The 55,657-nt window shown below is 61.3% G+C and carries 59 protein-coding genes and 5 pseudogenes (1 of these 64 cut by a window edge); 40 read left to right on the forward strand and 24 right to left on the reverse strand.

The features are described from left to right. Positions 1–399: cytochrome c (locus tag ASD64_RS06625; protein WP_320410181.1), on the forward strand; the 399-nt coding region annotated here is incomplete at its 5' end. Positions 400–464: 65 nt separating this feature from the next. Continuing rightward, the gene (locus tag ASD64_RS06630; protein WP_056102639.1) at positions 465–1,307 is read left to right on the forward strand and encodes a universal stress protein; all 843 of its coding nucleotides are present in this window, start codon (positions 465–467) and stop codon (positions 1,305–1,307) included. A gap of 123 nt (positions 1,308–1,430) precedes the next feature. On the opposite strand, the pseudogene ASD64_RS21800 reads toward ASD64_RS06630, so the two are convergent. The 3 genes and pseudogenes from ASD64_RS21800 to ASD64_RS21605 all read right to left on the reverse strand — a co-directional run. Then, positions 1,431–1,613: pseudogene (locus tag ASD64_RS21800) on the reverse strand (ATP-binding cassette domain-containing protein); the annotation flags it as partial. Between the two features lie 107 nt (positions 1,614–1,720). Further along, complete coding sequence (locus tag ASD64_RS21600; protein WP_244480726.1) at positions 1,721–1,900, reverse strand: FtsX-like permease family protein; 180 nt, start codon at positions 1,898–1,900, stop codon at positions 1,721–1,723. A 2-nt stretch (positions 1,901–1,902) separates the two neighbouring features. Continuing rightward, positions 1,903–2,220 (reverse strand): hypothetical protein, encoded by a 318-nt coding sequence (locus tag ASD64_RS21605; protein ID WP_056102646.1) that lies wholly within the window; start codon positions 2,218–2,220, stop codon positions 1,903–1,905. Between the two features lie 461 nt (positions 2,221–2,681). On the opposite strand from ASD64_RS21605, the pseudogene ASD64_RS21475 reads away from it, so the two are divergent. Further along, positions 2,682–2,825 (forward strand): annotated as a pseudogene (locus ASD64_RS21475) (IS256 family transposase); the annotation flags it as partial. A 90-nt stretch (positions 2,826–2,915) separates the two neighbouring features. Here the strand turns inward: ASD64_RS21475 and ASD64_RS06650 are convergent. Both ASD64_RS06650 and ASD64_RS06655 read right to left on the reverse strand, forming a co-directional pair. Next, positions 2,916–4,247 (reverse strand): ATP-binding protein, encoded by a 1,332-nt coding sequence (locus tag ASD64_RS06650; RefSeq protein WP_056102651.1) that lies wholly within the window; start codon positions 4,245–4,247, stop codon positions 2,916–2,918. Further along, positions 4,244–4,906: a response regulator transcription factor gene (locus ASD64_RS06655; RefSeq protein WP_056102654.1), complete on the reverse strand. Its 663-nt coding sequence runs from the start codon at positions 4,904–4,906 to the stop codon at positions 4,244–4,246. Before ASD64_RS06655 ends, ASD64_RS06650 begins: the two co-directional genes overlap by 4 nt. Positions 4,907–5,044: 138 nt before the next feature. Between ASD64_RS06655 and ASD64_RS06660 the strand changes: the two genes are divergently transcribed. The 7 genes from ASD64_RS06660 to ASD64_RS06690 all read left to right on the forward strand — a co-directional run bounded on the left by ASD64_RS06660 (position 5,045) and on the right by ASD64_RS06690 (position 11,370). Further along, a complete protein-coding gene (locus tag ASD64_RS06660) occupies positions 5,045–5,446 on the forward strand; it encodes a PepSY domain-containing protein (RefSeq protein WP_056102658.1) in 402 nt (133 codons plus the stop codon). A gap of 53 nt (positions 5,447–5,499) precedes the next feature. Beyond that, positions 5,500–6,015 (forward strand): cytochrome b, encoded by a 516-nt coding sequence (locus tag ASD64_RS06665; RefSeq protein ID WP_244480727.1) that lies wholly within the window; start codon positions 5,500–5,502, stop codon positions 6,013–6,015. Positions 6,016–6,122: 107 nt separating this feature from the next. Next, on the forward strand, positions 6,123–6,821 hold the full coding sequence (locus ASD64_RS06670; protein ID WP_200957807.1) for a VIT family protein: 699 nt from the start codon (positions 6,123–6,125) through the stop codon (positions 6,819–6,821). Positions 6,822–7,083: 262 nt separating this feature from the next. Beyond that, positions 7,084–7,554 carry a DUF2271 domain-containing protein gene (locus tag ASD64_RS06675; RefSeq protein WP_056102665.1) on the forward strand — a complete coding sequence of 157 codons (471 nt, stop codon included), beginning with the start codon at positions 7,084–7,086 and terminating at the stop codon, positions 7,552–7,554. Between the two features lie 12 nt (positions 7,555–7,566). Then, on the forward strand, positions 7,567–9,774 hold the full coding sequence (locus ASD64_RS06680; protein ID WP_056102667.1) for a PepSY domain-containing protein: 2,208 nt from the start codon (positions 7,567–7,569) through the stop codon (positions 9,772–9,774). Further along, complete coding sequence (locus ASD64_RS06685) at positions 9,755–10,747, forward strand: FAD:protein FMN transferase (RefSeq protein ID WP_056102670.1); 993 nt, start codon at positions 9,755–9,757, stop codon at positions 10,745–10,747. The genes ASD64_RS06680 and ASD64_RS06685 overlap by 20 nt, the downstream gene beginning before the upstream one ends. A 143-nt stretch (positions 10,748–10,890) precedes the next feature. Next, entirely contained in the window at positions 10,891–11,370 is a 480-nt protein-coding gene (locus ASD64_RS06690) for a hypothetical protein (RefSeq protein ID WP_056102672.1), read from the forward strand. 480 nt (positions 11,371–11,850) lie between these two features. Here the strand turns inward: ASD64_RS06690 and ilvD are convergent, their stop codons facing one another. Further along, positions 11,851–13,524 (reverse strand): dihydroxy-acid dehydratase, encoded by a 1,674-nt coding sequence (gene ilvD / locus ASD64_RS06695; RefSeq protein WP_056102675.1) that lies wholly within the window; start codon positions 13,522–13,524, stop codon positions 11,851–11,853. Between the two features lie 323 nt (positions 13,525–13,847). On the opposite strand from ilvD, the gene ASD64_RS06700 reads away from it, so the two are divergent. Beyond that, positions 13,848–14,183: a cupin gene (locus tag ASD64_RS06700; RefSeq protein ID WP_200957808.1), complete on the forward strand. Its 336-nt coding sequence runs from the start codon at positions 13,848–13,850 to the stop codon at positions 14,181–14,183. 513 nt (positions 14,184–14,696) lie between these two features. Beyond that, a pseudogene (locus ASD64_RS21610) lies at positions 14,697–14,945 on the forward strand (2Fe-2S iron-sulfur cluster-binding protein); the annotation flags it as partial. On the opposite strand, the gene ASD64_RS21970 reads toward ASD64_RS21610, so the two are convergent. The 6 genes from ASD64_RS21970 to ASD64_RS06730 all read right to left on the reverse strand — a co-directional run bounded on the left by ASD64_RS21970 (position 14,881) and on the right by ASD64_RS06730 (position 21,389). After that, the gene (locus ASD64_RS21970; RefSeq protein WP_413813587.1) at positions 14,881–15,189 is read right to left on the reverse strand and encodes a hypothetical protein; all 309 of its coding nucleotides are present in this window, start codon (positions 15,187–15,189) and stop codon (positions 14,881–14,883) included. The pseudogene ASD64_RS21610 and the gene ASD64_RS21970 overlap by 65 nt on opposite strands. A gap of 566 nt (positions 15,190–15,755) precedes the next feature. Next, positions 15,756–16,586 (reverse strand): ATP-binding protein, encoded by an 831-nt coding sequence (locus tag ASD64_RS06710; RefSeq protein WP_082549883.1) that lies wholly within the window; start codon positions 16,584–16,586, stop codon positions 15,756–15,758. A 190-nt stretch (positions 16,587–16,776) separates the two neighbouring features. Further along, the gene (gene arcC / locus ASD64_RS06715; protein ID WP_056102685.1) at positions 16,777–17,697 is read right to left on the reverse strand and encodes a carbamate kinase; all 921 of its coding nucleotides are present in this window, start codon (positions 17,695–17,697) and stop codon (positions 16,777–16,779) included. Between the two features lies 1 nt (position 17,698). Beyond that, on the reverse strand, positions 17,699–18,700 hold the full coding sequence (gene argF / locus ASD64_RS06720) for an ornithine carbamoyltransferase (protein ID WP_056102686.1): 1,002 nt from the start codon (positions 18,698–18,700) through the stop codon (positions 17,699–17,701). 17 nt (positions 18,701–18,717) lie between these two features. After that, entirely contained in the window at positions 18,718–19,944 is a 1,227-nt protein-coding gene (gene arcA / locus ASD64_RS06725) for an arginine deiminase (RefSeq protein WP_056102775.1), read from the reverse strand. 11 nt (positions 19,945–19,955) lie between these two features. Then, positions 19,956–21,389, reverse strand: a complete 1,434-nt coding sequence (locus tag ASD64_RS06730) for a YfcC family protein (protein WP_056102689.1) — start codon at positions 21,387–21,389, stop codon at positions 19,956–19,958. Between the two features lie 239 nt (positions 21,390–21,628). Between ASD64_RS06730 and ASD64_RS20930 the strand changes: the two genes are divergently transcribed. Next, entirely contained in the window at positions 21,629–21,775 is a 147-nt protein-coding gene (locus ASD64_RS20930; RefSeq protein ID WP_156460043.1) for a hypothetical protein, read from the forward strand. A 68-nt stretch (positions 21,776–21,843) separates the two neighbouring features. Here the strand turns inward: ASD64_RS20930 and ASD64_RS06735 are convergent, their stop codons facing one another. The 7 genes and pseudogenes from ASD64_RS06735 to ASD64_RS06760 form a co-directional block, all read right to left on the reverse strand. Beyond that, positions 21,844–24,540, reverse strand: coding sequence for a bifunctional acetate--CoA ligase family protein/GNAT family N-acetyltransferase (locus ASD64_RS06735; protein ID WP_056102694.1), 2,697 nt, complete (start codon positions 24,538–24,540; stop codon positions 21,844–21,846). 556 nt (positions 24,541–25,096) lie between these two features. Further along, the gene (locus ASD64_RS21975; protein WP_082549884.1) at positions 25,097–25,252 is read right to left on the reverse strand and encodes a universal stress protein; all 156 of its coding nucleotides are present in this window, start codon (positions 25,250–25,252) and stop codon (positions 25,097–25,099) included. Positions 25,253–25,268: 16 nt separating this feature from the next. Continuing rightward, entirely contained in the window at positions 25,269–25,454 is a 186-nt protein-coding gene (locus ASD64_RS21805) for a universal stress protein (RefSeq protein WP_082549885.1), read from the reverse strand. A gap of 601 nt (positions 25,455–26,055) precedes the next feature. Next, positions 26,056–26,892 (reverse strand): universal stress protein, encoded by an 837-nt coding sequence (locus ASD64_RS06745; protein WP_056102778.1) that lies wholly within the window; start codon positions 26,890–26,892, stop codon positions 26,056–26,058. 142 nt (positions 26,893–27,034) lie between these two features. Further along, positions 27,035–27,907 (reverse strand): universal stress protein, encoded by an 873-nt coding sequence (locus tag ASD64_RS06750; RefSeq protein WP_056102700.1) that lies wholly within the window; start codon positions 27,905–27,907, stop codon positions 27,035–27,037. Then, positions 27,904–28,182, reverse strand: a complete 279-nt coding sequence (locus tag ASD64_RS06755; protein WP_244480730.1) for a c-type cytochrome — start codon at positions 28,180–28,182, stop codon at positions 27,904–27,906. Before ASD64_RS06755 ends, ASD64_RS06750 begins: the two co-directional genes overlap by 4 nt. A 148-nt stretch (positions 28,183–28,330) precedes the next feature. Continuing rightward, a pseudogene (locus ASD64_RS06760) lies at positions 28,331–29,439 on the reverse strand (PHA/PHB synthase family protein); the annotation flags it as partial. Positions 29,440–29,567: 128 nt separating this feature from the next. On the opposite strand from ASD64_RS06760, the gene ASD64_RS06765 reads away from it, so the two are divergent. From ASD64_RS06765 to ASD64_RS21810, 8 genes and pseudogenes are all read left to right on the forward strand, one after another. Beyond that, positions 29,568–31,073 (forward strand): PAS domain S-box protein, encoded by a 1,506-nt coding sequence (locus ASD64_RS06765; RefSeq protein ID WP_056102705.1) that lies wholly within the window; start codon positions 29,568–29,570, stop codon positions 31,071–31,073. A 7-nt stretch (positions 31,074–31,080) separates the two neighbouring features. Continuing rightward, on the forward strand, positions 31,081–31,695 hold the full coding sequence (fixJ, locus tag ASD64_RS06770; protein WP_056102785.1) for a response regulator FixJ: 615 nt from the start codon (positions 31,081–31,083) through the stop codon (positions 31,693–31,695). Positions 31,696–31,818: 123 nt separating this feature from the next. Then, positions 31,819–32,169, forward strand: coding sequence for a hypothetical protein (locus ASD64_RS06775; RefSeq protein ID WP_156460044.1), 351 nt, complete (start codon positions 31,819–31,821; stop codon positions 32,167–32,169). A gap of 94 nt (positions 32,170–32,263) precedes the next feature. Further along, entirely contained in the window at positions 32,264–32,920 is a 657-nt protein-coding gene (locus ASD64_RS06780) for a helix-turn-helix domain-containing protein (RefSeq protein WP_056102713.1), read from the forward strand. A gap of 54 nt (positions 32,921–32,974) precedes the next feature. Beyond that, on the forward strand, positions 32,975–33,421 hold the full coding sequence (locus ASD64_RS06785) for a pyridoxamine 5'-phosphate oxidase family protein (protein WP_056102717.1): 447 nt from the start codon (positions 32,975–32,977) through the stop codon (positions 33,419–33,421). 204 nt (positions 33,422–33,625) lie between these two features. After that, the gene (locus tag ASD64_RS06790) at positions 33,626–34,207 is read left to right on the forward strand and encodes a DoxX family protein (RefSeq protein ID WP_056102720.1); all 582 of its coding nucleotides are present in this window, start codon (positions 33,626–33,628) and stop codon (positions 34,205–34,207) included. A 114-nt stretch (positions 34,208–34,321) separates the two neighbouring features. Then, entirely contained in the window at positions 34,322–34,654 is a 333-nt protein-coding gene (locus tag ASD64_RS06795) for a hypothetical protein (RefSeq protein WP_056102723.1), read from the forward strand. Positions 34,655–34,694: 40 nt separating this feature from the next. Beyond that, positions 34,695–35,006 (forward strand): annotated as a pseudogene (locus tag ASD64_RS21810) (hypothetical protein); the annotation flags it as partial. Between the two features lie 45 nt (positions 35,007–35,051). On the opposite strand, the gene ASD64_RS06805 reads toward ASD64_RS21810, so the two are convergent. Then, on the reverse strand, positions 35,052–35,456 hold the full coding sequence (locus ASD64_RS06805) for a host attachment protein (RefSeq protein WP_056102729.1): 405 nt from the start codon (positions 35,454–35,456) through the stop codon (positions 35,052–35,054). Positions 35,457–35,733: 277 nt separating this feature from the next. Between ASD64_RS06805 and ASD64_RS06810 the strand changes: the two genes are divergently transcribed. From ASD64_RS06810 to ASD64_RS06835, 7 genes are all read left to right on the forward strand, one after another. Further along, positions 35,734–37,338, forward strand: coding sequence for an AAA family ATPase (locus ASD64_RS06810; RefSeq protein ID WP_082549886.1), 1,605 nt, complete (start codon positions 35,734–35,736; stop codon positions 37,336–37,338). 35 nt (positions 37,339–37,373) lie between these two features. Then, positions 37,374–37,820 (forward strand): universal stress protein, encoded by a 447-nt coding sequence (locus tag ASD64_RS06815; protein WP_056102730.1) that lies wholly within the window; start codon positions 37,374–37,376, stop codon positions 37,818–37,820. 166 nt (positions 37,821–37,986) lie between these two features. Then, positions 37,987–38,589 carry an SLC13 family permease gene (locus ASD64_RS21815; protein ID WP_200957809.1) on the forward strand — a complete coding sequence of 201 codons (603 nt, stop codon included), beginning with the start codon at positions 37,987–37,989 and terminating at the stop codon, positions 38,587–38,589. A gap of 20 nt (positions 38,590–38,609) precedes the next feature. Continuing rightward, a complete protein-coding gene (locus tag ASD64_RS21820; protein WP_200957810.1) occupies positions 38,610–39,482 on the forward strand; it encodes an SLC13 family permease in 873 nt (290 codons plus the stop codon). Between the two features lie 81 nt (positions 39,483–39,563). After that, positions 39,564–40,535: a calcium/sodium antiporter gene (locus ASD64_RS06825; protein ID WP_056102733.1), complete on the forward strand. Its 972-nt coding sequence runs from the start codon at positions 39,564–39,566 to the stop codon at positions 40,533–40,535. Positions 40,536–40,548: 13 nt separating this feature from the next. Beyond that, positions 40,549–43,314, forward strand: a complete 2,766-nt coding sequence (locus ASD64_RS06830; protein WP_320410182.1) for a cation-translocating P-type ATPase — start codon at positions 40,549–40,551, stop codon at positions 43,312–43,314. A 206-nt stretch (positions 43,315–43,520) separates the two neighbouring features. Further along, a complete protein-coding gene (locus ASD64_RS06835; RefSeq protein ID WP_056102736.1) occupies positions 43,521–44,390 on the forward strand; it encodes a universal stress protein in 870 nt (289 codons plus the stop codon). Positions 44,391–44,932: 542 nt separating this feature from the next. Here ASD64_RS06835 and ASD64_RS06840 read toward each other — a convergent pair. Continuing rightward, positions 44,933–45,142, reverse strand: a complete 210-nt coding sequence (locus ASD64_RS06840) for a hypothetical protein (RefSeq protein ID WP_056102739.1) — start codon at positions 45,140–45,142, stop codon at positions 44,933–44,935. 176 nt (positions 45,143–45,318) lie between these two features. Here ASD64_RS06840 and ASD64_RS21980 point away from each other — a divergent pair, with 176 nt between their 5' ends. The 6 genes from ASD64_RS21980 to lepB all read left to right on the forward strand — a co-directional run bounded on the left by ASD64_RS21980 (position 45,319) and on the right by lepB (position 47,217). After that, positions 45,319–45,558, forward strand: a complete 240-nt coding sequence (locus ASD64_RS21980) for a hypothetical protein (protein ID WP_413813589.1) — start codon at positions 45,319–45,321, stop codon at positions 45,556–45,558. Continuing rightward, the gene (locus ASD64_RS21985) at positions 45,525–45,665 is read left to right on the forward strand and encodes a universal stress protein (RefSeq protein WP_413813588.1); all 141 of its coding nucleotides are present in this window, start codon (positions 45,525–45,527) and stop codon (positions 45,663–45,665) included. Before ASD64_RS21980 ends, ASD64_RS21985 begins: the two co-directional genes overlap by 34 nt. A 30-nt stretch (positions 45,666–45,695) precedes the next feature. Beyond that, positions 45,696–45,836: a hypothetical protein gene (locus tag ASD64_RS20935; RefSeq protein ID WP_200957811.1), complete on the forward strand. Its 141-nt coding sequence runs from the start codon at positions 45,696–45,698 to the stop codon at positions 45,834–45,836. 14 nt (positions 45,837–45,850) lie between these two features. Further along, the gene (locus tag ASD64_RS21825) at positions 45,851–45,982 is read left to right on the forward strand and encodes a hypothetical protein (protein WP_274533355.1); all 132 of its coding nucleotides are present in this window, start codon (positions 45,851–45,853) and stop codon (positions 45,980–45,982) included. 63 nt (positions 45,983–46,045) lie between these two features. Then, positions 46,046–46,624: a DUF6448 family protein gene (locus ASD64_RS06850; protein ID WP_056102742.1), complete on the forward strand. Its 579-nt coding sequence runs from the start codon at positions 46,046–46,048 to the stop codon at positions 46,622–46,624. Between the two features lie 68 nt (positions 46,625–46,692). Continuing rightward, positions 46,693–47,217, forward strand: coding sequence for a signal peptidase I (lepB, locus tag ASD64_RS21990; protein ID WP_056102745.1), 525 nt, complete (start codon positions 46,693–46,695; stop codon positions 47,215–47,217). Positions 47,218–47,290: 73 nt separating this feature from the next. Here lepB and ASD64_RS21240 read toward each other — a convergent pair whose 3' ends face one another. The 3 genes from ASD64_RS21240 to ASD64_RS20940 form a co-directional block, all read right to left on the reverse strand. Continuing rightward, a complete protein-coding gene (locus ASD64_RS21240) occupies positions 47,291–47,434 on the reverse strand; it encodes a hypothetical protein (protein WP_162249055.1) in 144 nt (47 codons plus the stop codon). A gap of 834 nt (positions 47,435–48,268) precedes the next feature. Further along, positions 48,269–49,102 (reverse strand): universal stress protein, encoded by an 834-nt coding sequence (locus ASD64_RS06865; RefSeq protein WP_056102751.1) that lies wholly within the window; start codon positions 49,100–49,102, stop codon positions 48,269–48,271. Positions 49,103–49,340: 238 nt separating this feature from the next. Beyond that, complete coding sequence (locus ASD64_RS20940) at positions 49,341–49,514, reverse strand: hypothetical protein (RefSeq protein WP_156460046.1); 174 nt, start codon at positions 49,512–49,514, stop codon at positions 49,341–49,343. 146 nt (positions 49,515–49,660) lie between these two features. Between ASD64_RS20940 and ASD64_RS06870 the strand changes: the two genes are divergently transcribed. The 6 genes from ASD64_RS06870 to ASD64_RS06895 all read left to right on the forward strand — a co-directional run. Next, positions 49,661–50,047 (forward strand): DUF302 domain-containing protein, encoded by a 387-nt coding sequence (locus ASD64_RS06870; protein WP_056102754.1) that lies wholly within the window; start codon positions 49,661–49,663, stop codon positions 50,045–50,047. Positions 50,048–50,075: 28 nt separating this feature from the next. Then, positions 50,076–51,992, forward strand: coding sequence for a heavy metal translocating P-type ATPase (locus tag ASD64_RS06875; RefSeq protein WP_082549888.1), 1,917 nt, complete (start codon positions 50,076–50,078; stop codon positions 51,990–51,992). Further along, the gene (gene trxC / locus ASD64_RS06880; protein WP_056102757.1) at positions 51,989–52,435 is read left to right on the forward strand and encodes a thioredoxin TrxC; all 447 of its coding nucleotides are present in this window, start codon (positions 51,989–51,991) and stop codon (positions 52,433–52,435) included. The genes ASD64_RS06875 and trxC overlap by 4 nt, the downstream gene beginning before the upstream one ends. An 11-nt stretch (positions 52,436–52,446) precedes the next feature. Then, positions 52,447–53,703 carry an MgtC/SapB family protein gene (locus tag ASD64_RS06885; RefSeq protein ID WP_056102760.1) on the forward strand — a complete coding sequence of 419 codons (1,257 nt, stop codon included), beginning with the start codon at positions 52,447–52,449 and terminating at the stop codon, positions 53,701–53,703. Positions 53,704–53,794: 91 nt separating this feature from the next. Beyond that, positions 53,795–54,181 carry a hypothetical protein gene (locus ASD64_RS06890; RefSeq protein WP_056102763.1) on the forward strand — a complete coding sequence of 129 codons (387 nt, stop codon included), beginning with the start codon at positions 53,795–53,797 and terminating at the stop codon, positions 54,179–54,181. A 45-nt stretch (positions 54,182–54,226) separates the two neighbouring features. Then, positions 54,227–55,657: the 5' portion of an MBL fold metallo-hydrolase gene (locus ASD64_RS06895; RefSeq protein ID WP_082549889.1), read on the forward strand. It continues 168 nt past the right edge of the window; the window shows 1,431 of its 1,599 coding nt (coding positions 1–1,431); it begins with the start codon at positions 54,227–54,229; its stop codon lies off the right edge, out of view.

Raw genomic sequence — 55,657 nt, forward strand, 5'->3', positions numbered from 1 at the left:
AATGCAGTTAATTTGAGAATCAGATCGCCAAGATTCTCACAATTAAGTGCCAAACCTGCACCAAATCGGCGCATTCTCACATTTAAGTGCCAAACGACAGCCTGGTTAGCGGTGCTGATGACTCTCGGCCCAGCGTTAGCCTATGCCGATGACCTTGCCCAAGGGAAGAGCTTGGTGGAGTTGAACTGCGCGCGCTGTCATGCGGTCGATCGAACAAGCGAAGGTGAGAATGCGGATGCGCCTCCCTTCCGGACGCTTTCACAGCGTTATCCTATCGATGCGCTGGAGGAAGCCTTCGCCGAAGGCATATCGACTGGACACCCTGACATGCCAGAATTCGTAGCGACACCCGGCCAGATCAGCGCAATCCTTTATTATATTGGCAGCCTCAATGATTAAGTCATGACCCGGATCGCAAGGCGGCGATGAGGCGTAGCACAACGAGAGACACGGAGAATTCGCATATGCGCGATAGCGGTCGTTTCCGAAGCTTGCTCGTCGGCGTCGGTGCAGATGTCGCCCCGTCGACCGCCGCTCTGACCCATGCGATGGAACTGGCGTTGGCTTACCGGGCGAAACTCACAGTTTACGTGTTCGCTCCCGATTTGTTGCAGCCATTCCCGCTAACGCTTGGTTCATCGTCGATCTGGATCGCGCAAGAAACGGATCGACTCGCAAAGGCATCCGCACACGCCACGCAGACAGTTAGACAACTGGCATCCGAAAAAGGGATCGGTGTATCCATTGAACACGCCCACTCGCCATTTGACGGGCGCTACCAGCGCTTCATTGCCATGGCGCGACTTCATGATCTGACAATTCTGCAAGCTGACCAGCCGTCGCATACTTGGGTCAGGCCGGCGATCGAACATGCGATTTTCGACACCGGACGGCCGGTGTTAATAACTCCCGGGACAGATCGCCGTTCTATCGGAAAGGTGGCTATCGCGTGGGATGGCAGTGCCAGAGCTGCCCGAGCGGTTCGCGACAGCCTCGATTTCTTGATTATGGCTGATCAGGTCAACATCGCCACTGTTCTCGACACAAAGGGTTCGGAGGGATTAAAATCAGCCGATGAGCTCAGCAACTATCTGACCCTTTATGGTATCAAGACGAAAATCGCCGTCGTCGCAAACCAGCTGGGCGATGACGAAGGCGAAGCGATGCGTTTGTTCCTTGCGAATGAGCAGGTCGAACTGCTGGTCATGGGAGCGTTCGTACACTCGCGTTTGCGTCAAGCGGTCTTGGGCGGGATGACGCGCTCGCTTCTCGATAACTGCCCCGTACCTCTTATAATGGCTTACTAGAGCATATCCTGTTAGTCTGAGCCGGATGTCCAGCCTGCCTCGAAAAGTAGCGGAAGCCGCGTTGTTTGATCGTGTTGGCGCGCCTCCCAATACACGGCAGCCGTGACGTTCACGTGACGGGGCGAGGATGCAGCCGATGATGTTGAGCAGCGTTGTCTTGCCCGAACCCGAGGGTCCAAGGAGCGCGATGACTTCGCCGGCGCGCACCTGGAGATCGACCGAGCGCAAGGCGTCGACGCGAGTCTCGCCCTCGCCGAAATGCTTGGTCACGCCCGAAACCTCAATAAGGGTATCGCCTAGCGCCATTTCAACTTCCGAGCGCCGTTGCCGGATCGACCTTCATCGCCGCTCGAACACCCAGTGCGGAAGATAGCAGGCAAAATGCGGCAATGATCCCGGCAAGGATAAGTGCGTTAAGCGGCTCGAGCTCCCTCGCGGCGGGGAAAATAATCCTTGACCGTCAGGATCAGCACCAGGCCTATCGCCCAGCCCGAGGCGCCGAGGATCAGCGCTTCCTGCACAATCAGCGCGACAATGGTTCGATCGGGTGCTCCGATCAGCTTGAGCGTGGCGAACTGTTTCAGTTTCTGCATCGTCATCGTGTAGATGATAAGGGCGATCCAACTGCGCTGACGGAAAGCAGAATGCCGAGGAAAAGTCCGATCTGGCGGCGCGCCTTGTCCACCACTGAGTAGAGGCGCAGGGTGCGCCCGGCATGAGGAGCCTCGACATTCTGGTAGTTGACCGCACCGGTCTCCGCCACGCCCGCCTTAACAACCGCAAGCGCATCCGAAACCAGCCCATTATAGATGCCGATCATCGCCAGGACGACCGTCATCAGCAACCCTAGCCCGAAACAGGTGAGGGCGAAGCGGAACAGACCGTGGCGAATGTCCTTGAGCGCCAGATTCATGGGACATTCCCAATGCGCGCGCGCCGGCCCTCCGTGGCGCCCTGTGGTGGCCTGGCGACGATCACGTCAGACAGGCTGTCTGTGACCTCGACGCGACCACGATCGTCGCGGGCGCCGAAGGTCAGCTCCACTCTTGTCAGACGCCCGTCCTGTAGCGACCAGACCGTGCCGCGATGTCCGTCAAATCCCGTGATCGCAACCTCCGGCACCATAAGGGCATTTGCAGTGGCTGTTCTGCCTCTTCATGGGGAGCGCGGTGCTTTGGTTCGGCGAGTTCAGGAAGCTGATTCTTCGCTGGAGTGACCAGTTACGGTGTCTCGCGAGCACTCCATATGAGCAAGACACCCTCCGCTAAGTCCCGGAGTCCCTAGTCACTGCCATGACGGCACTGGGGTAGCGTTCAGCGCGAGCGTCGCCAATGATGTCCATCTCTAACGAGTTGCTGGACTAACTTCTAGAAGGCCGCCAGCGCGGCGTTTGAGCAGGGCGGCCTGCTTAATTCTCTGAAGAAAGCGCTAACCGAGCGCGCGTTGAACGCGGAGATAGATCACCACCTTGCCGGCGAGGATGGCGCCGGCAACACGCGCAACGGTTACGGTAGCAAGAGGGGTGTGCTAGCCGCGTAGTCTTCGTAGGAGAACAAGCCGCCGTCGGCAACATCTTTGCACATTTCCTACTTTTCGGCAGACCACTCTTCATCCACCGCTAAAAAACCGGGCTTCGAAGCCGTCCTGCCGCCCCTCCCGCGGCGAAAGCAGTTCGATCCTGCTGCCACTGCCGGTGGCGATGGTGCGGGCGATGGCCAATCCGAGACCGGCGCCGTCTGCCTGCGCCCGACCCCTCTCGAATGGCTCGGACAGGCGGGAAAGCAGGTCTGGTGCTACGATCGGTCCAGCGTTGGTGACGCGCAGCACACCGTCCGCCGACATTACCACACGCACCGGCTCTTGCCCTGAACCGTGCTTCAGCGCGTTCTCGATCAGGTTGCGCGCAAGGATAGCGAAAGCGTCGGCGTCAATATGCGAGAGCACGGGAACATCGGGCAAAACCAGCTCAACGCGCCCGGCAGTGCCCGCGTCCGCGGTCATTTCGTTCACGACCATATTGAGGATGACAGCGAGATCGATCGGCTCCACTGCCCGAAGGCGCGCGCCTTCGGCTCTCGCCAGTTGCATCAGCTTTTCCGACAGCCGCACAAGTCGTCGCAGGGCGGCTTCAATCTCAAGGGCGCGTTCGCGCGCGACCTTGTCCGATGTCTCGATGATCAGCCTTTGCGTCTGCGCGAGCGCCGCCGCTACCGGCGTGCGCAACTCATGCGCAGAATTGGCGGTAAAGCTGCGTTCGGCTTCCAGCGTTCGCTTGAGACGCTCCAGCAGGCGGTTAACTGCGAACGCGTTCGGCCGTATCTCCGAAGGCAGGCCAGCCATGGAAACGGGTGTCAGGTCGTCGGTGCCCCGGGCCTCGATGTCGAAGCGCAGGCGCCTGAGCGGCGCCATCGACAGGCGCACAAGCGCCCATACTCCGATCAGGCTGACAGGAACGAGCAGGCCAAGCGGAAGCGCAAGTCCAAGAAATGTCTGCCACGCCACCGCGCGGCGGCGCGCCAGCGGCTCGGCAACGGAAATGGTCACCGTCCCCTGGAGGGCGGCATCGGAATAGATGCGGTGGGTAGGCGTATCCGTAAATCCCATGCCGGTGAACGGCGGGAAGACAGTTAAATCGGCTTTGTGCGAACGCAGCAGGACCTGGCCTTCGACATCCCGTACCACATAGGTGAAGTATTCATCGTGCTCCCGCATCGTCGCGACGCTTTGGCTCGGCTCGTCATCGCTGTCCCGGTCGATGATATCACGAACGGCCAGCGGCAGGAGACGCTGGCCGGTTTCCTCAAGTGCGCTGTCAAAGACCTCGTCCATCTCATGGCGAAGCTTTTGCACGGTCAGTGCGGCCGTCGCCACCCAGAGCAGGGTCATACCCAGCCCCAGCCAGAGCGACAGGCGCCATTGCAGGCTTCGAGGCGCAATCATCGGGCACCACCCAGCCGGTAGCCGATCCCGCGCACCGTTTCGATGGCAGACTGCCCCAGTTTCTTGCGCAGACGGCTGACATGCACCTCGATCGTGTTGCTCTCCACCTCGGAACCGAAGGGATAGAGACGTTCCTCCAACTGCATCTTCGAAATCACCTGGCCGGGCCGCTGTACGAAAGCCTCGAACAGTGCCCATTCCCGCGCCGTCAGATCGATGGAGCGACCGCTGCACATGACCGTCCTGGCGGCGAGATCGACCTGAAGCTCCCCAAGCGTGACGAGCGGGTTGGGATTGCCACTGTAGCGACGCGCCACGGAGCTCAGCCGTGCCGACAACTCGGACAGATCAAACGGCTTGGTCATATAGTCATCCGCGCCCGCATTGAGTCCGTTAATTCGGTCCGAAATCTGATCCATCGCCGTCAGGATGATGACCGGCGTTACGCTGCCTTTACGGCGCAGACTGCGTAGGAAGGCGATGCCTTGCCCATCGGGAAGCATGAGGTCGAGAAGGACGAGGTCGTAAGCGGCGCTGTCCAGATGGTCCGTCGCCGCGTCGAGACGGGTGACCCAGTCGACCGAATGACTGTCGGCCGCGATGTGATCGCGCACCGCCGCGCCGAGGACCGTGTCGTCTTCAACCAGAAGGACTCTCATGAAGGTACCCCGCCTGTTCCTGACTTCTGGCCGCCGAACCTGTCAGCCGGCTGACACAAAAGCCGATCCGGCTTCAGCTATCCGTCAGGAATGGGTGCCAGCATTCCGCGGTGCAAACACTGATGCAGGACAAATGACATGACCAAACATATTGCCGCAGCCGCACTTTTTCTCGTCGCAGCGGGAACCGGCATGGCCATGGCCGACGATGACTGTCATGTCCCGATGAATCAGTGGCAGCCGCGCGAAGCGGTACAGAAGATGGCCGAGACACGCGGCTGGCAGGTAAGCCGCATCAAGATCGATGACGGTTGCTATCAGGTCCGGGGTCTCGACGAGACCGGACAGGCATTCAAGGCGAAGATCGATCCCGAAACCTTTTCAGTCGTCAATATGAAGCGCAAGGACCGGCGTGACGACGACGATGGGCCGCGCGAGCGGCGGCAGTCGTCCGGACCCGGCACGGGCGGCCCTTCGGGCACCCTGCCCGCAGACAAGTTGTTCGAGACGGGCAAGCCGCCGAAAAGTGTTGTGAAGTGACGTGGCTATTCCTCCACATTCACCGCCATCTCTCAACGGGAGGAAAATAGACCGTGTCCCAAAATTCTGCTCGCTACTCGAAAACCATGGTGGTCGTTCACTGGCTGACCGCCCTTCTGGTGCTCGGCGCCTGGCTGACCGCTGCGGGTGGTCGCGAAGTGGTTCAGCGCCCGCCCGTGCTGCATTTCACACTGGGGCTGGCGGTGCTGGCTCTCGTCGTGCCGCGCCTGATCCTGCGGCTGGCAGGGGCTGTGCCCGACATGACCGAGCAGCGCAACTGGCTTGCAACCGCCGCAAAGATCGGCCACGGCCTGCTCTATCTGCTTCTGATCGGTCTGCCGCTCACCGGCTGGTACGCCGCATCGCGCATGGGGGTACCGGTCTCGTTCCTCGGCATCGAGCTTCCGGCACTCACGACAGCTGTACAGGGGCAACCCGGCCTGATCGCCGATCTCCACGAGAACGCCGGCACGTTTATCATGATCCTTGCCGGCTTGCACGCCCTGATGGCCATCTGGCACCAGTTCGTCCTGCGCGACGGAACTCTCCAGCGCATGAGCCTGCGCTAAGCAAGGCTTCCGTCCGCCAGCCTCTTGAGCCATAGTTCGCCTGAGAAATGCCGAGACGGCAGGAGTGGGTCCCGGGCTAGGCATCGCAACCCCGCAGGGAGGCTTTGGTGCGTGCACATACCCATCCGGAAAACCATCTGGTCGAGCGCATCGGCTGGCTGCGCGCCGCGGTCCTCGGTGCGAATGACGGGATCGTCTCGACCGCGAGCCTGATCGTCGGCGTCACCGCCGCCGCGGCCTCGACCTCCGACGTGCTGGTCGCCGGCGTCGCCGGCCTGGTGGCCGGCGCCATGTCGATGGCGGCTGGCGAATACGTATCGGTCAGTTCCCAGTCCGACACCGAGCAGGCCGATCTCGCTCGCGAACGAAGTGAGCTTGCAAGCCAGCCCGATTTCGAACGCGAGGAACTGGCGCAGATCTACGTGGAGCGCGGTCTCGACCAGGCCCTCGCCCGCCAGGTGGCCGATCAACTCATGGCCAGGGATGCACTGGGCGCGCATGCGCGCGACGAACTGGGTATGTCCGAGGTGACTGCGGCTCGGCCAATCCAGGCGGCATTCACTTCGGCAGCGACCTTCGCAGCCGGCGCCGCACTGCCGTTGCTGGCGGCGGTGCTGATGCCGCGTTCCATGCTGATCGCCGGAGTGTCCGTCGCCTCCCTCGTCTTTCTCGCTCTGCTCGGCGCGATAGGAGCGCGTGCCGGCGGTGCCAGGATCGGCAAGGCCATGGCGCGCGTGACCTTCTGGGGTGCCGTGGCGATGGCGCTGACGGCAGGTATCGGAGCCATCTTCGGCACAGTAGTGTAAGAGGCGGCTCTCAAAAACCGGTCCTATCTCCCTCATGAATTGATGGCGAAGGCTTCATGTCGCCTTCGGCTATGGCCGATGGTGTGATCGGCGCAGACCCAACGGCTGCCTCGCACCGTGGTCCACACCGACTGTTTCCTGACGGCAAGCTGAAGCAAAAGTCACGCGGCTGTCAGCAAGCGCTCAGGCGCCTTCTTCAGATTGATCGCACCGGCGGGCAGACGACACCGCCGGTTCGCGGCTCTGGAAAGGCACCATCGACATGAAATCGCTTCTTGCACTCCTCGCCATTACGACGGCGCTCACGCTTCCCGGCCTCGCCATGGGCCGGCCCGTGACGCTGGCAACGACGCTGGGCAACTACGGGGGCGACGGCGCCTATCTGGCGCTCTATGTCACCGATGCACAAGGCGCTTATGCCGGCAGTTTGTGGATGGCTGGCGCCAAGTCCAAATATTACGAGCACCTGTCCGGCTGGTATCGTGCCACCGGCGGCAACATCGCGGAAATCGACGGCATCACCGGCGCCAGTGTCGGCGCTGGCCGCACGCTGGAAGTCACCCTGGATCTGGCCGACCCGCTGTTCGATGCCGGCTATACACTGCACATCGATGCCGCTGTCGAGGACATGCGCGACAGTCCCGACGAACTGGCTGTCCCACTGACGGCCGGCGGCGCTGGTAAGGCGGTCCCCGGCCGGCGCTACATCGTCGATTTCTCCTACGCCATGTAGCGGGAGGCAGCCATGATTCGCTCCCTTCACCGCTGGCCGGGCCTTCTGGCCGCGCTTCTGCTGGTGGTGCTCAGCCTGAGCGGAGCGGCCCTGTCGCTGTTCCCCGCCGCCGAGCATCTGACTTCGCCGCAGGCGGCGGCGACGCTGTCTGTCGCCGGTCTGGCGGCACGCATCGAGGCCGCTCACCCGCAAGTGGAGCAGATCCGGCGGGCGCCTTCGGGCCGGATCACCGCCTACTGGTTCGAGGGCGGTGCGCCGCAGGCGGCGGTCATCGATCCGGCGACCGGCCAAGGCCTCTCTGCCGCTGACCCCAACCCGTTCGAACGGTGGCTGACCAACCTGCATCGCTCGCTGTTTCTCGGTGATGGCGGCCGCCTCGCGATGGCCGCCGGCGCTGCCGCCATGCTGGTGCTGGCCTTGTCCGGCGCGGGGCTCGTGGCGCGCCGGGCCGGTGGCTGGCGGCGTTGGTTCGCGCCGCTGCGCGGTCCGCTCGCCGGCCGGCTGCATGTCGAGATTGCGCGTATCGCGGTAGCCGGCCTCCTGCTGTCCTCCGCCACGGCCCTGTGGATGACGGCCTCGACCTTCGATCTTCTGCCCGACGGACCAACACCACCTGCCTTGCTCAACAATGCAAGTGGTCGGACCGGGGCGTCCGTAGCGGCTATGGACATGCTGAAGCAGACGCCTGTCGCCGAACTGCGCAACCTGTCGTTCCCCGACCCCGGCGACGCGGCCGACATCCTGACCCTCAAGACGGATCGCGGCACGGGCTATCTGGACCAGGGTACCGGCGCGGTTCTGGCGTGGAGCGGCCTGAACGGGTGGCAGCGGCTCTCGGAGACCATCTACATGCTGCACACCGGGCAGGGAGCCGCAGCTCTCGGGCTTGTCCTTGGGCTCATGGCACTTGGCGTGCCAGCGATGGCGGGCTCGGGCTTCGCCCTGTGGCTTGCCGGCCGGCGCCAACGACCGCGCATCCGGGGCAATGTCGCCGCCAGGCATGCCGAGATGATCCTGCTTGTCGGCAGCGAGGGCAGCAGCACCTGGGGCTTCGCCGCTACCTTACATGCCGCACTGTTAGATACCGGCCAGACTGTGCATACCGCACCGATGGCGGCCTTCGACCCGGCGCGCTATCGGCAGGCACGGCGCATCGTGATCCTCGTCGCCACCTATGGTGATGGCAACGCACCAGCCTCCGCCAAGGGCTTCCTCGACCGGCTGCAAGCCTTGCCTACAACACCCTCCGCGCCGCTGGCGGTGATCGGCTTCGGCGACCGCAGCTTTGCCGCCTATTGCGCCTTCGCGCAGGCGGTCGCGGAGACGGCGGCTGCCAAAGGATGGCACCAGCTCATCCCGTTCGCCACGGTGGATCGCCAGTCGCCACAGGATTTTGCCCGCTGGGGCCGTGCACTCGGCGCGGCGATGGGTATCGACCTTGTCCTTGCCCATCAGCCGTCACCGCCGGCTGCGCTGCCGCTGACGCTGCTTTCGCGCCGCGATTACGGTGCCGATGTACAGGCCCCGACGGCCATCCTGCGCTTTGCCCTGCCTGCAATCCCACTATGGCGGCGGCTGGTCCGACATGGCTTTGGCCGCTTCCGCGCAGGCGACCTCCTCGGCATCCTGCCGGACGGCGCGACTGTTCCCCGGTTTTATTCGCTCGCGTCGGGCCGCCGCGACGGCTTCGTTGAAATCGTCGTGAAGAAGCACCCTGGAGGCCTGTGCTCCAGCCGGCTCTTCGAACTGGAGCCGGGCGACACCATTAGCGCCTTCCTGCGCCGCAATCCCGGCTTTTACCCCGGTCGCGATCGCGCGCCGTTGATCCTGATCGCCGCCGGCACGGGGATTGGGCCGCTGGCCGGCTTCGTTCGCGCCAACACCAAGTACCGCCCGATCCATCTGTTCTTTGGGATGCGCCATCCTGACAGCGATCTCCTCTATGGCGAGGAGCTATCGAACTGGCAAAGAGAGGGCCGTCTGCGCCGTCTGGTCGCTGCCTGCTCGCGCGGGCGAATGCCCCGCTACGTGCAAGATGCGTTGCGCCAAGAAGCTGCCGAGATCACGCTCCTGATCGCCAGGGGCGCGCGGATCATGGTCTGCGGCGGGCGCGACATGGCGACCGGCGTCTCCGCAGCGCTCACCGATATTCTCGCACCCGCAGGGCTGACGCCCGCCCTGCTCAAGGCACAGGGGCGCTATGTCGAAGATGTCTATTGAAACGGAGCGCTGGGCACTGAACGGTCCCACCATGGGCACCCGCTGGTCGGCGCTGTTTTATGCAACGAAAGCATTCGATCGGGGCCCTGTCCGCGATGCGCTCCAAGCGGCGGTCGACGAGGTAGATACGCAGATGTCCACCTGGAAGCCAGACAGTAACCTGATGCGCCTCAACGCGGCGCCACCCGACACCTGGGTAAAAATGCCGAGGCGATTGATAGAGGTCCTGCGCCTCGCACTCGATATCGGTCGCGCCTCGGGCGGCGCGTTCGACATCGGCATGGGCGATGCGGTAGCCGCCTGGGGTTTTGGTTCCGCCGCAGCCGACCAGCATCTTATCCGCAACGCCCTCGATGCGGCGCGCCAGCCCGCCCATACGGTGCTGGAACTGGACGTGTCGGGCGCAAGGGTGCGTAAGACAGCGCCGATCACCCTCGACCTCAACGGCATCGCCAAGGGCTATGGCGTGGACCGGCTGGCCGAGACGCTGCGTGACTTCGACATTTTATCCGGGCTGGTGGGCATCGACGGCGAGATGCGAGCGCTGGACCTACGCCCCAACGGCCAGCCCTGGACCATCGCCATCGAAGCGCCCAACGCTGATCGCCGCGCGTCGCATTCGCTGCTGGCCTTGCAGGACGCCGCCGTCGCCACATCGGGCGATTACCGGCATGTTGTGACAGTTCAGGGCCGGCGACTGTCACACACGATGGACCCGATCACGGGTGCTCCACTCCGGTCGTCGCCCGCCTCAGTGACGGTGGTCGCCCGCAGCTGCGCCGAAGCCGATGCCTGGGCGACCGCACTGATGGTTTTGGGCTCCACGACTGGCGGTGAATTGGCGGCTCGCCATGGCCTCGACGTGCTCTTCCTCATACGCGAGGCCAATGGTTTCAGGGCGCATGCCATTGGCCCGCTATTCGACGGCGGTGCAGTACCGGGGGCAGATCGGGAGCGTTCTGCCATCGGCTGAGGCCTGTCCATCCATGCAAGCGGCTCTTGCAAGGTTCGCTAATCCCTATTCGAAAACGAACAGCTTACTTTCATCCCAACCCCGACGGCATTCCTGATCACCCGTTGCGGCCGGAACCAACATAGCAACCACAGGAGACGACTATGCAGACTGCAAGACCTTTTACCGCTCTCGCTCTCGCTCTCGCTCTGGCGCTTGCCCTGGGCGCACCAGGGATCGCCGCTGCGCAAACCCATGCCCATGACGGCTCTAGCGAGGCGTCAATCGAGATCACGCTGAACAACGGCGCCAAATGGCAGGGCGACCAGAACATGATCACTGGCATGACCGCAATCCATGGCACGATGGCCGCAAATCTGGATGCGATCCATGCCGGCACCCTGCCGACCGATGCCGGCAAGGTAATAGCCGCCGACATCCAAAAGCAGCTTGATTTCATGATCGAGAACTGCGTGCTCGAACCCGAGGTCGACGAGCAGTTCCATGTCGTCCTGGGTGAAGTCATGAACGGCGTCTCGGTGCTAGAGAAAGGCGAGGTGGAAACAGGCGCGGCGACGATCGTCCAGGCGCTGAACGCCTATGGCGAGCATTTTGAGCATCCCGGCTGGCAGGCGTTCAACTGATGCATGTCGGGCGTCAGCCCGAAGGAAGGGCCGGCGGGGGCGTCATGCCTCTGCCGGTTTCGTCTTGGAGGGGCAGCGCCCCTCCAGCAAGTCGGCATCGGCGGCGAGTGTCGCGGGACGGCGATGATCGAATTCGTCCGATAGACCTGCCGCCTCTGCGGCATCCAGCGCACCAGGCTGCGGCTCAGCGGGCCATAGCCGATCCAGTAGCCATTGCCGGAATCGTCCGCCCCCATATGCCAGAGCCGGACGCGGGAGGCCAGCCATCGGTTCCGCGCCCTTTACGCCGTTCCCAACGCCGACCATTTGGAGTTGCAGTCCTGTCGCGGGTTGCCGGTCGCCAGCTTTCGGCTCGATGCTTGTGCGTTCCTGGTGTTGAAATGTTCGAACGAGAAACGGATTCCATTCGCGCAAATCTAGGCAGTGGCTAGGATCGGCCGACGCCACATAACCTCAAACTCCCTGCCGCCTCCAACGAAGCTACCCTGTCAGCGCGCCTTTATTTGCGGGACTCGCGAGCGCCGCGAATTTCGCAAGCACGCCACGCGTGTAGCGCGGCTGCGGCTGCGTCCATGCCGCGCGGCGACGGGCCAGTTCGGCGTTGTCCACATCCAATTGCAGCACCAGCTGGTGCGCATCGATGGTGATGCGATCGCCTTCGTGGACCAGCGCGATGGTGCCTCCTTCGTAAGCTTCTGGCGCGACATGGCCTACCACCATGCCCCAGGTCCCACCGGAAAAGCGCCCATCGGTGACGAGACCGACGCTTTCGCCGAGCCCGCGCCCGACGAGCGCGGAAGTGGGGGCGAGCATTTCCGGCATGCCCGGCCCGCCTTTCGGCCCCAGATAGCGCAGCACCACAATATCGCCGGCCTTGATCTTGTCGGCGAGGATCGCTTCCATCGCCGTTTCCTCGTCGTCGAACACGCGTGCTGGGCCGGACATGACCGGGCTTTTCAGGCCCGTGATCTTGGCCACCGCGCCGTCTTCGGCCAGATTGCCTTTCAGGATGGCGAGGTGGCCTTCGCGGTAGAGCGCTCTGTCGATCGGCATGATGACCTGCTGGTCGGCGCGCGGCGCATTTGGCACCTCGGCCAGTTCTTCCGCCAGCGTGCGGCCGGTAACGGTCATGCAGCCGCCATGGATGAGGCCGGCATTGAGCAGGATCTTCAACACCTGCGGAATGCCGCCGGCCTGGTGCAGGTCGACCGCCATATAGTGCCCGGATGGCTTGAGGTCGCACAGCACCGGCACCTTGCGGCGCATGCGCTCGAAATCGTCGAGCGTCCAGTCGATCTCCGCGGCATGCGCAATGGCGAGGTAGTGCAGCACCGCATTGGTCGAACCGCCGATGGCCATGATCAACGCCACGGCATTTTCGATGCTTTTGCGGGTCACGATGTCGCGCGGACAGATATTCTTCTTCACTGCTTCAACCAATACGCGGCCGGATTCGGCAGCGCTGTCGCGCTTCTCGCTGTCGGGGCTCGCCATGGTCGAGGAATAGAGCAGCGACATGCCGAGCGCCTCGAAGGAGGAGCTCATCGTATTAGCTGTGTACATGCCGCCGCAGGAGCCGGTGGTCGGGCAGGCATTCTGCTCAATGCCGTCGAAATCCTCCTGGCTCATGGTTCCGGCCATAAAGGCGCCAACCGCCTCGAAAGAGGAGACGATGGACAGGTCCTGGCCCTTCCAGCGGCCGGGCTTGATGGTGCCGCCATAGACATAGATGGCCGGAGCGTTGGCGCGCAAAATGCCGATCATGCCGCCCGGCATGTTCTTGTCGCAGCCGCCCAGCACCAGCACGCCGTCCATCCACTGGCCCTGCACCGAGATTTCCACGCAGTCGGCAATGACCTCGCGCGACACCAGCGAGTATTTCATGCCTTCGGTGCCCATCGACATGCCGTCGGAAATGGTTGGCGTCCCGAACATTTGCGGGTTGGCGCCTGCCTCCCTGATGGCCGCCGCCGCCGCATCGGCCAGTGGCTGGAGGCCGGCATTGCAGGGCGTGATGGTGGAATGACCGTTGGCGATGCCGATCATCGGCTTGTCGAAGTCGGCCTTCTCGTAACCCAACGCATAATACATTGCGCGGTTCGGCGAGCGGGCAATCCCCTGCGTGATATGCTTGGAGCGTTCATTGAAGGGCACGATTGTCCTCGGCTGTGGCGTTGGGTCGACAAGGATACCGACGGGAAAGAATTCGCTGCCGTCGACCTGGTGCGTGGTTGGCGCCAGATTTTGATCGCATCGATGGCAGAAGACAATCGTTTATCCCTGTTCGGACCTTCTGCCGCATCAAAGGCGATATGGGCGGCGGCGCCTCAAAATTGCAAGAGCGACGGAACGGGGTGTCCATTTCGCTCTAACCATTGCCATTGTAGGGTTGGGTTGTGCGGCCGATTGTTCATAATGAGGGGCAGACGGATCGCGGTCGGATATTCCGCCACAACCCGATAGAGGAGGTGACAATAATGGCCATGCATCGCGCCAGCGCCGCGGAGATTTTCGATCTCGCACCATTGGGCTCGCGTCTGAAGGACGCTCGGACAACCGCCATCGTGAAGTCGGAAACGTTCGAGGCGGTACGTCTCAATGTCCACGCCGGCGTAGACATCAAAACGCATAAAGTCGAGGGTCCCATCACGCTGTATTGTCTGGAAGGCCGGGCGCAGCTCAGCTTGTCTGATACGGTCATGGAGCTTTCAGGCGGACAGTGGCTCTACCTGGACGGAGGTGTTCCGCACTCGATAAAAGGGATCGAGGACACATTCTGCTCACGATCCTATTTCCGCATGGCTACCATATAAGAAATCGCGGCGAGGAACGAACTGGTGTGGGGCTGAAGCAAGCGACGGATGGAAGCCGCTCGAGTGCCGACAGGCTGAATTCGTTGCTCGATGAAGGGTTAATGGACACTTTCCCTGCCAGTGACCCGGTTTCGATAAGCAATCCATCAACCGGCGTCGGAATCACCCGACGCGAGAATTCTGACAAGGGAGATGGGTGATTACAGTATGCGACCGCTCATGTCCTATTTCACTTCACTGTTGCGCCTTGAGGCCTATCGCGCCTAGTGTTCTTGAGGCGGTCGCGCTTGCGTCAGTACCTATAAAGTACAGCATTTCGCGCCACGCACCGTCATCCACGCCGGGCCACCAAGGACAGGAGGTCGAGGCCTGCTGCCGTGGTTTTGTGCCGACAAGTGGTGCGAACACGGGAATGCGATGACCAAAACCAATGAATTTATTATCCGCTCTTCAGACGAGGTTCCTCGGAGTAGCCTATTCAAGCGGTTCCCGGTTCCGCGCAACTTTGGCGTATTGCCTGGTTCGCGCATCGAGCGTGGCCGGACATGGCCAGCGCCAACACAGGCCTCCCGCACGAAGTCATTCGAAGTTTATCGCTATGACCCGGACAGCGAAGAAAATCCGCGCCTCGACACGTTCGACGTCGACCTCGACGCCTGTGGACCGATGGTTCTGGATGCACTGATCTGGATCAAGATTATCGTGGATCCGACACTGACCTTTCGTCGCTCTTGTCGCGAAAGCATCCGCGGTTCTTGCGCCCGGTGTAAGGTTGGGAACGCATCGAGCCCGCGCCGGAACTCCTCCGCGTGGAGCCCGATCGCGACGCGGGGATCGGCAGCCAGCGGATTGCCATCGCGGTGACGAAGATCGCGTCGGGGATCGCATCGGCGTCGGGTATGCGTCCGAACGGCCTCGTCTGGAATGATGGCCACAACCCGCTTTTCAGGAGCAGGCCACGTATTTCCTCCGGTGGAGCAAGAGCGGAAGGTATCGGAAACGTCACCGCCTCGCTGCCCTCGACCCGGATGACGAGTGAATCCAGCGTCCGCCTGCGGCCTCGATTCGACGAGGAGCCACACGAACGCCTAGTCCTCTATCGTGCGCATGTTGGCCTCCACCATGCTCTCCGCAAGGGCCGGAACATTATGCCCTGACCTTCACACATCATTCCGTCGGAGACTGGTACGGAACGCCGGGAACTGGATAACGCGCAACAGTGTATGTCGAGTGCCCAATTGACGAACTGTCTCCAACTGACCGATTCTTCTCGATCGCCGCAGACGTGGCGATAGCATATAGCGGTGATCTCACAGTCCGTGACAATCACAGGCCGATTGCGGCCGCGATCCAATACCCGATGTGGAATTGCGTATTCGTTTCATGTAAGCTTCATCTCGGCGACATATCCACTATGACCCAACGCGAAGCCGGTGGCCATGAGTCGAACAGTGTCGTGTGCCGGGTAGATAGTTGCGTCGGGGAAAGACCATAAAGCGAGTGGCGCTGACATATTCGCGCCCGAAATCAGGGGTTCGCCACGACTCTGGCCGACATATTCGTAATCGGCGTTCAGACATCGGGTTGAACGGATGGAAACAGGAGGGTGACCGTCGTTCCAATCCCACTCTTACTCGCGACGCTAACCTGGCCGCCCACCATCTTCGTGAACGCATATACCTGCGACAGCCCTATGCCGGTGCCGGTCTCGCCCTTGGTGGTGAAAAAAGGATCGAACACCTTTCGCAGGACCTCCTCGGGCATGCCGCAACCGTCGTCCTCAACGCGAACCCGAACATATGATCCCGGCCCAGCCGAGCCGGGTGTTGTCGTGTCCTGCTCCCACCGCTCCGTGATGATACGAACCTCTCCGCCATCGGGCATGGCGTCCCGTGCATTCACGACAAGATTGAGTATCGCTGCATCGAAAAATGCCGGATCAACGAGGCATGCCGGAATATCGGAACCGAGCACGAGCCGGACGCGGACATTGTGCCCGGCGCCATACCTCAGGAACGGCTCGAAGCTTCTTAAAAACTCGTTCAGATTGCCAGCATGCGCGTCGAGAACCTGATGCTTGGCGAAGGCCAGCAGATGCGAGGTCAATTCCACCCCGCGATCGATCCCCTCGCGTGTCGAAGCAATAAGGGCATGAATCTTTTCGGCGTCGTTCGCGCTCCGTTCAATGAGCCGCAGTCCGGAATCGATCACCGAGAGAAGGCTTCTGAAGTCATGGGCAATGCCACCAGTCATTTCACCGATGGCCGCAAGCCGATGCGTCGCACGTTCGCGCTGCAGCGCGGCGGTCCGGGAATCGAAAGGTGCGTTCGGTGCTGGTGAGAGACTGCCGCCATCCGCCTGTGATCGTGGTAAAGTGGAACGAGTAAACACCGTGTCGGTCATGAGATCGCCCCTACCTGTTCCGGACAACATTCCGGAAACTCTGTCCTCCGCTCCCGTTGTCCTGTTCTCTTGCCCTTCGGAACTTCCCACCAAACCTAGCTTTATCCTGCTCTGATGTCGAACAAATGGCCAAGATACAGACTATTGTCGACACGGGTTGGACGCCCCGGATGTTTTCCCGGCAAGGCGATCATTCGGCTTTCGGCTGTTGGACGATCGTTCCTTTTCGACCCTCAAGGATTGCCCGTGCATCTTCCAACCGGCCGATGCCGGCGATACGGCCATCAATTGAAGCAAACGTGCATGCAGCCTCTACTTTTGGACCCATTGAACCGGCGGCGAACGACATGCCGGCAAGAGCAGCCGGCGTCGCTCGCTGGATAGAAGCCTGCTTCGGGGTTCCCCAATTCTCATAGACCGCCTCGACGTCAGTGAGCATCAGGAAGGCGTCGGCTGCCAGTTCCTCGGCAAGAAGACCTGCCGCACGATCCTTATCGATAACCGCTTCGATGCCGACGAGATCTCCTTCAACGTTCCTGATCACGGGAATGCCGCCGCCGCCCGCGCAGATAACGATGACTCCGCTCTCCACGAGAAGGCGGATGGTTTCGATCTGCGTTATCCGGCCCGGCAAGGGTGAGGCGACGACGCGGCGCCATTTGCCTTTGCTTTCCTCGACGAGCGGCCAGCCATGAAGGCGCGAGACTTCTCTCGCCTCGTTCGATTCATATATAGGGCCGATCGGCTTCCGGGGATCGCCAAACGCCGGATCGTCACGATCAACTTCGATCTGTGTCAGCAGCGTGCCAATCCGGGCGCCTTCCGGAAGCGCGTTGGCAAGCTCCTGTTCGACCAAATAGCCGATCATACCGACGCTTTCGGCCCCGAGTATGTCGAGTGGGTACGGCGGGACATCGGTGTAGGCGGCGGCCTGGAGCGCGAGCAAACCGACCTGGGGTCCATTGCCATGCGCCACGACGATCTGATGGTCACGGGCGAGATCGGCAAGCGCTAGCGCTGCCTTACGCACATTGGTGCGCTGGACATCGGCGGTCATCGGCTCCCCGCGCTTGAGAAGGGCATTGCCGCCGAGCGCCACGACGATTCTCATCTCAGGCTCCCAGCGTGGCGACGAGCACAGCCTTGATCGTGTGCATCCGGTTCTCGGCCTGGTCGAAAACGACGGAGGCTTCCGATTCGAACACTTCTTCGGTCACCTCCATGCAATCGATGCCGAATTGCTCGAAGATCTTCTCACCGACCTGCGTTTCGCGGTTATGGAATGCCGGCAGGCAATGCATGAACTTGGCGTGCGGGTTACCGGTCGCCTTCATGATCTTGGACGTCACGCGATAGGGGGTTAGCAGCTTTATGCGCTCTTCCCACACCGAATCCGGCTCGCCCATCGACACCCAGACATCGGTATAGATGAAGTCGCAGCCTTTTACCGCCTCCATGGGATCCTCCGTCAACATGATCCTGGCACCGGTCCTTTCGCCGATGGCCCTTGACTGGTCCACGATGGCAGCATCCGGCCAGCAGGCCTTTGGCGCGGCAAGACGAACGTCCATGCCAATCTGCGCCGCGCCCGTCAGCAGGGAATTACCCATGTTGTTGCCGGCATCGCCAAGGAAGCAGAATGCGACCTGCGACAGGTGCTTGCGGGTATATTCCCGCATGGTCTGGAAATCGGCGAGTATCTGCGTCGGGTGGAACTCATCGGTCAGCCCATTATAGACCGGCACGCCGGCATGAGCGGCAAGTATCTCGGCCTGTTCCTGGCCGAAGCCGCGATATTCGATGCCGTCATACATCCGGCCGAGGACGCGGGCCGTGTCTTTCATGGATTCCTTCTTACCAATCTGCGTGCCCGAGGGCCCGAGATAGGTAACATGTGCGCCTTGGTCGTAGGCAGCGACCTCGAAACCGGTGCGCGTGCGCGTGGAATCCTTCTCGAAGATCAGTGCAATATTCTTGTCTTGCAGCCGCTTCTCTTCGTAGCCGCCATATTTGGCCTGCTTAAGTGAGGCGGACAGACGCAGCAGGAAACGGATTTCGTCGGGTGTGAAGTCGAGCAGCTTCAGGAAACTGCGACCGCGCAAATTGATCGGCATATCTGATTTCCTTCCGGTTACACAGGATCGCGGATCAGCGGGCAGGTCATGCAGTGGCCGCCGCCTCGTCCGCGCCCCAACTCCGACCCCGGCACCGTGATGACCTCGACGCCTGCCTTGCGAAGCTGGGTGTTAGTGTAGGTGTTGCGGTCGTAAGCGACGACAACGCCGGGTTCGAGAGCGACGACATTATTGCCGTCGTCCCACTGCTCCCGCTCGGCGTTATAGGCATCACCACCCGTCGGGACGACGCGTAGTTTGGGTAGACCCATTGCTTCCGCGACTACCTCCGTCAGGTGCCCCTCCTCCTGCCGCACATCGATCTCACCTTCCTTGTCGCCGGGGCGCAGCGAATAAGCCGTGATTTCGTCGACGGCATCAGCGAAGAGCGTTACCAGGTCGCGGTCGCAGAAGGTGAAAACCGTATCGAGATGCATGCTCGCCCGCTTGTCCGGGAGTCTGCAGGCCACGACCCGCTCGGCCCCGCCTTGCGCAAAGAGCGCGCGTGCGATCTGCCCGACTGCCTGCGGCGTGGTGCGCTCCCCCATACCGATCAGCACCAGACCGTTCCCGACGGGCATCACGTCGCCGCCTTCGGCAGTTGCCAGCCCATAGTCGCTATCGGGATCTCCCCACCAGACGGGAAAGCCCGCATCACGGAAATCCGGATGGAACTTGTACACAGCGGCAATATTGACGGTCTCCAACTTACGGGCGTTCCAGCGCATCGGGTTGAGCATCACTCCACCGTAAATCCAGCAGGTGGTGTCGCGCGTGAACAGATGGTTGGGCAGCGGCGGCAGAATAAAATCCTCCGGCTTGAGCACTGGAGCGAGCATACCTTTCGTGTCGATCGTCAGTTCGGCTCTGCTCATGCCGCCCATCAAGATAAGAGACAGCGCATCGGCGTCTACCTCCATCAGCATGGCCCTGAGGTCGTCGGCAAGCCCGACGCCAACCGTGTTCTCATTGACCCGCCGATCGAGCAGCCAGCGACGGGCCTCCGTATCGCGCATCGTCTCGGCGAGGGTTTCCCGCAGAAAGACAGCCTCCGCTCCCCGATAGCGGATAGCATCAACGAACGTCATGTGTTCGACACGGGCCTGCTTGACCCAGATGACGTCGTCGAACAGCAATTCGTGGCAGTTGGACGGGGTTAACCGGGCGAGAGCCGCGCCTGGCCGGTCAACGAGGACGCGTCGAAGCTTGCCCACTTCCGAGTGGACGCCATAGGTGATGGACATGGTCTGCTCCTTCAAGCAATCAGGGCGGCGACACTGAGGCTCGCCATTATGATGACGGTAAGAGCCACAAGCAGCGGCCACATGAAGCGCAGCCAGCGCTCGTAGGGCACGCGGCCGATGGCGAGCGCTCCCATCACCACCGCGAAGGTGGGATTGATGAGGTTCACCAGGCCGTTGGCTGACTGATAGGCAGTGACGACAAGTTCACGCCCGACATTAGCGAAGTCGGAAACAGGGGCCATGATCGGCATCGACAGCACGGCCAAGCCCGACGAGGATGGCACAAAGAACGAGAGCAGCACCTCGATCCAGTAGATGACGTTGATGAATACGACCTCTGAAAGACCGGAAACCGAGACCTCGGCCCAGTGCAGGATGGTATCGGTGATCTTTCCCGCATCCATGATGACGACGATGCCGCGGGCGAGCCCGATAATCAGCGCCACGCCGAGGAGATCGCGCGCACCATTGACGAACGAGTCGACAAATTCCTGTTCACCGGGGCGTGCAACGAGGCCAACGAGGATGGCGGAAGCGAGAAACAGGCCGCTCATTTCGCCCATCCACCAGCCACCCTTGAGAACGCCCCAGATCATGACGACAAAGGTCAGGCCGAAGATCGTGAGCACGAGTTTGTGCAGGCCCGTGAAGTCGAGCTTCTCGCCCTGATGAGCGGCCAGGAAATGGGCCTCATTTTCGGCTTTTCGGTCGAAGACCAACGACTGCGTCGGATCGAGCCGCACCCGCTCGGCATAGCGCATCACGTAGATGACGCAGGCAAGCCAGCAGAGACCGAGGATGACGAAGCGCAGCACAATGCCTTGCGTAAACGGAATGCCGGCGGCATCGGAAGCAATGACGGTGGCAAATGCATTGACGGTGGAGCCGAGCACGCCGACACCGGCGCCAAGCAAAATGATGGCGACCGCTGTCACGGCGTCGTAGCGCGCCGCTATCATCATCGGCAGGAGGAGCACGTAGAAGGCCAGCGTCTCCTCGGCCATTCCGTAGGTGGTGCCACCGAACGCGAACAATCCCATCAGCACCGGGATCATCCATTTCTCCCGACCTTTCAGCGAGGTCATTGCGCTGCCGATACCGGCATTGATGGCTCCCGTCGACGCGACGACGCCAATGAAGCCGCCGATGATCAGAACGAACAGCGCCACATCGATGGCATTGGCCTGGTTGGTGGCCGGATTGTAGAGGCCGGCGATCGGAGCCATGATGACATCGAAAACGCCTTGCGGGCTCGGATCGACGACCTGATAGGTGCCGGCGATCGGCACATCACGGTCAAGCGCAGCGTTATGCACGCGTTGATACTGGCCAGCGGGAATGATCCAAGTCAGCGCGGCCACCAGAATGATCAACCCAAACAGGATCGTGAAGGCCGAGGGAAAGCGGAATGGCCGCGCGGCAGCCTCTTGCGAAGTAGTGCTCATGGTATCCCCCATATCTGTCAGTCGGAATAAGAGCGGAGCCCTTTTCTTGCGACAAACTGGAGCAGCGCATCGAGACGTGCATTGATCTCGCGCAAAACAGGTGCCGCCCGCGAAAATACAGGACATGAGGGTCTGGAACCGGTATTCCGAAGCTGAGGTGCCTAATTTGAGCAAAATCAACGCGCTGCATCGAGGTTCGGATATGGTGTGTGGGTGTGCGCGGAAACCGGAGAGTGGCGATGCTGCGGCAAGTGACCGAGGACGAGCAGACTGCCACGGCGGCATTCCTGATGGATCCGGCCAGTTATGGTCTTGCTGCGACGGTAGAGTCGATGGAAACGCACATCTCTCGGATTTTCCTGCTCGGTGATCTCATCTCGCTCTAGCGATCACATGCTTCATCCTTCCAATAGGCAGAGGAAAAATCGTGATCGGCTATTATAATTCATAAGGATCACAGCTTCGCCCTATTGCCTATTTCGAGCATTGCGCTCGAGAGACCAGGCTCGGACAAGTGCTGCGTCACCACGAACCCGAGTTCGCGGCACATCGCCAGCATTTTCGTATTTTCGCTGAGGATGATGCCCTCGATCCGCTTCAGCCCGTCGGCAGCGGCATATTCGATCAGCCGACAAAGCAATGCGAAGCCGAGACCGTGTCCCTGCAGGTCACTCCTGACAAGGAGCCCGAATTCGGCTGTCTCATGGTCGGGATCGGAGGACAGCCTGACAATGCCGGCCAAGTCGCCGCTGGTCTTTTCGAGAGCGACGAAGGCCATTTCACGATCGTAGTCGAGTTGCGTGAGCCTCTTCAGCATCTGATCGGAAAAATTCTTCCGCGGCGCAAGGAAGCGCAGCCTCAAATCCTCCGCCGACACTTTTTCAAAGAAGCCCGTGTAGAGCGCGACATCGGCAGGCCGGATCGGCCTGACATGGTACACGTCGTCGTCAAGTGAAATGTCTTTCTCCCAGTCCGAAGGGTATGGCCGGATGGCCAGATCGGAGTTCGGGCCAAGGCGCTCAACAGCTCCTGGCTCTATCTCGATGCGCGCGTCCAGCGCCATTACGCCGTCGCTGTCGGCAAGCAGGGGATTGACGTCGATCGAGACAATGCAGGGAAAGTCTATGACCATCTGCGACAGGCCGGTGAGCGCGAGAACGATCGCCTTACGGTCCGCAGGTTTGCGGTCGCGGTAGCCGGCCAGCAGGCGCGCGATGCGCGTGCGGTCGATCAAATCGCCAGCCAGAACGTCGTCCAGAGGGGGAAGTGCGATGGCGGTGTCATCGACCGTTTCGACGGCGATGCCGCCTGCCCCGAAGAGGATCACGGGACCGAAGATCGGATCGCGGCCCACGCCTAGGATAAGCTCCTGCGCCTGCTTGCGGGCGAGCATCGGCTGCACAGCGAATCCTTCGATGACGGCGTCCGGCGAAATTCTCCGGACGCGTTCTCCGATCGCCTCTGCCGCCTCTCGCGCTGTCCGGGCGGTTTCGATGCCAAGCACGACACCGCCGATATCCGATTTATGGGTGATCGATTTCGAGAGAAGTTTGACGACGATCCGATCGGTGCTCGCCAGCATACGGGCCGCGACCTCCTCCACTTGCGCAGGCGAGCTCGCCACAACTGTCTCGGGTACCGGAATGCGGTAGGCTGCAATCGCCGCCTTTGCCTCGGGCTCGGTCAGCATGCGCCGGCCATCCGCCGCGACACTCCTGAAGATCGAAAGAACCAGCCCCCTGTCGCCGGCGACGTCTTCGCTTTTGCTGGCGGGAACCCGCATCAAGGCTTTCTGGGCACGCGACCAATCATGGAGATAGGATATCGCCGTAGCCGCCTGAGAAGGCGTTTCGTAACTTCCCACCCCGGAATCCTGGAGGATGCGGCGACCTTCTCGCGCCGTATGTTCTCCCAGCCAGCAGGTGAGAAGCGGCTTGCCATTTATCATGCCGGATTTCAGCATAGATGCTACCGCAGTGGCGGCTTCGACAGGCGAAGCAAGACCCGTCGGACAGTTCATGACCAACAGCGCATCGGTCTCGGAATCTTCCGCCACGGCCATGACAGCGCTGCGATAGCGTTCAGCGGGAGCGTCGCCGATGATATCGACAGGATTGGCGTGCGACCAGTTCTGCGGCAAGGATTCGTTCAGAAGCGCTATCGTCTCTTCGGACAGTTTCGCGAGTTCTCCCCTGCAATCCATCAGTTGATCGACTGCGAGGACGCCCGCTCCGCCACCGTTGGTCACAATACCCACCCGCACTCGTTCTAGCGGCGGGAAGCGCGATATCGTTTCCGTGGCGTCGAACAGCTCTGCGAGACCTTGAACCCTGAGGATGCCAGCGCGGCGCAGGGCGGCATCGACCACGCGATCCGCGCTGGAAAGCGCGCCAGTATGGGTGGCCGCCGCCTTGGCCGCCTCGGCATGGCGCCCCGGCTTGATGGCAACCACGGGCTTCAGGCGCGCGGCAGCCCGTGCCGCCGACATGAACTTGCGCGGATGCGGGATGGACTCAAGGTACATGACGATGGCGCGGGTTTTCGCGTCTCCGGCCAGGAGATCGAGATAGTCGGCGACATCGACGTCGGCCATGTCGCCAAGCGACACGATCTGCGAGAAGCCGACATGGTTGTCCGCAGCCCAGTCGACCAAGGAGGTCGCGATCGCACCGGACTGGGACAGAAGGGCAATGCCGCCCGGATCCGCCGCCATATGGGCAAAGCTTGCATTGAGCTTGGCCGGCGGGAGCATCAGCCCGACCGTGTTCGGCCCGATAATGCGAAGCAGGAACAGTTTGGCCGCATCCAGCATCATTTGACGCAAGCCGTTCTCGCGCGTCAGCCCGGCGGTAATGACAACCGCCACGCGCGTTCCTTTCTCCCCTAGCTCGCGGACAAGACCCGGCACGGTCTCCGGCGGCGTGATGATGACGGCCAGGTCAGGAACACCTGGAATATCGGCGATCCTTGGAAAGCAGCGCCTTCCGCCAACGTCCCGGTATTTTGGATTGACGGGGAATATCTCGCCCTCGAAGCCGCCTGCGACGATGTTGTTCATCACCACGCGACCCACCGAACCAACGCGAATGGACGCGCCGATAATGGCTACGGATTTCGGATGAACGGCGTATTCCAGGTTTCGGATCGTCATCTGCACAATCCTTTCAACTGTCGTGCGACCTAAGGCGCCGCCTCGACGTGAGAGCGGTGGTTTGAAGGTAGATTCAAATGCAGACGTCAGATCGGATCATATTTATTTCGCTGAACTCCCCTGGATATCAGCGCGCCTACGTACAGCATTCGATATTTTATTAATCTAACCAGTTCCTGCCAATTTTGGCCACAATATCCGCGGGCGAGATTACTTCCGGGTTGGAACAGCGAGGACGCCGCATGGCAGTGTATTGAGCAGTTGCTCAGCGACGCTTCCGTGGATGGCCGATGCAACGATCTCGGTCAGTTCGTGCTCTGCTGCGCGTATGACGCGTTCCTTTTCCTCAGCCTCGATCACATCAATCGATCTGTCAGAGTTCCGTCCGCCCCAGTCAGGCGCAATCCGATAGGCATGAACCAAGGTGAATTCTACCGACGGAAATAAGGCTACTCCGGACAGGAATGCGGAATGGGACCCCGTCGAAAATCGATTCCCGCTGCGGCCGTTGCATATGGCCCGTCTACCCGCCGACGCACGGCAAGAACAGGTAGATTCACATACCGGATAATCCGTGCCGCCGTGGCCCCGTGAGCAAGAGATCAATTCCCATTTGCCGCGCGTGCTCGATTATGCGCTCGGCCGGATCACCAACGATAATATGGCGCGAGAATTTCTGCTCAGATGCGCTGTGCCGAACAAGGCGCTCCATTTCTATTTCAGCATTCCTAAATTCTCCGGTCTATGCCCAACGGTCGTACCGAACTGGACGCGACGACATGACAAATAGTGAGGTCCGCGTCCCATGCGGAGGCCAATTGAACAGCCCGGTCAAAGGCGCGATCACACGCCGACGTCAGGTCGGTGGCGAGGAGCAGCCTTCTGGGAAATCCATTCCTCGAAGACTTGCTCATAGCGTTCCTCTCCGCGTCTTCAGGTTAACAAGATATGGAGTCGTTGCACGGTCGCGCCTTGATACATGTCAATTGCTGCGATGCGCAGATGCCAACTGGCGTTGAGCCTCCAGTCAGTAGATCTTGGACCCGAACCAAGTGCGCTATTGCAGATGGCTCCCGCCCTTTATTTGACTGATTGGAGCTGCCGCTGTGCCGCTGTTTGCGCTAGGGCTTTGGAGGCCTCTGCCTGAAGCCTGGTGGATAGAACCGTTAGAACACGCCGTTGAGGCTACCGTCGATCACCTTGCGCCAGGCGTCGAGCAGTCAATCTCCTGGATGCAGTTCACCACAGGTCTCGACCGCGAGTGCGACCATGCGTAAGACCGCATTCGCATTGGCGACTGTGCGATGCCGCCTTCAACTCGTATTGCGCCCAACCTCGTTTCCCAAGCCGCGATTTCCAGGACTTCAGCCCTCTCCCTCGGCCACGTCGCGTGCGAATGTCGCATCTACGCCTGATCCTGCGCTGGTGACGACCGCGACCTTGGCTTCGACTTCCTTCATCGCAGAAATCTTCACGCTCTGAGCAATGGAAAAAGCCCGTGGCTGTCGTTGCATCTCAGTGCGAAAGGAGCACCGGCAGCAGCAGATCGTTCAGCACGCCTGCGGTCGCGCCGCCCAGTACGAAGTCGCGGATCCGTGTATGTCCGTAGCCGCCCATCACAAGCAGCTTGCACCCTCTTTCGATCGCATGCTGCTGGAGCGTCTCGGCAATCGGGCAGTCCTCGGCGTTGATCGACACCGCCTCGGCCGGCAAACCGCGCTGGCGCAAGCTGGCGACGAGCTGCTCGCCTGCGTCCTTCTCCTTCAGCGGCTTCTCGTCCAGGACGGTGAAAACCGTGATGCGGGCTGCCCTTTCTAGAAATGGCCGCGCGTCGGCGACGGCACGCGCGGCGACACGGCTGCCGTCCCAAGCGATCGCAATATGGTCGATCGAGGCCGCGCGAGACAGTTCCGGCAACAGGATGGTGGGCCTGCCGGAGCCGAAAACCACGGCCTCTGCCGTCATACGAGACGTCGCGTTGCCGGCTTCCCATCCGAGCAGGCTGAGATCGTAGTAGCGGGCATCTGTAGCCGCGACGTCTCCCAGCATGGCGATAGGGGCCGCAATCTCGTTCGTCGTGACATTTACACCGATTGTCGATGCCTGCTCCTTGACCACCTGCAGCAGGTGAGCGCCGCGTTTGCGGCTGAGGGCTTCAGCCTCGCGGATCATCTCCGGAACATTGAGCAGGAGCTTGGACAGGGCATTGGAGACATCCGGGATGTCGGCGCTGATGGCGAGGGCATGAAGGTCAGCGCCGATGCTGGCTGCGACGGCGGCGGCATTTGCTGCAACCGCGTCCGTGTTTGGATCGGCATAAGTGACCAAGGGAAGGAAGGTCTGATACTTCACAGCGATCTCCTTTGAACTCGCCGCCGACGCTGCAGTCGCCAAACGCGAAGCAGCCGGGCTATCACCGATAGCCACGTATGCAGGAACTCGGCATGCACTTCTTTGATCTCACGCAAATCGTGGAGATAGACGCCTAAAATCGTCAGTGGGCCATAAACAGCGGCACCGGCGTGTCCTCGAGCAGGGACTGCGTCACGCCTCCGAGAAGCGCCTGCCGGAAGCGGGAGTGGACGAACGCGCCCATCACGAGCATGTCGATGTCTCCCTCGGCAATGAACAGGCGCAGTCGCGTGGCAACGTCCCTTCGAGGTGCAGTCAACGTCGCGAGCTTGCACTCCACGGCGTATCGGGCGAGATATGCCGCCAGATCCGCACCGGGCGCCATGCGCGACAAATCCTTCTCGCCCTCGACGCTGACGGCGACGACGGCTTCGGCCGCAACGAGAAAAGGCAGGGCATCCTTTACCGCGCGCGCCGAGCGTGCGCTACCGTCCCAGGCGACCGCGATCCGCCGCAGCTCGGCCTTTCCTCCGTGGCGCGGGACGAGGAGGGCCGGCCGGCCGCTGTCGAAAAGGACATCCTCGATGATCGTGCGCTGTGCCGTGTCGGCCGCGTCCGCGGTATCGAGCACGGTCACGTCATGCACCCGCGCCTGCTGTACGAAGCGGTCCGATCGAGGCTCGAACAAGGCACCTGCATGTTCTGCTACGAAATCGAGGCTCTCGCGGGCGATCACATCGCTCGCCGATCGCATCGCGGACGATGTCATCTCCTCCAGCCGCTTTGTTTCGCTTGCGACCCACACCGAAGCAGTCGCAGTGGACATTGGTAGGGGCTGCACCAGGGGTGGCGCGAAGACATAGAGCGAAAGTGCGGCTCGATGCGCCTTGGCAAGTGTGATCGCAAGCCCAAGCGCGGGCCGTTTCGCCGCATCCTCAACTGCGGGGATGCCGACAAGCACGCTCTTGAACCGCTCTGCCGGTCGCCCCCCATCTGGTTTAGTATTGGCGGTCATGGGGTATCGAGGCTCCTAATGTATGAGATGATAGCGTCGATCTGTTCAGTCGTGGCGATGAATTCCGGCATATCGGGATGCCCAGTCGAAATGCCTTCGGCGAAGGCCTCCTCCAAGGCATCGAGCGGATAGCGCTTGGATAAGGTGCGGAGCGCTGGAGCGTCAGCATGCGAGCTCTTGTCAGTCGATCCAACGCCATGGCAGCGGGCGCAATTGGCTTCCACCAGCGCCTTCCCGTCCACCACGTCTGACCTCCCCTGCGCCCGAGCCGGCATCACGGCGAGAACGAAGGCGCTGGCGAACAGCAGCCGGAACATGAGCCGGCAACGATCTTGGCGGACAGACAGCATGAGCGGCATCTTCGCGGGGCGGAGGGGTATTCGCATTGATCTGTCTCAAACGCTCTGCTCGTGCAAGAAGCATCTACTCAAGGACATAGGTGCCGGGCGCCGGGGAGATCGGAACGAAGTCATCGCTTCCCCTTACTCGCGCAGACGAAAGGATATCGTGGCTGCTGTGCGAGCGCAGCCATTCGATCCACAGCGGCCACCATGAGCCCGTTGTCTGAACCGCCCCGGCTGCCCAGTCGTCGGGATCTGGATGCGGATCCCCGTACCGATAGTTCAGACGGCGATAGGATCGCCGCGGATGGCCGGGCTCCGAGACGATGCCAGCATTGTGGCCGCCGCTGGTCAGCACGAAATCCACGTCGGTGTCGAGGAGATGGACGAGCTTGAAGACGGAGCGCCAGGGCGCGACGTGGTCCGTCACCGTGCCGACGGCGAAGACGGGAACACGAATGTCCTCCACATGCACCGGCCGGCCATCCACCTTGAAGTGGCCTTGCGCAAGGTCGTTGCCGAGATAGAGCTGCCGCAGATACTCGGAATGCATGCGGTAAGGCATGCGCGTGGCATCGGCATTCCATGCCATCAGGTCGGTAATCGGCGAGCGCTCGCCGATGAGATACTCGCGCACCATGCGTGACCAGACCAAATCCTGCGACCGCAGCATCTGGACAGCGCCGGCCACGCACCGCTGGTCGAGGGTGCCCTCGGTCCACATAACATCTGCGAGCAGCGATATCTGGCTTTCATCGACAAAGAGGCCGAGTTCGCCCGGCTCCTCGAAATCGACTTGCGTGGCGAAGAGCGAGAGGCTGGCGAACCGTACGTCGCTATCATCGCAGATGCCGCGATGGAAAGCAGTGTTCCACCAAGACAATAGCCAACGCCGTGGATTCTTGGGCTTCCAGTGAGGGCTTCGACTGCGTCTAGCGCAGCCATCACACCATGCCGCCGGTAATCGTCGAAGGAAAGCTCGCTCTGCGCGCGGCCCGGATTGCGCCAGGAGATGCAAAAGACGCTGAAACCGCTTTCGACCAGATAGCGCACGAGCGAATTGCCGGGTGAAAGGTCGAGGATGTAGTATTTCATGATCCAGGCAGGCACGATAAGGACTGGCTCGGCCTTCACGCTTTCCGTCATCGGCCGGTAGCGGATCAGCTCGATGAGCTCGTTGCGGAAGATCACATCGGACGAGAAGCGGTGCGCTGACCGGAAATGCACATTGGTGGAATGTTCCCAATACTGTTGAGTGGGCTTTGTCATATTCTTCCGGTAAGGCAAGAACCAGCGCATTACAATCGGCAGGCCGCATCATGCCCGCAAGAGACATTTCGGGACTGAAGGGCCGCTTCTTGCAAGCCGCCCTTTCACGTCGGTTCGAAGGCTGGCCCGGTTACGCCCTTGCGACGGTTGCCGTGTTGGTGGCTTTCGGCATTCGCCTTGCTATGCAAGACCTTCTCGAAGACAGGGTCATTTTCATCCTGTTCGTGCCAGCCATACTTATTGCATCGATCGCCGGCGGGATCGGACCGGGGCTTGGGGCGATCGTTCTGTGTCTTCCGGCAACTTTTTATCTAATCAAATTGGTGCCTGAGCATCACGACAGCGCTGTTGAATTAACGGTGTTTGGGCTGACGGGAGTTGCCATCGCCGCAATGGGAGAAATGCTTCATCACGCGCGACGTTTGATGGACCGCACCGAAAGTGCTCTAGACGCGAGGGAGGCCCATCTGCGGTCGATCCTAGATACGGCGCTCGACGCGACTGTGGTAATTGAAAAAGACGGAACCATCATTTCCTTCAACGCGGCCGCAGTCCGACAATTCGGCTATGCGGTGGAGGAAATTGTCGGCCGGAATGTCCGCGTGCTGATGCCTGAGCCGTATCGTCGTGAGCACGATGGCTACATCAACCGCTATCTGGAGACCGGAGAAAAGCGGATCATCGGCATCGACCGGGTTGTCGTCGGATGTCGGAAAGACGGATCAACCTTCCCCATGAAGTTGGCGGTCGGCGAGATGAAGACAGGCGGGAAGACCTTTTTCACAGGTTTCATTCGTGATCTTACCGAGCGTGAAGAGTCCGCGGCTCACCTGGCAGAGATTCAGGGCGAACTGGCGAGAATGGCGCGCCTCAATGAACTTGGCGAGATGGCCTCCACCCTCGCACACGAGCTGAACCAGCCTCTTTCAGCGATCGCAAACTATGTCCAGGGCTGTAGCCGCCTGCTTCGCAACATGGACGAAGCCGTTGCTACCCGCATGCGGGAGGCTTTGAACGAAGCCGCACAGCAAGCGCTTCGCGCCGGGCAAATTATCCGTCACCTGCGCGAGTTCGTTACGCGCGGCGAAACCGAGAAAGGGCCCGAGGACATGCGCAAGCTGATCGAAGAGGCGAGCACTCTGGCGCTAATGGGGTCCCGCCAACACCGTGTTCGATCGGCATTCGAATTCAGCCCGGGGGCAGAAATGGTCACGGCGGATCGCGTCCAGATCCAGCAGGTCCTGATCAACCTCATGCGAAACGCGATCGAAGCCATGCGCGACAGTGATCGGCGCGAAATCATGGTCCGCACCGCGCCGGGGGGAGATGGAACCGTCGTCGTGGAGGTCGCGGACACCGGACCCGGCATTTCCGATGAAATCGCGGTCCAGTTGTTCAAGCCGTTCGTCACCACCAAGCCTGGCGGCATGGGCGTCGGCCTTTCCATTTCCAGGCGCATCGTGGAAGCCCATGGCGGCAAGTTATCGGTGACGCGCAACGAAAATGGCGGCGCCACTTTCCGCTTCACGCTGCCGATAGACAAGGTTGGTGCCTGAGATGACGATCGGTGACTACACTGTCCATATCGTCGACGACGAGGAAGCCGTCAGGAAGTCTTTGGCGTTCCTGCTCAGCATGAACGGGTTTGCGGTGCGCGTGCATATTTCCGCGACGGATTTTCTGGCATTCGCACCGGAGGTCCGCAATGGTTGTCTGGTCACCGATTTACGAATGCCGGACATGAGCGGCGTCGACCTGTTGCGCAACCTGCAAGCGGCACAGGCCATGATGCCCGCCATCGTCATTACGGGTCATGGCGACGTACCGATGGCAGTGGAGGCGATGAGGGCCGGCGCGCTCGACTTCATCGAAAAGCCCTTCGAAGACAAGGTCCTGATCGAGGCCATAGAACGCGCGGCGGAACGGCTTGTCCAAGTGCCGTCCGGTGCCGATGACGTATCAGCAATACAGGCTCGGCTCAATGAATTGACCGAGCGCGAACAGCAGGTGCTTGCGGGTGTCGTAGCAGGACATGGCAACAAGACCATCGCCTACAACCTCAACATCAGCCCCCGCACCGTCGAGGTCCATCGCGCCAGCGTCATGTCGAAGATGCAAGCGAAAAGTCTGCCTGAGCTGGTGCGGATGGCGCTGACGGTAAAAGTCGGCCTCACCTGATTTCCTGTCGGCCTCATCTCGAAATTGACCCAGCGCAAGGCGGCGGCATCCCGTCGCCACTATGGTTGCTGATCGCAGCCCCTCCTGATGCCTGACGGGCCGCCTTCGGGAGAACATACTGTCTTGGCAGTCACCAGCATGATTCTTGTCATCGTCCCGGATGCGGGCTTTCGACGTTCGATCGAGTTTGCGCTCGAAGCCGAGGGCTACGGCGTGGAGTCTCGGGCACAGCTCTCGACCGCGACCACGTCTCCCGCAACTCCACTGGTCTGTTGTGCTGTCATCGACGAGGACGCAGCTGAGGACGGTGCCGATGCATGGAAATTCCTCTGGCACTTTGCCAAGCCGATTGTCCTGCTGGTAGATAGGCCCTGGTCCTTGCCCGAGCCGGACGGCATGAAGGTCCTGGTCAAACCTTTGATTGGGAACGCGCTGGTAGAGACCGTTCGGCAATTGGTCGCACATGGCATTTAGGTGATCTAAGTACTTTCCCGTAAGGGCATAACCGAATTTCGATTGCTGGAAATTCGGCTCATTGCTGTCTCACCGAATTGAACGGGAGACAGCCATGCTCGCCTACAGCACGCCCAGGTCCGCGCTTCCCCTGCAGCCCTCCGATGCGCTCCACCCCATCTTGTCTGAATCCTTCGTGCCTGCAAAATCGCAGCCCTGCAGCTTCTTTCCTGCCGGGGCAGAGATTTACGGCCAAGGCGAAAAGGCAGGGAAGCTCTATCAGGTCGAATTCGGTTCAGTTCGGGTTTCCCGCCTCCTGGCGGACGGACGCCGGCAGATCAGCACCTTCCTTCTGGCTGGCGAGATATTCGGTTTTGAGGCCGACGATACCCATCATTTTTCCGCCGAAGCAATTTGCGCCACGGGCATTCGGTTCTTTCGCCTTTCCACCAGGGCCGATATCTCGCGCGAACTGCTGCCCCTGGCACTTCGTAACCTCACCAGGGCGCAGGAGCACCTTCTCGTGCTCGGCCGACAGAATGCCACCGAGCGTGTGGCGGCATTCCTTGTCGATATGGCTGAACGGCAGGGCGGACTGAATCAGATTGCGCTTCCAATGTCTCGCCAGGACATCGGCGATTACCTCGGCATTACCATCGAGACGGTTTCCCGAATTTTCTCCAAGCTCAGGGAAACGGGCATCATCAAGCTACCTTCACTGCGGAACATTGAAATCAGGAAATGGGACGTCCTGCAGAGAATGAGCCAGTAGGGCTAGCTTCGTCCGTGTTGGTTGCCACCTGATTGGAAAGAAAGGGATCAAGCGATGATAATACAAACACTGTCTACGGCAGAATGCACGGCTTTGCTTGTAAAGAACCGGTTGGCCCGATTGGCATGTGCCAAGAGCGATCAACCCTACGTGATTCCGATCTATTATGCCTACGCGGATCGCTGTCTCTACGCGTTTTCAATGCCCGGTAAGAAGATCGACTGGATGCGGGAAAATCCATTGGTGTCAGTCCAGGTAGACGAACGCGGCGCAGGCCGCGAATGGAAAAGCGTCGTCGTGGACGGCCGCTACGAAGAGTTACCGGATCGCATCGGCCATAAGGTCGAGCGCGACCGCGCGTGGTCGATCTTGAGCAAGCATGTGGACTGGTGGGAACCAGGGGCGCTGAAGCCTATTACCCCTCCGATCTCCGATCGTTCGCCGCACGTGTTCTTCAGGATTTCGATCGAGCAACTGTCTGGTCGTGAAGCCAAGGAGTAGCACCCTCCATCTCCAGCGCGCTGTTCCATTTCGCTAGAATGACTCAATACGCCCCGACCTAATGCGACAGGGGGGCAGGCAGTTGCAAATTCGCGAGAATACCTTCGGTCGCACTGTTCCCCGAAACCGGAAGTTCGATGCGATAGCACATAGCAAGGTATGCGACAGCGGCATCCAGAATAACAATCAATCAAGGACGATGATATGAGCAACCTGCCGGAAATGACCTCCAGCCCGATGGAACGGTTGATCTTGCCGTTCATGGCGCCCTTTTATCATCAGTTCGCCCAGCCTGCCGGCTGGCTGGTTTTTCGCGTCATCATCGGCGGGCTGCTGATGGTCGAAGGCTGGCCCAAAATCATCGCGCCCTTCGCGCAGACAGGCTTCGTCGAGGGTCTAGGCCTTTACCCCGGCTGGTTCTTCTCGCCCATGCTGGCGGTAATGCAGTTCGTCGGCGGCTTTTTCATCGTGATCGGCCTGCTGACCCGGCCTGTCGCGCTGGCCAATGCCCTTATGCTTGCGGTAACGATCTGGTTCCACGTCACGCGCCCCTATGGGGACGCCTTCCTGACACCCGAGGGGATCGAGTTTCTCAAATCCAACCTGCAATACCTGACCGACCAAGGTCAGGCGCGCCTCCTGAGCGACGGCGGTGGGGGCTTCCTGCATCAGGTGCAGGCAAAGGCCGAATTCAATTCGACCTTCTGGACGGCGGGTGCCGCGATCATCGCGGCATTCGGTGGCGGAACGCTATCGCTCGATCGGCGGATCGGTCGTGAATTCTGAATTGCCGGCCATCTCTGCCTCCGACTGGTATCACCCGCTCGGCCAGTCGGATAGCATTGAGACCACCCATCATGTGATGGGCTGTGCGGGCCGAGTGTAACAGGAGCAACCTTGATGGAAGTAGGCAGGATGATTGCGGCGAGCGTAATCGTCACGCTATGCTTGTCAGGTGTCGCCCACGCTGACGGTCCAGCCTCACGTGGTGCGCTGATCGTGGATGAGTGGTGCCGCATGTGCCATCTGCGCGCAGCCGACAAGCCGGATCCCGACATGGCTCCTCCCTACCAGGAGATCGTGCGCCGACCCGGACGCGACCAGGCGTATTTCGTCCGTTTCCTACAGGAAGATCATTTCCCGATGACCATCTACCGCCTGTTCGATCACGAGAAGGCCGATGTCGTCGCGTACCTGATGGCGCTGAAACACGGTGATGCCGGTCGCCCATGAGCCGGCAGTTGCGGATCGCGCAATTCATCATGCTCAACGAGTGTCGGAGGATATGGAAAGGCTGGCGGCGGCACACCGCCTTGCCCGGCGCACCGCTTCGATCATCCGCCAGAATCTCGTTTTCGCCATCGGCGCGATGCTCGTCCTGGTCACAGGCGCGGCCTTCTTAGAACTGCCGCTGCCGCTGGCGGTGCTGGGCCATCAAGGTGGCACCGTGCTGGTCGTTCTCAACGGGCTGAGACTGCTCAGCGATCCGATCCGCAATACAGGCAGATCGACAGCCGATCGCAAGATTGCCGAACAAAGAACGCTCCAGCTACGTTCCGTCGCTCGCGATCGGGTCGGCGGGTGATCTGCTCCCTGAGCGGTTCCGCCAAGGGCTGACTGTCATGGAGTTTCATGCCTTGGCAAGGGCAGCCTCGATCGCTTCGAGCGAATGCCCCGTGAGGTCTTTCGCGAGTTCACCGACCAGTCTCGACCTCAGGCTGTCGTGGAAATGCCGACGCATTTCTCCAAGCGTGCGCGGATCGGCAATGATGTACAGCAGGGAGATGCTGTCGTTTATCGCCTCACGATTGAGATAGGCAGCGGCCTCCGCTGCGAAATCGTCCTCGTCCAGCCGTGAATCATCCGGATTGGCCGCGGCACTTCTGTGGCGTGCGCCGGATCCCCAATTGCCCGCCTCGAGTTCGGGAACATCGAGCGTGGTCAGGCTTATGTTCGGCTCGCGGCCCCTATTGCGAAACAGGCGTAGTTTCCGGCCGTCTGCAACAACCACCGTCGTATCGTTTGGTATGATCATTTTTCTTCCATACTCCTGGATCTGCTGGATAGATCTTGCTGCGTACATTTGCGCGTGCGATGCCGCTTTGATTCAGCGCAAGGCGCTTCCCGATCTGGCTGATATAGAAGGGAGGTCAGGAACAACAAGAACAGTATTATGACTTCAAGAGGATGCTTACGGTGACAGGCACTGACCTTGGCGATGGCGACCCGTGTTGGGGCCGGGGCGCATCTTTCGATGATCGTCATAGCCGTCGCGGCGTTTCTCGTTCCGAAAGTCTGTGGAGGCTGGGTCCATGACTCTTGACGGCCAGACTGATGCGATTTCGTTCCTCGTGAACCCTGCCACTTATGACGTTGCCGGGCCGGTCGAGACAATGGACACGCACATCTCGCGCATTTTCCTTGCCGGTCAGCGCGCCTACAAGATGAAGCGCGCCGTAAACCTGCCCTATGCCGACTTTTCGACGCCGGAACTGCGGCTTGCGACCTGCCAGAGAGAGGTTGAACTGAATTCCGCGACCGCGCCGGAGCTTTATCTCGGCGTGCGACGCATCACCCGGAAAGTTGATGGAGCGCTCGAATTCGACGGCTCCGGCGAACTTGTCGACTCGGTCGTGGAGATGGAGCGTTTCGACCAATCGGCCCTGCTTGACCGGATGGCCCTTGACGGCAGGCTCACCGCGGCCTTGATGAGCGAGACGGCTGGCATGATCGTGCGTTTCCATCGCGGGGCACCGGTCGTGCATGCAGGCAGCGGCGCAGCGAACATCGCAGGCGTGCTTGACATCAACCGTGCCGGCCTTGCGACCAGCAATGTGTTTTCAGCTGCCGAAGCGGCGGCATTCGACGCCCGCTTCCGTTCGGTGCTGGCCGGACATGCCTCCCTGCTCGACGCCCGCGAGGCGGCTGGAAAGGTGCGGCGCTGCCACGGCGACCTGCATCTGCGCAATATCTACCTGCTTGCCGCCGGCCAACCGCGCTTGTTCGACTGCATCGAGTTCAGCGAGCAGATCGCGACCATCGACATCCTCTACGACCTGGCCTTCCTGCTCATGGACCTGTGGCATCGCGGCCTGCCCGAGTTCGCCAACCTGGTCGCCAACCGGTATCTGGACGAGGCCGACGACGAGGACGGTTTCATCCTCCTGCCGTTCTTCATGGCGATCCGTGCAGCCGTGCGTGCGCATGTCACGGCCACGCAGGCCGAACAAAGCGGCGATGCGTCCGGCCGGCTGGCCGGCGAAGCCCGCAGCTATTTCGATCTTGCCCTGGATCTGCTGACAGAGCGCCCCGTGCGGCTCATTGCTATCGGCGGGTTGAGCGGTTCGGGAAAGACCACGATCGCCGAAGCGTTGGCCGAACATATTGGCGCGCCCCCTGGAGCCCGCATCGTAGAGAGCGATCGTATCCGCAAGGCCATGCATGGCGTGTCGTCCGAAACGCGATTGCCGGACAAAGCCTACAGGCCGGGAGTTTCCGGGCGTGTCTACCGCGAGATGGCCTGGCGTGCCGAACTCATGCTTGCCCAAGGCGCGTCGGTCGTCGCAGATGCCGTCTTCGACCGTCCGACGGACCGCGAACGGATCGGGCATGTTGCTGAAAGCCAGGCCGTGCCCTTTCAGGGAATCTGGCTGGACGCTGCGCCCGCCTTGTTGCGGCGTCGGGTCGAGCGCCGCAAGGGCGGCCCCTCGGACGCCACCGTCGACGTCCTGTCGCGGCAACTGCAAAAGGATACGGGCGCGATAGGATGGCAACGGCTCAACGCCGCCGGCTCTGCGAAGGATATCATCTCCGAGATTCTCGAATTGCCGCTTGCGCTTGCGAAGCGACCTGGAGCCACCAAGCGATTGAATGAGCGCACGACGCTGGCCCAGGCTTCCAACATGAAGCGAACCTGACAAGCATGACCGCAACCCGTTAACAGGAAAAGCCGATGTACAAACATATTCTGATTACGACCGATGGTTCAGAACTGGCTCAAAAGGGTGTCGATCAGGGTCTGAAGTTGGCTGCTCGGCTCGGCGCGAAAGGGACAGTACTGACCGTCACCGAACCGTTGCATCCAGCAGCGGCACGGGCAGCAATCCAGGGCGGCATCGATGATCCCGTAGCCCGCTACGACCAGCAGATCGATCAGGCCATGAAGGACCGCTACGAGGCAATCGAACAAATCGCAACCCGCCACGGTGCGACCGTGGAACTGTTGCACGAGACCGATGAATTTCCGGCCGAAGCCATTGTGAGGGTCGCCAAGTTGAAGGACTGCGACCTCATCGTGATGTCATCCCATGGCCGCCGCGGCATACAGAAGATGCTGCTCGGCAGTCAGACTTCCGAGGTGCTTGTGAATACGACGGTCCCGGTTCTGGTCATCAGGTGAACGCTCCGCCCGGCGCACTCGGGGCCGCTCTGCCGGCATAGTGCGACAGACGATCGTCAGCGTCAGAAGCTTTGTATCGGCTGCTGCGGGCCCTGTCTCGGGTAGGGCGCAAATCGATCAGATGGAAGAGATGGCGCCGGCGATAGCCGCAACAAGGGGCTTATTCATGGGCGACAGGCGGGCGACCGGCGAGGCAGACGCGCCGACAGAAGATAAGAGGCCCTTGGGATTCGGCTGGAGCCTGGCGCTTGCGACTGTCGCGCTGATCGCCATCGTGCTTCTGCCCAATGGCGAAAGCCTGCCGGTGGCGGGTCAGCGCATGCTCGCGGTTTTCGTCTTTGCTGTCGTGGTCTGGATCACCGAGACGCTCGACTATGCGGTCAGCGCGCTGGTGATCGCGGCGCTTATCGCGGTGCTGCTGGGTCTATCTCCCGATATAGCCGATCCCGAGACGCTGATAGGCACGTCCAGGGGGCTGTCGACGGCGATGAGCGGGTTTTCCAGCAGCGCCCTGACGCTGGTCGCCGCGGCGCTGTTCCTCTCGACCGCAATGACCATCACCGGGCTCGACCGGCGTATCGCACTCAAGGTGCTCGCGCGCGTCGGCTCGAAAACCAGTCATGTCGTCATCGGCGGAATTGTAGTCGTGACCTTGCTTGCCTTCCTGGTGCCGAGCGCGACGGCGCGCGCTGCCGCCGTCATCCCGATCATGATGGGCATCGTCCTCGCCTTCGGCGCGGAGAAGCAGAGCCGCTTCGCCGGCTGCTGATCATCACGACGGTTCAGGCGGTGAGCGTCTGGAACGTCGGCATCAAGACAGCGGCGGCGCAGAACATGGTGGCGGCCAGCTTTCTCCAGAGCGAGCTGAGCCAGGATATCACCTGGCTGGAGTGGTTCATCGTCGCCGCTCCATTCTCTCTTGTCATGTCGGTCGGCCTCTACTTCATCATGATGTGGATGATGCCGCCGGAACATGAAGACCTTCCGGGCGGTACGTCGGCGATCGCGAAGCCGCTGCACGACATCGGGCCGATGAGCCGCAACGAGAAGCTCCTGCTGGCGATCTCGCTCCTCCTGGTGTTCTGCTGGGCGACAGAAGGCGTCCTGCACGACTTCGACAGTTCCACCACGACGGTGGTTGCCGTCGCTCTCCTGTTCCTGCCGGGTATCGGCGTGATGGACTGGAAAAGCGCCAACCCCCAAATTCCGTGGGGCACCATCGTGCTTTTCGGCGTCGGTATCAGTCTCGGAACAGCGCTCCTGCAGACCGGTGCGGCGGCCTGGCTGGCCGAGATCGCGGTCGACCGGTTCGGGTTGAGCTATCTGTCGCCGCTCGCCGTCCTGGCGGCAGTGGCCGCGTTCCTGATCGTCATCCATCTCGGTTTCGCTAGCGCCACGGCCATGATCCCGATCGTCATCGCGGTGCTGCAGCAGGTCGAGACGCCGGGGCTCAACGTATTCGGGATGACCATCCTGCTGCAGTTCGTTGTCAGTTTCGGCTTCATCCTGCCGGTCAACTCTCCTCAGGCGATGGTCGCGCACGGCACTGGGACTTTCCTGGTCCGTGATTTCGTCCGCACCGGGCTGGCGTTGACCGTTCTGGCCTATGTGCTGACGCTAATCTTTGGTGCTACCTATTGGCGGTGGCTTGGATATGTTTGAAGCCGACGGATTGCACCCGCCCATTGTTGCCCGGCCCATGCGAAATTTGCCTGTGCCGCGGCCCAATCGGCGAGAGGCGCGATGAGCGCGATATTCTGGTGCGGCCTTGCCCTTGTTGCGCTGGTTGTCGGGGCGGAACTGCTTGTGCGCGCAGGCTCTCGCCTGTCCGCGTTGATCGGCATTCCGCCGATCCTCATTGGCCTTACCGTGGTGGCGATCGGCACTAGCACGCCGGAGCTGGCGGTTGGGATCGACGCAGCACTTCAGGGCAAGGGATCGCTCGCGGTCGGCAACATCGCCGGCACCAATATCTTCAACATCCTGTTCATCCTCGGCTTGAGCGCTGCGTTCCTTCCGCTGGCGATGGAGATGCGGACCTTGCGTTTTGACCTGCCCGTAATGACCGTGGCCGCCTGCGCTCTGCTGGCGATGGCATGGGACGGGATTCTGACGCGGGTCGAGGGAGCGATTCTCGTCGGCGCCGCGATCATCTATACCGCCGCGGTCATTGGCTGGGCACGGCGGGAGAGCCGTGCCGTCAGGCTGGATTTCGCCAAGGAGCACGCCATCCCCGCCAGTAGCCGTGAAAGCGGCAAGGTAGCCTCAAACCTCGCGGGTCTCGGAATCGGCATCGTGGTCATCGCCGTCGGGGCCGAATGGCTTGTCGACGGGGCGGTCGAACTCGCCCGGATCATGGGCGTGTCGGACGCATTCATCGGGCTTACCGTCGTGGCGATCGGAACTTCCGCGCCGGAACTGGTCACGACGGTCATTTCAACCCTGAGGCAGGAACGCGACATCGCGGTCGGCAATCTGCTCGGCAGCAGCATCTACAACATCCTGTTCATTCTCGGGACAACAACGTTGGTCCAATCCCAAGGCATCGAAGTCGAGCCTGTTCTCATCTACGTCGATCTTCCGGTGATGGTCGCCACGACGATTGCCTGCGTACCCATCTTCATCAGCGGCCGGCGCATCACGCGGCTGGAAGGCATGGTGTTCGTGGGAGCCTACATTGCCTATCTGACATATCTTATCGCCTCCCGTGTGTAGCGAAGGGTGCAGGATGATCGAGCCGGTGAACGAGGTCACGCAAATGAAGATGGACGGCAGTGCTTCCAGAGCCGATACGGTGGAGCCCCACCTCGAAACGGTCGAGGCCGTGCTGGCCGCATTCGGCGCCGACGCGGAGCGCGGTCTGACCGCGATGGAGGCCAAGTCGCGGCTTGCGCGATACGGCAGAAATGAACTGACGGCAGAAAAGCCGACGCCTGCATGGCGGAAATTTCTCGCCCAGTTCACGGATGTACTCGTCGTCCTGCTGATCGTCGCGGCGCTGATTTCGGCTGCACTGTGGTTTGTCGAGCGCGATTCCGCACTGCCCTACGAGGCAATCGCCATCCTGGCAATCGTGATCCTCAACGCCGTCATGGGTTATCTTCAGCAGGCCCGGGCGGAGCAGGCCTTGGCCACGCTGAGCCAAATGTCGGCTGCGCACGCCACTGTTGTCCGCGACGGCACGAGGCAACGCCTTCCCGCGTCCGACCTCGTTCCCGGCGACCTCGTTCTGATCGAGGAAGGCGACACCATTCCGGCCGACGCGCGGCTGATTCAATCGACGGCATTGCAGACCGCCGAAGCGACGCTCACGGGCGAGAGCCTGCCCGTATCGAAGGATACGGGCGCAATTGCAGAAGAAGCGAGCCTCGGCGACCGTCACAACATGGTCTTCAGCGGCACTGCGGCCACCTACGGGCGGGGCCGAGCGGTGGTCACGGCAACGGGAATGCAGAGCCAGATGGGTCGCATCGCCGGCATGCTGGAGGCGACACCGGACGAGGCGACCCCGCTGCAGAAGGAGCTCGATCGGGTCGGGCGACTGCTCGGCGTCGCGGTCATGGGCATCGCGGTGGTGATGATCGGGACGATCCTGCTGTTCGAGGATGTGCAGGGCTTCGCCGCCATATTCGATGTCCTCATTCTTGGAGTGGCGCTCGCCGTCGCCGCGGTGCCGGAAGGACTTCCGGCGGTGGTGACCGCTGTGCTGTCGCTCGGCGTGCAGCGCATGGCGAAGCGGAAGGCCATCATCCGGCATCTGGCGGCCGTCGAGACGCTCGGCTCGGCCGATGTCATCGCCTCCGACAAGACCGGCACGCTCACCCGCAACGAGATGACGGTGCGCCGCGTGGTCACGGCGAGCGGGAGCGTAAACCTGGGCGGCACGAGCTACGCGCCCGAAGGCGACGTGACGCGCCACTGCGACGGGGAGATCGACGGCTCGCTCAGGACAGAGTTCATCCGGGCTCTGGCCGCTGCCGATCGCGCCAACAATGCGGTGCTCCAGGAATGCGACGGCCGCTGGTCGGTTCAGGGCGATCCGACCGAAGGCGCGCTGATCGTTGCTGCTCACAAGGCCGGGCTGGAAGAAGAGACGCTCGATGCCCGCTTCGAACGCGTCGGGGAAGTTCCGTTCTCGTCCGAACGCAAACTGATGAGTACGGTTCACGCCGATGCCGAGCGGCAGGGCCTGTTGCGCGCTTTCACCAAGGGTGCGCCAGATATCCTGCTTGCGCGCTGTTCGCACGAACTGGTCGGCGAGGTATCAAGGCCTCTGACGGTCGAGCGGCGCGCAGCAATCGCGTCCGCGAACGAATTACTGGCCGGCGACGCGCTGCGGACGCTGGGTCTCGCCTTCCGCTCACTACCGAAGGATGCATCGGCGGTCGACGGGTTCGGTGATGACGTCGAACATGATCTCGTCTTCCTCGGCCTTGTCGGCATGATCGACCCGCCGCGCGACGAGGCGAAGCAAGCCATCGCCCGTGCGAAGGCCGCTGGCATCAGGTCGATGATGATCACCGGCGACCATCCCATGACCGCAGCGGTCATCGCCATGGAACTTGGCATCACGGCTGATGGCAGGGCCGTCACCGGCGCCGAACTGGAGAAGATGTCGGACGAGGAACTCGACCGGACGGTCCGCGAGGTCTCGGTCTATGCCCGCGTCAATCCCGACCACAAGCTGCGCATCGTGAACGCGCTACAGCGCGAGGGCATGACGGTGGCGATGACCGGCGACGGCGTCAACGATGCGCCGGCGTTGAAGACCGCCGACATCGGCGTCGCCATGGGCATCACCGGAACGGATGTCTCCAAGCAGGCCGCCGACATGGTGCTCGCAGACGATAATTTCGCGTCGATCGTGGCTGCTGTCGAGGAAGGCAGGGCCATCTTCTCCAACATCAGGAAATTCCTGCGCTACCTGCTCTCGTCGAATGTCGGCGAGGTCATGACCATGTTCTTCGGCGTGCTCCTGGCCGACCTGATCGGTCTGCACGCGACAGGCGGCGGCGGTGTGGTCCTGCCGCTGCTGGCGACGCAGATCCTCTGGATCAATCTGGTGACCGATGGCGCGCCCGCGCTGGCGCTGGGCGTCGACCCGGCGGATGCAGGCGCCATGAGCAAGCCGCCGCGACCTCGCGGCGAAGGCGTGATCACGCGGCGCATGTGGGCCGGCATTCTCTTAGTCGGCGCCACCATGGCGGCCGGGACGCTGATCGTTCTCGACGCCTCGTTTCCGGGTGGGCTGATCGAAGGCGTTGGCAGCCTTGCATATGGGCAGACCATGGCCTTCACGACGCTGACCCTGTTCCAACTGTTCAATGTCTTCAACGCGCGTTCCGATGAACGCAGCGCCTTCGCAAATCTGTTCACCAACCATTGGCTCTGGTCGGCTGTGGGCCTTTCGCTCGTTCTGCATGTGGCGGTGATCTACGTGCCATTCCTGCAGTCGGCGTTTTCGACCGTCCCGCTGAGCATCGGTGCTGGATGATCTGCGGGGTGATGGCGAGCTCCGTGCTCTGGCTGCGTGAGCTGAGCAAGGTCGTCAATAGGCATTGGAGCTGACGGATCGGGGACCGGCCGCGTTGTTCGCCACGCTCAAGACATGCGGCGCGGAACGTGACATCTCGCGTTTGAGGCGTATTCAGCGCTGCACGCTGTATCGGAAGGATGAAGGCTAAAATGACTGGTTCAGGCATGGATAAACCCGATCACCTGCTGCTGGCGACCGACTTCAGCGCGCGTTGCGACAGGGCGCAGGACCGGGCCGTTCAACTTGCGTTGCAGTGGGATGCTCGCTTGACGGCGGTTCATGCAGTCGACGCGACCGACGTTCCGAATGATCTGCCGTCGCGGCAAGGCAGGCCGAACGCCGTCGAGAGGGCAAAGCGCTTGCTGGAGGAGGAATTTGCCGCCACCGAGGGATTGCGGGCGTCCGTTCATGTCGAGCATGGCAAACCCAAAAACGTCATTTTCCACGTAGCGACGAAACAACATTGCGATCTGATCGTTACAGGCATCGCCGGCAATGAGCCGTTGGGCCAGTCGTTTCTCGGGAGTACGGTAACCGCGCTGACGCGTAGCGCCAAAGTCCCGGTCCTCGTCGTCAAGAAACGTGTCCTCGAAACCAATGAGCGGGTAGTTGTGGCCAGCGATCTGTCCGAAGTCTCCAGGCCAGCCCTGGACTTGGCCTTGTCGCTTTTCGACCCTCGGGATCTGACGCTTTTCCATGCCTTCGACGTGCCCTTTCGAAACTGGACCGAGGACAAGAAGACGTACGAGCAAGCGTTGCGCGATGTGGCGTTCGAGGAATGCGAGCGTTTTCTGGCTGCCGTCGCCGGCGCGAATGTCGCCGCCAAGATCGCCGTCGTCGCTCAACGTGGGGACCCGGCGATTCTCGTTGCAGATTATGCCGCGGACCAGGATGTGGACCTGGTGATTGCCGGCACCCACGGCCGGACGGGCGTGATGAACGTCGTTCTCGGCAGCGTCGCTTCCAATCTGCTTGACGAAGTGCCATGCGACATCATGATTGTTCCGAGCAAAGGCGCCAGATCGGCCGACTGACCCCGCAGATTGGCGGGAGCGATACCCCGCGCGCTGGGCCACTGTGATCCCAGCCAGTCGCTGGGCTCGGCTCAATCCTTTTGTCTCTGTCCAAGAATAACCCGGTCGAACCGCCGTGGTCCGTGACCCCTATGCCGGTGCTGTGGAAGGGGCGGCGCCGTGAGGTGTCCCCCTCTCCCGATCACAGTGCATGCTTTGCCACGTACCCGCTTCGAAGGAAGGACAAAAAGGGTCCGAAATCTGCTATTCGACCAGCGCCACGCCAATCGCCGCCTTGTCCAGGCCACCTTCGGCAGCAGATCGCAAAGTGTCCGCCGGACATCCCGTGATCGGACGAAAGTGGCCGTATCAGGGTAGATTATCGTCATGCTCGGGAGAGTCGCGCCACTAGAATTCCTTTTTCAGGAGATTTCGGTCGACCGAAATTGGACCACCGCCATAGCCGACAAAGAGTAGGGTCGCGACAGTCCAGATCGCGGAGAGAAATTCGGCTTTTGCCTGCACCTGGTGCAGGAATGCTGCCCCGCCATCAGCAAGACGCCTCATACCACCGGGGGTAAAATTGTTTCACCCCCGTTCTTCAATGCCTCTATGCCAGCCGGAGTGAGAAAAGCATCGCCATAGGGATGGGTGGCGTGAAACCACCAGGTGATCGCGAGCATGACAGCATTGGCAAGTGCGATCGGGCGTGTCAGGAAGCCGGTCTTGATGGCGATCCTTCCGAAGAACTGTATTGCTGCAAGTAGGGGCAATCAGAACCATCCCGGATAAAAGCCGATGCTCTCAACGAATCCCGTTTGCGCGAATGGCGCGCCCCGACAGATGTATTCCCATATTCTTATTGCGACAGATGGCTCCGAGTTGGCACAGCGCGGCGTCGATCAGGGTTTGGCTCTGGGCGGAGAAACTTGGCAGCAAGGTTACGATCTTGAATGTAACAGAGGTGTTCCCAGCCTACGCTGCGCGGGTTGAATTCAGCAACATAGCAGTTATCCAGGCAATCGAGGTGCATCAGAAGATGGGAGAGGAATTCGCTCAAACGGTGCTCGCCGCTGCTGCCGCTTTGGCGGCGAAGCGGAACGTGGAATGCGAATCCGTGCATGTCGGCGAAAAATGCGGCCAGCCGAGGCGATCATGGAGGTTTCCAAAGAAAGAGGTTGCGATTTGATAGTCATGGCGTCCCATGGCCGTCGCGGTCTTGATCGGCTATATCTTGGAAGCCAGACGCCCGAAGTTCTCGCCTATAGCGCGGTGCCTGTCTTGGTTGCTCGTTGACTTATCAGCGATCGAAATCACTGATCGACCATGGAAGACGTCGGCGGCATGGTCCAAGATACCGTCGGGATCGACGTGTCGAAAGACCGATTGGATGCTTTCTGGCATTCCCGTGAAGAACTGCCGACGGTGCCGAACACGCCAGAAGGCTTTGCCCTGCTGAGCAGCTGAGTTTGGTTCTCGGCATGCTGGTCGTGACCCAAAAGGCACTTGAAGGGCAATTCCAGACGGCAAGACTACCGAATAGCGAAACTTTCGAAACGCTGCTCGGCAATCTGCCCGTCGATATGTCTGCTATGTTTTTTCGCCGGATTTGATCTGCCGCAACGTGGTCCAGTGCGTCTCCTCATAAGGTATAGAAACCATAGGAGACGACTCTCATGACTATGTTGATCATCATCATCGCGGCCTCGGTTGCGGCTTTTGCTTTCGTCGTACTGTACCCGCAACAGGCCAGCGCACACTGCGACACCATGGATGGGCCGACCGCCAAAGACGGAAAGTTGGCGCTGGAGAGCAAGAACCTCAGCTACGCGCTCAAATGGATCGAGGCCGACGGCGCGGAGGAGTTGCGCAAAATCTTCGATCAAAGTATCAAAGTGCGAGCCCTCGGACCAGACGCTCGAAACTTGGCCGACCAATACTTCCTGGAGAGCCTGGTGAGAATCCACCGTGCCGGTGAAGGCGCGCCCTTTGAAGGCCTAAAGCCCTCGGGTGTACCCGTCGACGAGAAGGTCGCTGCCGCTGACAAGAGCGTCGAGATTGGCGATCTCGCGCCGCTGGCTAAGCTTATGGCCCCGGAGTTGATCCCTGAGCTGGAGAAAAGGTTCGCCAAGGTTCTGGAACTCAATGACTATGATCCCGAAGATGTCGACGCTGGCCGCGCCTATGTTCAGGCTTACGTGAGCTTCTTCAAGTTTGCCGAAGGCGAGGATCACGACCATGACCACCACCATTAGGATTGCGTCGGCATCCTCGGGTGCTGGCGTCCAGATGAGTGAATGAACGGAGCGTCCTCGTGAGTCCGATGCTGATTTGGATCGCGGCTGTTCTTGGTGCCATCGCTCTCGGTCTGGTGGTGCGCCACCGGATCGCCTTCCTGACGAGGGTCCGGTCCTGTTCGATGTCTCCTACGCTGAACCCGGGCCAACTGCTGCTGGCTACTCGCGTCAATCGGGCAGAAGCGGTCGCCCGCGGAGATATAGTTGTCGTCACTTCGGTCGAACTCGGCCAGATGATCATCAAGAGAGTCATTGGCGAACCCGGAGATCTGGTCATCATCGACGATCACGGGCACATCCAGGTCAATCAGGTTCCCCTGGTCGAGCCCTATGTCGCGATTCCGGCGGGTCCCGCTGGCGCCTTCGCCGTTCCGCAAGGCCACGTTCTCCTGTTGGGCGATAATCGGATCCACTCTAGCGATAGTCGAGGGTGGTTGCAGCCGTTCCTCCCCGCCGCAGCGATCCAAGGCAGAGTGGTGGGTGAAGCCCTGGGCCACTCCATGGCGCAGCGGCAGCAGTGCGGGGATCCATCTCGGACGAGACATCCATAAACAGGGAGACAAAACCGAGCGCCCAGATCCGGGGGGCAGGCGGCGCCAGGTACGTCGGGCAGTTGGATCGCCGTCAGGTACGCACATGACGGTTCTCGGAGAGTAGCGCACCATCGGCCCCGGGCATCGGCATTTCGCGCGGAACGATCCTGAGCGCCCGAAGTGCGTTCAGGATGACCGCCACGTCGATCGCTTCCTGAAGCAATGCGCCCCGCACGGGCGTCACGGTTGACTGAGAGAACGAGAATGCCTTCTTGTCGTGTCATGTCTCGGTTACGTTCATCGCTATCCCTACGTTTCACGTTGCGGGGCTCGGAGCGCGATAATATACTCAATCACCATTCGCTGGGTCGTTTCGCTCGAATCCGCAGCATCGAGGACGGTGACGTCATGGACCCGCGCCAATTGCAGGAAACGTTCCGTTCGCGATTCGAACGGGGAGCCGGGGTGTTCCGCCGCAAAAGCGAGGCCAGCGCGGGAAACTGCCTCCGTCGCAGACCGCATGGCAAATGACGTCAAATTGTCCAGCCGCTCCTTCTCCTCTTCCAGCCAAGCGGAGGCGGTGGTAGCAGACATCGGCAACGGCTGGTGGAGCGAGGGGGCGAAGACATAGAACGAAAGCGACGCCTGGCAGGCACGGGCGAGCGCGATCCCAATGTCAAGTGCTGGTTTGAGCGGCTCCTTATTTGCCGACAGATCAGCTTTCTGGCCGCGAGGCTAAGGAGACCTAAGAGGAAGGTTCGTCGGCAGCTACTGCTTCGGTCCCAAAGTTGCCGACCCCACCGCAGCCGTCAATTCTTAAGCTCCACATTGGCGATTGTCCCGATGGCGCTGGTTTCAATCCCGACTACCACGTGGTCAAAAATCCGCTTGGAGCTGCTGACGTCCGACATCTGAGCAGGATACCGTACCGAATATTTCGACATGGAAGGCAAGCGCAAGCGGGCCGCGACCGAAGGCGTGAAAGCGTGGGTCGACCCGGAAGGGTGGCGCCCCTTCATTGCCGGCAATGGCGAGGGCGAGAAACTGATGTTTGGCCGCGTCCGGAATCTTAACGCGCGAGTATTATGGGCAGCGGAGGTTCGGAAATCATAGACTTCGTGACGCCGCCGAACAGCCGCTCTCTCAACCTTGAATGGCCGTAGGCGCCCATGACCATCAGGTCGGCCGAGGTATCCAGGGCGTGCTGGCGCAGCACCTCTGAGACAGACCGGTTCATCCCGGGTAGCCGATCTATGGTCACCTTGACCCCATGCCGGGCGAGATAGGCAGCCGCGTCTGCGCCCGGCTCCTCGCCGTGATGATCGTCTCCCTGCACCGGGTCGACCAGCACAAGGTGCACGTCGTCCGCACCCTTCAGCATCTCAAGAGATTCTCGAACGGCGCGAGAAGCCTCGATGCGAGAATCCCAAGCCACCAACACATGCTTCGGTTTGAGCGTCGGCGATGCGCCTTCGGGCACAAGGAGAAGCGGCTTTCCTGAGGAAAACAGCGCCCCTTCTATCGCCTTCTGCCTCAGCGTCTCGCCGGCCAGAACGTCCGGTCCTATGACCGTCAGGTCGGCATATCTCGCACGCCGGCCGATTGCCTCGTCACCCCGCCCGAGTTCAACATAGTCGCTGGAGACATCGGCTGACACAGCAAAACCGGCGAGCAGGGCCGAAACCGCGGCGGTCCTCTTGTCCAGGCGCGTCATATCCTCTTCACGTTCCTCCAACCACGCGACCGAGAGAGCACCGGCACTACCGATCGGCGGTGGAGCGGCGAGCGCAACGACAAGCACGGAAAAATGGGCGTTCACCTGCTCGCACAGGCCGGCTGTAAGCTTGAGGTCTCCATCGCCAAAGCCGGCAGCGGTGACAGTAAGGATTGTCTTGTAGGACATTGCGGCGCTCCTGGTCTGAATAAAACAATTGCCGCGAGGACCCTATGAGATCCGGACCCGACCGGTCTTTGCGCTGAGTCAAATCCGTCACCCCCGGCCAATTGATCCTGATCAACGATCGCATGCGCGAATGACGTATCGTTTTGAGCGAACTAACCGGCAGGTGTCCAATGAAACTGCTCATCGATTCCGTATTGGCCGTCGCGGTCCTCGATACGGCATGCGCACAGAAGCCGGGCTATGGCGAGGCGGATTTTATGGACTCTTGTGCCGTCTGCCATGGTTCGGAGGGCAAGCCGCCATTGACGATATTGTCGATGACGACCCGGCCCACCGAACCTTCGCGTATGGAGGCTCCGAAGACCGCAACGGAGCGCGGGCGCACGGCATATTCAAGGTTTCTGATCGTCACTGCGGCTCTCCGTTTGGTCGGAATTTATACGTCGATCCTGTTCTGCCCTTGCGTTGGATCAAAGCGCTGGCCCGCGACAGCCGCTACCCCCGTAATGGGAACTTCGTTCCGAAGCTTCCAGTCATGGCGGAAAGGAGCGACCCAAAATGAGTTACTACTTCAGCAAGACGATAGAGATGCCGTTCAGCGACGCGATCTCGCATGTGACGAAGGGGCTCGCAGCGAAAGGCTTCGGTGTGCTCACAACGATCGATGTGAGCGCTACGATGAAGGCCAAGCTCGGCGTCGAGTTCCCGCCCTACACGATCCTGGGCGCCTGTAATCCCCATCTGGCACGGCGCGCCCTTGAGGTAGAAGACAAGATCGGCACGATGTTGCCCTGCAACGTTATCGTGCGGGAGGCGGCTCCGGGTAAGGTCGAAGTCGCAGCCGTCGATCCCGTGGCCTCCATGTCGGCTATCAAAAACCCGCAACTGAGCGAAGTGGCGGCGGGAGTGAGAGAACTGCTCGCTGACATCGTTCGGCAACTCTAGCTCTGTTCCGGGCGCGACGGGGCCAACCGTGATCGAAACCACGATACGAAGAACCTTACTTGCGATCGCAATCGTCGGCCTCAGCGCCGGATTGGCGGTTCAATATCTCGGTGTCGCCGACGTGCGGCCTGCCGTCATCTGGACCGCTGCAACCATGCCGGTCGTCGCCATACTGGCCCTGTCCATTCTTCGCGACCTGTGGGCTGGCCGGTTCGGGATTGACGCCATCGCGCTCGTCTCGATGTCGGTCGCGCTCGCCCTCGGTGAACCGCTGGCCGGCGTCGTCGTCGCGATCATGTATGCGGGCGGCACGGTCCTTGAGGATTTTGCGCGTGGGCGGGCCGAGCGCGACCTCACCGCCTTGACCGACCGCTCCCCCCGTCTGGCGCACCGCAAATCGGATGAGGCATTGGAAACGATCGCGGTGAAAGAGGTCAAGGTAGGCGACGAACTGTTGGTGCGCGCTGGCGAACTGGTGCCTGTTGACGGCATACTGATAGATGCTGGTGCCTCGATCGACGAATCTGCCGTGACCGGCGAGCCACTGCCCGAACGGCGGCTTGCAGGCGATAGCCTTCGCAGCGGCACGATCAATGCCGGAGAAGCCTTCGTCATGCGCGCTTCGGCAGTTGCCGCGCAAAGTACCTATGCGGCTATCGTCAACATGGTCGCGGCGGCGCAGACGGCGAAAGCGCCGTTCATTCGCATGGCCGACCGCTTCGCAATGGTGATGCTGCCCGCCACGCTGATCCTTGCCGGATTGGCCTGGTATTTCTCGGGCGATCCCGTCCGTGCGCTGGCTGTGCTTGTGGTCGCAACGCCCTGCCCGCTGATCCTGGCAGCTCCCGTCGCCTTCATCGGCGGCGTGGCGCGGGCCGCGCGCGCCGGGATACTGATGAAAGGAAGTGCTGCGCTGGAGGCGCTGGCCGAGGCGCGCACCGCAGTGTTCGATAAGACCGGGACGCTGACCTATGGCGGCGCCGACCTGATCGAGGTCGAGACCGCTCCGGGACGGGATCCGGACAAGGCCCTGCGGCGGCTTGCATCGCTTGAACAGGCGTCGCATCACATCCTCGCGGAACATATTGTGGCGGTGGCGCGCAAGAAGGGACTGGCGCTTTCCAATCCGCGTGATGTCCAGGAATACCGCGGCTCTGGTCTGATGGGCGTCATCGACAATACGTCGGTACGCGCAGGGTCGCGCTCGCTTGTTCTGGCCGGCAAGCCTTTGCCGCTGTGGGCCGAGTCGGGTGAATTCCGCTATCGGGGGCAGCCGGTGCTGCGGGTATTCGTGGCGCTGGACGGTCGGCTGGCCGCCGTATTGACCTTCGGCGACGCGTTGAGGGCGGATGCGCGGACTGTCCTCGATGACCTTCGCTCAATGGGATTGTCTCGGTTCGTCATGCTCACCGGCGACGACGCTGCCACAGCTGGCCGGGTTGCAGCCGCCATCGGCATCGACATGGTTGTTGCCGATGCGAGCCCGGCCGACAAGGTTGCGACCGTCGAAGCCGAAAATACCCGAGCCGCTACCATGATGGTCGGCGATGGCATCAACGATGCGCCGGCCCTGGCGACGGCAACGGTAGGGGTGGCCATGGGAGCTAGGGGCGCCACCGCGACATCCCAGGCCGCCGACGTGATCATCCTGACCAATCGCCTGCAGCCGGTCGCCAATGCCGTCCAGATCGCCAGGCGAACGCGTTCGATCGCGCGGCAAAGCATCATCGTCGGATTGGCCCTTTCCGGCGCCGCAATGATCGCCGCAGCGTTTGGCTTTATCACGCCCGTTGCCGGCGCGCTGCTGCAAGAGGGCATCGACGTAGCGGTAATCCTCAATGCGCTGCGGGCACTGGGCGGCGGCTCGGTTCCGGCGCGCGCCACCACGGCTGGCGCTCGCGATGCGATGCCGGATATAGTTCGGATTAAAGAGGAGCGGCTATGAGTGAAACGTTGGTTGTTTGCAGCGGGTGCGGTTCCCTGAACCGCCTGCCGCAGGCGCGTCGTGCCAACGATGCGAAATGCGGCCGGTGCGGTAAAAAGCTGTTCGCAGCGCACCCGCGGGACGTTGACGGCACGACGTTCGACCGTCATGTCGCGCGAGGCACGCTGCCGGTTCTGGTCGACGTTTGGGCGCCGTGGTGCGGGCCGTGCCGAACGATGGCGCCCGCCTTCGAAGCCGCCGCGAGGGAGCTCGAGCCCCATGTCGTGCTGATCAAGCTCAATTCGGACAACGAACAGGCTGTCTCGTCGAAACTCGGCATTCGCGGCATCCCGACGATGATCCTCTTTCACGGCGGCAAGGAAGTCGCGCGCACCTCGGGGGCGATGTCTGCCGGTCAGATCGTAAGCTGGGTCCGCGACCGGCTGCCTTCGGTCGCAGCCTGAGCCGTTCGGCAATGGACCCTCTGATTGCCCGCCTCGGTCTCGCACTGGCCATCGGCCTCCTGGTCGGGCTCGAGCGCGGATGGCAGGAGCGGGATGCGCCCGATCGAAGCCGCACCGCAGGCATCCGTACCTATGGGATTTCCGGCCTTTTGGGCGGCGTCCTCGCGGCGTTGGCCGACGCCGTTGATTCAGCGTCGGTGCTTGTCGCCGGCCTTCTCGGATTTGCCGCCGTGTTCGCCTGGTACAAGGCCCGCGAGGCCACGCATGACCAGGATTTCAGCGTCACCGGCGTCGTCGCAGGACTTGGCGTATTTGCGCTCGGCGCCCTTGCCGTTACCGGCGACTACCGTGCTGCCGCTGGCGGCGGAGCCGCGCTCGCGTCGGTTCTTGCAAGCCGGGAAGTTCTCCACGGTCTGCTGCGCCGACTCACCTGGATCGAATTGCGCTCAGCCCTGATCCTGGTGGTGATGACCGCGATAATCCTGCCATTGCTGCCGAACCGGAGTGTCGACCCGTGGGGCGGACTCAATCCTTGGGAGATCTGGTTCTTCACGGTTCTGACCGCGGCGATCTCGTTCCTCGGCTATGTTGCAACGCGCATTCTGGGCCAAGCGCGCGGCTTGCTTGTCAGTGCTCTCGCCGGGGCCGTCGTTTCTTCCACGGCGACCACCGTTGCGCTTGCTCGAACCGCAAAGGCCGGCGGCAATCCCTTGCCGTTGGCCGGCGCGGCAGCGCTGGCGGCGGTGGTCTCGATCCTGCGTGTTTGCGTGATCGTACTGGTGGTCCAACCGTCACCCATTTCGTCAATAGCCCCGGCCGCCCTCGTCGCCGCGCTTTGCTTCTCGGCCTGCGGAGGTCTGCTTCTCTTGCTGAACTCGGACGGACAGGCGTCAAGCGGTACGCCGTCGCGAAATCCTTTCGAGTTGGGGCCGCTCCTCCTGTTCGCGCTACTCTTTGCGATCGTCTCGACCTCAAATGCGGCGCTTGCCGGCCGGGTGGGCGGCAGCAGCTTGCTGGTGACGTCAGCCCTTTCTGGAACATTCGACGTCGACGTCGCCGTGTTGAGCACTCTGCGATTGGTCGGCCAGTCCGTCACTTCCGAGATGGCCGGGACCTTTGTACTCGCGGCGCTGGCCGCCAACGCGGTCGGACGTCTCGCCATGGCGATTCTGGCTGGTCCGGTCCGTTTCTGGGCGCCGCTTGCCGCCGCAACCATAGCCGCGATTGGCCTGGGTTTCGCGACTTTTGCCGTGCTGCCGCCGCTGTGAGTTCGACCCCGTTCTTCCGTTGTTTGACGCCAGTCAAAGCCACGGTCGTGGTTTCAGCCTAGTGAGTGGGTCTGAAAGGGGATTTTCTACCATGACAGCACGCACGGATCTCACGCCGAACTTCCGCGCCGTCCGGCTTCTACTCGCGCGGGAAAAGGATCACCCGGCGGGCGAGCACGAGGTCGGGTACGACATTCTCGTGCCGCTCGACAAGAACGGACAACTTGTCTCTGCCGAGTGGAAATCGCATCAGGAGGCCTGTCGCGTCCGTCGGTTCCACAGCGGAGAGAATGACCGGATCGGGCGCTTGCGGCGCAAGCCCGGCGGCCAGTGGTACTTCGACTATGCCGAGGGCGAGCGCGACGACGAAATCGGTTTCCGCTTCGGTGAAGAACGGTTCGTCACCGGCGAATATCTATCTATTACGAGCGGCGGCAGCCAGCACACCTATCAGATAGCACGCGTCGAAAAGCCATAGTGACTTCCCGTCGCCATCTTGGCACCACTTGTTGGAGATATCGCCATGAACCCAGTTCTCCGTTTCCACGGCGCCGCGCATGGAGTGACAGGATCCTGCTACGAGTTGGAAGTGGGCACTCGCCGACTGCTAGTAGACTGCGGTCTATTCCAAGGCTCCAAGTCCGAAAAGGCGCTCAACTATGGCGACTTTCCCTTCGAACCGGCATTGGTCGACGCCGTCATCTTAACCCACGCCCATATCGACCATAGCGGCCTGTTGCCGAAACTTGTGAGACACGGATTCACCGGGTCAATCCATGCGACGAGCGCCACCATCGATCTGTGCTCGGTCATGCTTCCTGACTCGGCGCACATCCAGGAAATGGAGGTTGAGAATCTCAACCGCCGGAATGCACAGCGCGGTCGGCCGCTGGTTTCGCCTATCTACACGATGCAGGACGCGACAGCCTGCATGACGCAGTTCCGCGCTGGCGAGTACGATGTTTGGTCGACCATCACGGATAGCGTGCGCGCCCGATTCTGGAATGCCGGACATCTCCTGGGGTCAACTTCGGTAGAGATTGAAATCGATGGAGAGCATGCTGGCACGCCCTTGCGCGTCCTGTTCTCCGGAGACATTGGTCCGGGCCACAAGCTCCTTCAGACAGACCCGCAAAGTCCGTCCGGGGTCGATTATCTAATATGCGAATCGACCTATGGTGACCGCGACCGTCCCGAGGTCACCCGCGAAGAGCGCAGGCTTATGCTTGGCCAGGAAGTGAGGCATGCCGCTGAAGCGGGAGGGCCGCTGATCATTCCGTCCTTTGCAGTCGAGCGCACTCAGGAACTGCTCGTCGATCTCTTTTTGCTGGCTGAAAGCGGCGCTATTCCTGCTGCTGCCCCTATCTTTGTCGACTCGCCCCTGGCGACGCGCGCGAGCGCCATCTTCGAACGCCATGCCAGCGAAATCGTAGACGGCAACGTCCTGAGACGAGCGCTGAACTCTGGAAATATCCGCTTCACTGAAACGGTGGAGCAGAGCAAGGCGATCAACCGCCTCGCGGGGTTCTTCATCGTCATCGCAGCGAGCGGCATGTGCGATGCGGGCAGGATACGCCATCACCTTAAGGCCAATCTGTGGAAGAAGAACGCGACGGTCATGATGGCCGGCTACCAGGCCCAGGGGTCGCTAGGTCGGATCCTTCTCGACGGCGCCGCGCGGGTACGCATCCAAGGCGAAGAAATAAATGTGAAGGCGCACATCAGCCATTTTGACCTCTACTCGGGCCATGCAGATGCCAGCGAGCTTGTGTCATGGGTCAAAAGTCGCTTGCCAATCAGTCAGACCATCTTCCTCACTCATGGAGAGGAAGATGGTCTGACCGGTCTGCAGGAGCGGCTAAAGGCGGCCTTCCCCGAAAGCGAAGTGACCCTTCCGCTGATCGACGACGCCTACGAACTCGGACAAACGGGTTCGCGCCAAGTCGACGTCAAC

The sequence above is a fragment of the Mesorhizobium sp. Root157 genome, from assembly GCF_001427385.1.
Classification (GTDB): domain Bacteria; phylum Pseudomonadota; class Alphaproteobacteria; order Rhizobiales; family Rhizobiaceae; genus Mesorhizobium.

Coding starts and splice junctions, on each gene's coding strand:
- ASD64_RS20935 (WP_200957811.1), top strand. CDS start 45,696: ATGGAAGACGTCGGCGGCATGGTCCAAGATACCGTCGGGATCGACGTG.
- trxC (WP_056102757.1), top strand. CDS start 51,989: ATGAGTGAAACGTTGGTTGTTTGCAGCGGGTGCGGTTCCCTGAACCGC.
- ASD64_RS06650 (WP_056102651.1), bottom strand. CDS start 4,247: ATGATTGCGCCTCGAAGCCTGCAATGGCGCCTGTCGCTCTGGCTGGGG.
- ASD64_RS06685 (WP_056102670.1), top strand. CDS start 9,755: ATGTCGAAGATGTCTATTGAAACGGAGCGCTGGGCACTGAACGGTCCC.
- ASD64_RS06815 (WP_056102730.1), top strand. CDS start 37,374: ATGTACAAACATATTCTGATTACGACCGATGGTTCAGAACTGGCTCAA.
- argF (WP_056102686.1), bottom strand. CDS start 18,700: ATGCCGATCAATTTGCGCGGTCGCAGTTTCCTGAAGCTGCTCGACTTC.
- ASD64_RS06810 (WP_082549886.1), top strand. CDS start 35,734: ATGACTCTTGACGGCCAGACTGATGCGATTTCGTTCCTCGTGAACCCT.
- ASD64_RS21985 (WP_413813588.1), top strand. CDS start 45,525: ATGGAGGTTTCCAAAGAAAGAGGTTGCGATTTGATAGTCATGGCGTCC.
- ASD64_RS21975 (WP_082549884.1), bottom strand. CDS start 25,252: ATGGAGCGCCTTGTTCGGCACAGCGCATCTGAGCAGAAATTCTCGCGC.
- ASD64_RS06790 (WP_056102720.1), top strand. CDS start 33,626: ATGAGCAACCTGCCGGAAATGACCTCCAGCCCGATGGAACGGTTGATC.
- ASD64_RS06780 (WP_056102713.1), top strand. CDS start 32,264: ATGCTCGCCTACAGCACGCCCAGGTCCGCGCTTCCCCTGCAGCCCTCC.
- ASD64_RS06700 (WP_200957808.1), top strand. CDS start 13,848: ATGGCCATGCATCGCGCCAGCGCCGCGGAGATTTTCGATCTCGCACCA.
- ASD64_RS06675 (WP_056102665.1), top strand. CDS start 7,084: ATGAAATCGCTTCTTGCACTCCTCGCCATTACGACGGCGCTCACGCTT.
- ASD64_RS20930 (WP_156460043.1), top strand. CDS start 21,629: ATGCTGCGGCAAGTGACCGAGGACGAGCAGACTGCCACGGCGGCATTC.
- ASD64_RS06660 (WP_056102658.1), top strand. CDS start 5,045: ATGACCAAACATATTGCCGCAGCCGCACTTTTTCTCGTCGCAGCGGGA.
- ASD64_RS21600 (WP_244480726.1), bottom strand. CDS start 1,900: ATGCAGAAACTGAAACAGTTCGCCACGCTCAAGCTGATCGGAGCACCC.
- ASD64_RS06690 (WP_056102672.1), top strand. CDS start 10,891: ATGCAGACTGCAAGACCTTTTACCGCTCTCGCTCTCGCTCTCGCTCTG.
- ASD64_RS06630 (WP_056102639.1), top strand. CDS start 465: ATGCGCGATAGCGGTCGTTTCCGAAGCTTGCTCGTCGGCGTCGGTGCA.
- ASD64_RS06825 (WP_056102733.1), top strand. CDS start 39,564: ATGAGCGCGATATTCTGGTGCGGCCTTGCCCTTGTTGCGCTGGTTGTC.
- arcC (WP_056102685.1), bottom strand. CDS start 17,697: ATGAGAATCGTCGTGGCGCTCGGCGGCAATGCCCTTCTCAAGCGCGGG.
- ASD64_RS06890 (WP_056102763.1), top strand. CDS start 53,795: ATGACAGCACGCACGGATCTCACGCCGAACTTCCGCGCCGTCCGGCTT.
- ASD64_RS06765 (WP_056102705.1), top strand. CDS start 29,568: ATGCCCGCAAGAGACATTTCGGGACTGAAGGGCCGCTTCTTGCAAGCC.
- ASD64_RS06655 (WP_056102654.1), bottom strand. CDS start 4,906: ATGAGAGTCCTTCTGGTTGAAGACGACACGGTCCTCGGCGCGGCGGTG.
- ASD64_RS06710 (WP_082549883.1), bottom strand. CDS start 16,586: ATGACCGACACGGTGTTTACTCGTTCCACTTTACCACGATCACAGGCG.
- ASD64_RS06885 (WP_056102760.1), top strand. CDS start 52,447: ATGGACCCTCTGATTGCCCGCCTCGGTCTCGCACTGGCCATCGGCCTC.
- ASD64_RS06870 (WP_056102754.1), top strand. CDS start 49,661: ATGAGTTACTACTTCAGCAAGACGATAGAGATGCCGTTCAGCGACGCG.
- ASD64_RS06795 (WP_056102723.1), top strand. CDS start 34,322: ATGGAAGTAGGCAGGATGATTGCGGCGAGCGTAATCGTCACGCTATGC.
- ASD64_RS06805 (WP_056102729.1), bottom strand. CDS start 35,456: ATGATCATACCAAACGATACGACGGTGGTTGTTGCAGACGGCCGGAAA.
- ASD64_RS06850 (WP_056102742.1), top strand. CDS start 46,046: ATGACTATGTTGATCATCATCATCGCGGCCTCGGTTGCGGCTTTTGCT.
- ASD64_RS06730 (WP_056102689.1), bottom strand. CDS start 21,389: ATGAGCACTACTTCGCAAGAGGCTGCCGCGCGGCCATTCCGCTTTCCC.
- ASD64_RS06785 (WP_056102717.1), top strand. CDS start 32,975: ATGATAATACAAACACTGTCTACGGCAGAATGCACGGCTTTGCTTGTA.
- ASD64_RS21605 (WP_056102646.1), bottom strand. CDS start 2,220: ATGAATCTGGCGCTCAAGGACATTCGCCACGGTCTGTTCCGCTTCGCC.
- ASD64_RS06865 (WP_056102751.1), bottom strand. CDS start 49,102: ATGTCCTACAAGACAATCCTTACTGTCACCGCTGCCGGCTTTGGCGAT.
- ASD64_RS06735 (WP_056102694.1), bottom strand. CDS start 24,540: ATGACGATCCGAAACCTGGAATACGCCGTTCATCCGAAATCCGTAGCC.
- lepB (WP_056102745.1), top strand. CDS start 46,693: ATGCTGATTTGGATCGCGGCTGTTCTTGGTGCCATCGCTCTCGGTCTG.
- ASD64_RS21815 (WP_200957809.1), top strand. CDS start 37,987: ATGGGCGACAGGCGGGCGACCGGCGAGGCAGACGCGCCGACAGAAGAT.
- ASD64_RS06750 (WP_056102700.1), bottom strand. CDS start 27,907: ATGACCGCCAATACTAAACCAGATGGGGGGCGACCGGCAGAGCGGTTC.
- ASD64_RS06755 (WP_244480730.1), bottom strand. CDS start 28,182: ATGCCGGCTCGGGCGCAGGGGAGGTCAGACGTGGTGGACGGGAAGGCG.
- ASD64_RS06830 (WP_320410182.1), top strand. CDS start 40,549: ATGATCGAGCCGGTGAACGAGGTCACGCAAATGAAGATGGACGGCAGT.
- ASD64_RS06680 (WP_056102667.1), top strand. CDS start 7,567: ATGATTCGCTCCCTTCACCGCTGGCCGGGCCTTCTGGCCGCGCTTCTG.
- arcA (WP_056102775.1), bottom strand. CDS start 19,944: ATGTCCATCACCTATGGCGTCCACTCGGAAGTGGGCAAGCTTCGACGC.
- ASD64_RS21805 (WP_082549885.1), bottom strand. CDS start 25,454: ATGAGCAAGTCTTCGAGGAATGGATTTCCCAGAAGGCTGCTCCTCGCC.
- ASD64_RS21825 (WP_274533355.1), top strand. CDS start 45,851: ATGCTGGTCGTGACCCAAAAGGCACTTGAAGGGCAATTCCAGACGGCA.
- ASD64_RS06835 (WP_056102736.1), top strand. CDS start 43,521: ATGGATAAACCCGATCACCTGCTGCTGGCGACCGACTTCAGCGCGCGT.